General features: G+C 65.9%; 49 protein-coding genes and 3 pseudogenes (1 of these 52 running past the window's edge). 31 read left to right on the forward strand and 21 right to left on the reverse strand.

Features of this window, described 5'->3' with window-relative positions:
• Positions 1 to 429: 429 nt before the first annotated feature.
• Entirely contained in the window at positions 430 to 1,314 is an 885-nt protein-coding gene (locus WS69_RS12250) for a LysR family transcriptional regulator (RefSeq protein ID WP_059471037.1), read from the reverse strand.
• 136 nt (positions 1,315 to 1,450) lie between these two features.
• On the opposite strand from WS69_RS12250, the gene WS69_RS12255 reads away from it, so the two are divergent.
• Together WS69_RS12255 and WS69_RS12260 are read left to right on the forward strand one after the other, a co-directional pair.
• Positions 1,451 to 2,206, forward strand: coding sequence for a TerC family protein (locus WS69_RS12255; protein ID WP_059471038.1), 756 nt, complete (start codon positions 1,451 to 1,453; stop codon positions 2,204 to 2,206).
• A 144-nt stretch (positions 2,207 to 2,350) separates the two neighbouring features.
• Positions 2,351 to 2,527: pseudogene (locus WS69_RS12260) on the forward strand (zf-TFIIB domain-containing protein); the annotation flags it as partial.
• Positions 2,528 to 2,534: 7 nt separating this feature from the next.
• On the opposite strand, the gene WS69_RS12265 reads toward WS69_RS12260, so the two are convergent.
• Entirely contained in the window at positions 2,535 to 3,956 is a 1,422-nt protein-coding gene (locus WS69_RS12265; protein WP_059471147.1) for a pyridoxal phosphate-dependent decarboxylase family protein, read from the reverse strand.
• Positions 3,957 to 4,139: 183 nt separating this feature from the next.
• Here WS69_RS12265 and WS69_RS12270 point away from each other — a divergent pair, with 183 nt between their 5' ends.
• Complete coding sequence (locus WS69_RS12270; RefSeq protein WP_059471040.1) at positions 4,140 to 5,045, forward strand: hypothetical protein; 906 nt, start codon at positions 4,140 to 4,142, stop codon at positions 5,043 to 5,045.
• Positions 5,046 to 5,144: 99 nt separating this feature from the next.
• Here WS69_RS12270 and WS69_RS12275 read toward each other — a convergent pair whose 3' ends face one another.
• The 8 genes from WS69_RS12275 to WS69_RS12310 form a co-directional block, all read right to left on the reverse strand.
• On the reverse strand, positions 5,145 to 6,710 hold the full coding sequence (locus WS69_RS12275; RefSeq protein WP_059471148.1) for a xylulokinase: 1,566 nt from the start codon (positions 6,708 to 6,710) through the stop codon (positions 5,145 to 5,147).
• 325 nt (positions 6,711 to 7,035) lie between these two features.
• Complete coding sequence (locus WS69_RS12280; protein ID WP_059471041.1) at positions 7,036 to 7,866, reverse strand: hypothetical protein; 831 nt, start codon at positions 7,864 to 7,866, stop codon at positions 7,036 to 7,038.
• 3 nt (positions 7,867 to 7,869) lie between these two features.
• Positions 7,870 to 9,105, reverse strand: a complete 1,236-nt coding sequence (locus tag WS69_RS12285; RefSeq protein WP_059471042.1) for an acyl-CoA dehydrogenase family protein — start codon at positions 9,103 to 9,105, stop codon at positions 7,870 to 7,872.
• 5 nt (positions 9,106 to 9,110) lie between these two features.
• Positions 9,111 to 9,377, reverse strand: a complete 267-nt coding sequence (locus tag WS69_RS12290; RefSeq protein WP_226382890.1) for a MoaD/ThiS family protein — start codon at positions 9,375 to 9,377, stop codon at positions 9,111 to 9,113.
• Between the two features lie 70 nt (positions 9,378 to 9,447).
• Complete coding sequence (locus WS69_RS12295; protein WP_059471043.1) at positions 9,448 to 10,281, reverse strand: metal-dependent hydrolase; 834 nt, start codon at positions 10,279 to 10,281, stop codon at positions 9,448 to 9,450.
• A gap of 53 nt (positions 10,282 to 10,334) precedes the next feature.
• Positions 10,335 to 10,790: an SAM-dependent methyltransferase gene (locus tag WS69_RS12300; protein WP_059471044.1), complete on the reverse strand. Its 456-nt coding sequence runs from the start codon at positions 10,788 to 10,790 to the stop codon at positions 10,335 to 10,337.
• A 10-nt stretch (positions 10,791 to 10,800) separates the two neighbouring features.
• Entirely contained in the window at positions 10,801 to 11,148 is a 348-nt protein-coding gene (locus tag WS69_RS12305; protein WP_059471045.1) for a hypothetical protein, read from the reverse strand.
• Positions 11,149 to 11,167: 19 nt separating this feature from the next.
• Positions 11,168 to 11,941, reverse strand: a complete 774-nt coding sequence (locus WS69_RS12310; RefSeq protein WP_082716149.1) for a class I SAM-dependent methyltransferase — start codon at positions 11,939 to 11,941, stop codon at positions 11,168 to 11,170.
• Positions 11,942 to 12,778: 837 nt separating this feature from the next.
• On the opposite strand from WS69_RS12310, the gene WS69_RS12315 reads away from it, so the two are divergent.
• From WS69_RS12315 to WS69_RS12345, 8 genes are all read left to right on the forward strand, one after another.
• Positions 12,779 to 13,387, forward strand: a complete 609-nt coding sequence (locus WS69_RS12315; protein ID WP_059471047.1) for a peroxiredoxin — start codon at positions 12,779 to 12,781, stop codon at positions 13,385 to 13,387.
• Between the two features lie 106 nt (positions 13,388 to 13,493).
• A complete protein-coding gene (locus WS69_RS12320; protein WP_059471048.1) occupies positions 13,494 to 14,966 on the forward strand; it encodes a coproporphyrinogen-III oxidase family protein in 1,473 nt (490 codons plus the stop codon).
• 150 nt (positions 14,967 to 15,116) lie between these two features.
• On the forward strand, positions 15,117 to 15,926 hold the full coding sequence (locus WS69_RS12325; protein WP_059471049.1) for a redoxin domain-containing protein: 810 nt from the start codon (positions 15,117 to 15,119) through the stop codon (positions 15,924 to 15,926).
• A gap of 104 nt (positions 15,927 to 16,030) precedes the next feature.
• Positions 16,031 to 16,951 carry an alpha/beta hydrolase family esterase gene (locus WS69_RS35285; RefSeq protein WP_059471150.1) on the forward strand — a complete coding sequence of 307 codons (921 nt, stop codon included), beginning with the start codon at positions 16,031 to 16,033 and terminating at the stop codon, positions 16,949 to 16,951.
• Between the two features lie 122 nt (positions 16,952 to 17,073).
• The gene (gene moeB, locus WS69_RS12335; protein ID WP_059471050.1) at positions 17,074 to 18,207 is read left to right on the forward strand and encodes a molybdopterin-synthase adenylyltransferase MoeB; all 1,134 of its coding nucleotides are present in this window, start codon (positions 17,074 to 17,076) and stop codon (positions 18,205 to 18,207) included.
• A gap of 291 nt (positions 18,208 to 18,498) precedes the next feature.
• The gene (locus WS69_RS12340; RefSeq protein WP_059471051.1) at positions 18,499 to 19,950 is read left to right on the forward strand and encodes an MDR family MFS transporter; all 1,452 of its coding nucleotides are present in this window, start codon (positions 18,499 to 18,501) and stop codon (positions 19,948 to 19,950) included.
• Positions 19,947 to 20,246 carry a hypothetical protein gene (locus tag WS69_RS33240; protein ID WP_156438089.1) on the forward strand — a complete coding sequence of 100 codons (300 nt, stop codon included), beginning with the start codon at positions 19,947 to 19,949 and terminating at the stop codon, positions 20,244 to 20,246. Before WS69_RS12340 ends, WS69_RS33240 begins: the two co-directional genes overlap by 4 nt.
• A 58-nt stretch (positions 20,247 to 20,304) precedes the next feature.
• The gene (locus tag WS69_RS12345) at positions 20,305 to 21,366 is read left to right on the forward strand and encodes a helix-turn-helix domain-containing protein (RefSeq protein WP_197419247.1); all 1,062 of its coding nucleotides are present in this window, start codon (positions 20,305 to 20,307) and stop codon (positions 21,364 to 21,366) included.
• Between the two features lie 836 nt (positions 21,367 to 22,202).
• Here WS69_RS12345 and WS69_RS12350 read toward each other — a convergent pair.
• Positions 22,203 to 22,883 carry a TetR/AcrR family transcriptional regulator gene (locus WS69_RS12350; protein ID WP_059471052.1) on the reverse strand — a complete coding sequence of 227 codons (681 nt, stop codon included), beginning with the start codon at positions 22,881 to 22,883 and terminating at the stop codon, positions 22,203 to 22,205.
• Positions 22,884 to 23,027: 144 nt separating this feature from the next.
• The gene (locus WS69_RS12355) at positions 23,028 to 24,200 is read right to left on the reverse strand and encodes an acyl-CoA dehydrogenase family protein (protein ID WP_059471053.1); all 1,173 of its coding nucleotides are present in this window, start codon (positions 24,198 to 24,200) and stop codon (positions 23,028 to 23,030) included.
• 142 nt (positions 24,201 to 24,342) lie between these two features.
• On the opposite strand from WS69_RS12355, the gene WS69_RS12360 reads away from it, so the two are divergent.
• The 8 genes from WS69_RS12360 to WS69_RS12395 all read left to right on the forward strand — a co-directional run bounded on the left by WS69_RS12360 (position 24,343) and on the right by WS69_RS12395 (position 34,629).
• On the forward strand, positions 24,343 to 25,176 hold the full coding sequence (locus tag WS69_RS12360; protein ID WP_059471054.1) for an SDR family oxidoreductase: 834 nt from the start codon (positions 24,343 to 24,345) through the stop codon (positions 25,174 to 25,176).
• A 13-nt stretch (positions 25,177 to 25,189) separates the two neighbouring features.
• Positions 25,190 to 26,050, forward strand: coding sequence for an SDR family oxidoreductase (locus WS69_RS12365; protein WP_059471055.1), 861 nt, complete (start codon positions 25,190 to 25,192; stop codon positions 26,048 to 26,050).
• Position 26,051: 1 nt separating this feature from the next.
• Positions 26,052 to 27,668 (forward strand): acyl-CoA carboxylase subunit beta, encoded by a 1,617-nt coding sequence (locus WS69_RS12370; protein ID WP_059471056.1) that lies wholly within the window; start codon positions 26,052 to 26,054, stop codon positions 27,666 to 27,668.
• A 12-nt stretch (positions 27,669 to 27,680) separates the two neighbouring features.
• A complete protein-coding gene (locus WS69_RS12375) occupies positions 27,681 to 28,832 on the forward strand; it encodes an acyl-CoA dehydrogenase family protein (RefSeq protein WP_059471057.1) in 1,152 nt (383 codons plus the stop codon).
• Positions 28,833 to 28,838: 6 nt separating this feature from the next.
• Positions 28,839 to 29,681, forward strand: a complete 843-nt coding sequence (locus tag WS69_RS12380; protein WP_059471058.1) for an enoyl-CoA hydratase/isomerase family protein — start codon at positions 28,839 to 28,841, stop codon at positions 29,679 to 29,681.
• Entirely contained in the window at positions 29,678 to 31,684 is a 2,007-nt protein-coding gene (locus WS69_RS12385) for an acetyl/propionyl/methylcrotonyl-CoA carboxylase subunit alpha (RefSeq protein ID WP_059471059.1), read from the forward strand. The genes WS69_RS12380 and WS69_RS12385 overlap by 4 nt, the downstream gene beginning before the upstream one ends.
• Before the next feature lie 34 nt (positions 31,685 to 31,718).
• Positions 31,719 to 32,603 carry a 3-keto-5-aminohexanoate cleavage protein gene (locus tag WS69_RS12390; RefSeq protein ID WP_059471060.1) on the forward strand — a complete coding sequence of 295 codons (885 nt, stop codon included), beginning with the start codon at positions 31,719 to 31,721 and terminating at the stop codon, positions 32,601 to 32,603.
• 364 nt (positions 32,604 to 32,967) lie between these two features.
• Positions 32,968 to 34,629, forward strand: coding sequence for an AMP-binding protein (locus tag WS69_RS12395; RefSeq protein ID WP_059471152.1), 1,662 nt, complete (start codon positions 32,968 to 32,970; stop codon positions 34,627 to 34,629).
• A 378-nt stretch (positions 34,630 to 35,007) separates the two neighbouring features.
• On the opposite strand, the gene WS69_RS12400 is transcribed toward WS69_RS12395, so the two are convergent.
• Complete coding sequence (locus WS69_RS12400) at positions 35,008 to 35,619, reverse strand: cysteine hydrolase family protein (protein WP_059471061.1); 612 nt, start codon at positions 35,617 to 35,619, stop codon at positions 35,008 to 35,010.
• 176 nt (positions 35,620 to 35,795) lie between these two features.
• On the opposite strand from WS69_RS12400, the gene WS69_RS12405 reads away from it, so the two are divergent.
• From WS69_RS12405 to WS69_RS12450, 10 genes are all read left to right on the forward strand, one after another.
• Positions 35,796 to 36,761 (forward strand): GlxA family transcriptional regulator, encoded by a 966-nt coding sequence (locus tag WS69_RS12405; protein WP_059471062.1) that lies wholly within the window; start codon positions 35,796 to 35,798, stop codon positions 36,759 to 36,761.
• Between the two features lie 586 nt (positions 36,762 to 37,347).
• Complete coding sequence (locus WS69_RS12410) at positions 37,348 to 38,379, forward strand: acyl-CoA desaturase (RefSeq protein ID WP_059471063.1); 1,032 nt, start codon at positions 37,348 to 37,350, stop codon at positions 38,377 to 38,379.
• Between the two features lie 25 nt (positions 38,380 to 38,404).
• Positions 38,405 to 38,689, forward strand: a complete 285-nt coding sequence (locus WS69_RS12415; RefSeq protein WP_059471064.1) for an acyl carrier protein — start codon at positions 38,405 to 38,407, stop codon at positions 38,687 to 38,689.
• Between the two features lie 12 nt (positions 38,690 to 38,701).
• Positions 38,702 to 39,622: a class I SAM-dependent methyltransferase gene (locus WS69_RS12420; protein WP_059471065.1), complete on the forward strand. Its 921-nt coding sequence runs from the start codon at positions 38,702 to 38,704 to the stop codon at positions 39,620 to 39,622.
• Positions 39,619 to 40,644, forward strand: a complete 1,026-nt coding sequence (locus WS69_RS12425; protein ID WP_059471066.1) for an acyl-CoA desaturase — start codon at positions 39,619 to 39,621, stop codon at positions 40,642 to 40,644. The genes WS69_RS12420 and WS69_RS12425 overlap by 4 nt, the downstream gene beginning before the upstream one ends.
• Positions 40,645 to 40,683: 39 nt before the next feature.
• On the forward strand, positions 40,684 to 41,703 hold the full coding sequence (locus tag WS69_RS12430; protein ID WP_059471067.1) for an amidohydrolase family protein: 1,020 nt from the start codon (positions 40,684 to 40,686) through the stop codon (positions 41,701 to 41,703).
• Complete coding sequence (locus tag WS69_RS12435; RefSeq protein ID WP_059471068.1) at positions 41,700 to 43,517, forward strand: fatty acyl-AMP ligase; 1,818 nt, start codon at positions 41,700 to 41,702, stop codon at positions 43,515 to 43,517. Before WS69_RS12430 ends, WS69_RS12435 begins: the two co-directional genes overlap by 4 nt.
• Positions 43,518 to 43,530: 13 nt before the next feature.
• Positions 43,531 to 43,950 (forward strand): PaaI family thioesterase, encoded by a 420-nt coding sequence (locus WS69_RS12440; protein ID WP_059471069.1) that lies wholly within the window; start codon positions 43,531 to 43,533, stop codon positions 43,948 to 43,950.
• A 6-nt stretch (positions 43,951 to 43,956) separates the two neighbouring features.
• The gene (locus tag WS69_RS12445) at positions 43,957 to 44,928 is read left to right on the forward strand and encodes an alpha/beta fold hydrolase (protein WP_059471070.1); all 972 of its coding nucleotides are present in this window, start codon (positions 43,957 to 43,959) and stop codon (positions 44,926 to 44,928) included.
• Between the two features lie 273 nt (positions 44,929 to 45,201).
• Positions 45,202 to 46,860 carry a GMC family oxidoreductase gene (locus tag WS69_RS12450; protein ID WP_059471071.1) on the forward strand — a complete coding sequence of 553 codons (1,659 nt, stop codon included), beginning with the start codon at positions 45,202 to 45,204 and terminating at the stop codon, positions 46,858 to 46,860.
• 253 nt (positions 46,861 to 47,113) lie between these two features.
• On the opposite strand, the gene WS69_RS12460 is transcribed toward WS69_RS12450, so the two are convergent.
• On the reverse strand, positions 47,114 to 48,964 hold the full coding sequence (locus WS69_RS12460) for a DUF3857 domain-containing transglutaminase family protein (RefSeq protein ID WP_442854899.1): 1,851 nt from the start codon (positions 48,962 to 48,964) through the stop codon (positions 47,114 to 47,116).
• A 292-nt stretch (positions 48,965 to 49,256) separates the two neighbouring features.
• Here WS69_RS12460 and WS69_RS12465 point away from each other — a divergent pair.
• Positions 49,257 to 49,807, forward strand: a pseudogene (locus tag WS69_RS12465) (LysR substrate-binding domain-containing protein); the annotation flags it as partial.
• Between the two features lie 254 nt (positions 49,808 to 50,061).
• A complete protein-coding gene (locus tag WS69_RS12470; RefSeq protein WP_059471154.1) occupies positions 50,062 to 51,207 on the forward strand; it encodes an alpha-hydroxy acid oxidase in 1,146 nt (381 codons plus the stop codon).
• A 119-nt stretch (positions 51,208 to 51,326) separates the two neighbouring features.
• Here the strand turns inward: WS69_RS12470 and WS69_RS33245 are convergent.
• The 7 genes and pseudogenes from WS69_RS33245 to hutG form a co-directional block, all read right to left on the reverse strand.
• Positions 51,327 to 51,440: pseudogene (locus WS69_RS33245) on the reverse strand (NAD(P)H-dependent oxidoreductase); the annotation flags it as partial.
• Between the two features lie 98 nt (positions 51,441 to 51,538).
• Positions 51,539 to 52,657, reverse strand: a complete 1,119-nt coding sequence (locus WS69_RS12475) for a dihydrolipoamide acetyltransferase family protein (protein WP_059471073.1) — start codon at positions 52,655 to 52,657, stop codon at positions 51,539 to 51,541.
• A 4-nt stretch (positions 52,658 to 52,661) separates the two neighbouring features.
• Positions 52,662 to 53,642 carry an alpha-ketoacid dehydrogenase subunit beta gene (locus tag WS69_RS12480; RefSeq protein ID WP_059471074.1) on the reverse strand — a complete coding sequence of 327 codons (981 nt, stop codon included), beginning with the start codon at positions 53,640 to 53,642 and terminating at the stop codon, positions 52,662 to 52,664.
• Positions 53,635 to 54,723, reverse strand: a complete 1,089-nt coding sequence (gene pdhA / locus WS69_RS12485; RefSeq protein ID WP_059471075.1) for a pyruvate dehydrogenase (acetyl-transferring) E1 component subunit alpha — start codon at positions 54,721 to 54,723, stop codon at positions 53,635 to 53,637. The genes WS69_RS12480 and pdhA overlap by 8 nt, the downstream gene beginning before the upstream one ends.
• An 18-nt stretch (positions 54,724 to 54,741) precedes the next feature.
• Positions 54,742 to 56,247, reverse strand: a complete 1,506-nt coding sequence (glnA, locus tag WS69_RS12490) for a type I glutamate--ammonia ligase (protein ID WP_059471076.1) — start codon at positions 56,245 to 56,247, stop codon at positions 54,742 to 54,744.
• A 99-nt stretch (positions 56,248 to 56,346) separates the two neighbouring features.
• Positions 56,347 to 56,640, reverse strand: a complete 294-nt coding sequence (locus WS69_RS12495; RefSeq protein WP_059471077.1) for a GYD domain-containing protein — start codon at positions 56,638 to 56,640, stop codon at positions 56,347 to 56,349.
• A 681-nt stretch (positions 56,641 to 57,321) separates the two neighbouring features.
• Positions 57,322 to 57,671 carry the 3' end of a formimidoylglutamase gene (hutG, locus tag WS69_RS12500; protein ID WP_059471078.1) on the reverse strand. 589 nt of this gene lie beyond the right edge of the window, so only the last 350 of its 939 coding nucleotides appear in the window; the start codon falls outside the window, past its right edge; it ends in the stop codon at positions 57,322 to 57,324.

Consider the following 57,671-nt stretch of genomic DNA (forward strand, 5'->3'; position numbering starts at 1 on the left):
CGCCGGCTTGCCGCCCCCGCCAACATGCGGACATTTCATTTGCTACAAAACCGGACATTTCTATTTGTCCGCGACAGCCCTTTTGTGAAAAATTCCACCGATACGAACGTGCTTGCCGACAATGCCCGCGCGACTAGGTGAAATCTCTAGCGCACGTGGCGGCAACGCCAGCGCACGTGTCAATCGCGCGAATTTTCTTCCGATGCCGCGTGCCTACGCTTCGTTCATCCGGCCGGCGAACGATCGCAACGATATCCGCGCTTCGACGTTTTCCGCTTCGCCCATCCATCGCAGGAGACATCATGTCAGGCCTTTCGAACGCATCGGCAACAAGTGCCGCCATCGGCGCCGACAGCGCGCGCCGGCAGTTCCGTCAGGGCGTCGCGCGGCCGGCGGGCTGACGCCGCGCCGCCGGCGAGGGCGTGCGGCTCAGCGCCGCTCCGCCGCGGCCAGTATCTGCGCGACCAGCGGATGATGCTGCCCGCGATGCGACCGGATCGCATGGATCTCCTCGGTCACGCCTTGCGCGCGCCCGAGCCGCCGCAACCCGCGCAGCAGCGCGACGTCGCCCGCGCCCGGCTCGCTCAGCGGAAACACGCCGAGGCCGCGCGCGGCGAACACGGCCATCAGCGCGCTGTCCTCGAACTCGCCGATGATCCGCGGCCGAATGCCGTGCGCGTCGAACCAGCGGTCGAGCCGCGAGCGCAGCGCCGCGTGCGCGGTCGGCAGCAGCACCGGCAAGTCGGCCAGGCACTGCGGAAAGCGACCGCGCGCCGCCGACGACACGATCGCCGCCGGCCCGTACCAGTCGACGGGCGACGCAACGATCTGCTCGCTCGTCAGCCGCAGGTTCGCGCGGCGCGGCGCCGGCTCGCCCGCGAGCACCAGATCGAGGCGATGCAGCGCGAGCTCGGCGAGCAGTTCCTCGTATTCGCCGTCGTGACACAGCAGCCGCAGCGACGGCGCCGTAAGCGCGGGCTCGAGCACGGCGTGCGCGGTGAGCTTCGAGATGCCGTCGGTGAGCCCGACCGCGAGCCGCGCGCCCTCGCCGCGCGCCGCTTCGCGCACCTCGTCCTCAATGCGCTGTCCGATCCGGAAGATCTCCTCGGCGCGCGCGAACGCGGCCTGCCCCGCGTCCGTCATCGTCACGCCGCGCCCCGCCGGCTTCAGCAACGGGTGCCCGATCGATTTTTCCAGCTCGCGCACCTGCGCGCTGATCGTCTGCACCGCCATGTCGAGCCGAGCGGCCGCGCGGGCGAAGCCGCCTTCCTTCACGACGACCCAGAAGTAATACAGATGGCGAAAGTTCAGCATCGCGCCCTCTTGCGTTGTCATCGAAGCTTCGTAAAAACCGAACTATAAATCAGTTTTCTACTGGTTTTTACGAAGCGAGAAAGCGCCGATCATCACGGCTTCGACATTCGATTGACGACCCGATTCGACAACCCTCATGGACTACCTGCTGACCCTCGCCGCCGATCCCGCTGTCTGGGCCGCGCTCGTGACGCTCGTCGCGATGGAAATCGTGCTCGGCATCGACAACCTGATCTTCATCTCGATCCTGAGCAACAAGCTGCCGGAAGCGCTGCGCGCGCGCACGCAGCGTCTCGGCATCGGCCTCGCGCTGATTCTCCGTCTCGCACTGCTCGGCACGGTCGCGTGGATCGCGCGGCTCACCGAACCGGTGTTCACGCTGTTCGACCATGCGTTCTCGTGGCGCGATCTGATCCTGATTTCGGGCGGCCTGTTCCTCGTGTGGAAGGCGACGAAGGAGATGCACCACCACGTGTCGAATGACGGCTCGGACGAAGCCTGCTCGACGAACGCCGTCGGCCTGACGATGTGGGCCGCCGTCAGTCAGATCCTCGTGCTCGACATCGTGTTCTCGATCGACAGCATCGTCACCGCGGTCGGCATGACGACGCACATCCCGATCATGTTCGTCGCGGTGATCGCGGCCGTCACGGCGATGCTGTTCGCGGCCGGCCCGCTGTCGCGCTTCATCGACCGCAATCCGGCGATCGTGGTGCTCGCGCTGAGCTTCCTGATGATGATCGGCACGACGCTGATCGCGGAAGGCTTCGGCGCGCACGTGCCGAAGGGCTACATCTACGCGGCGATGGCACTCTCCGCGTTCGTCGAAGGGATGAACATGCTGGCGCGGCGCGCGAAGGCGAAGCATGCGAAACGAATCGCCGCGGAGTGACGCGCCGCGGCGGGTTGTGAACCGTTGCGCGGTTCGGCTCGTTCGCGCCGCGCGATGCGAAACGTTGCGCGGTCCGGTTCGGCCGGACCGCGCGGCGGGAATCGAAGCGCGGCTCGTCCGCGCGCCCTCGAAAGGTGTGGGACGATGCAATGCCCTGTTTGCGTGACGCTCGATCTGTCGGTGACCGAACGGCAATCGATCGAAATCGACTACTGCCCGACGTGCCGCGGCGTATGGCTCGATCGAGGCGAACTCGACAAGCTGATCGTCCGGTCCGACGACGATGCGCTCGAGCGTCGGCGCGATGCGGCGCGCGGCGCGACCTGATCTAGAACGGGCAATCGGTAAACAGATTGAGCACCTGCGTGAAGAACGCCCTTGCCTGAGCGTCGTCACGTAAATCGAGTCCGGCCGAATCGCCGCCGTACACGCCGCTCGACTTCGGACGCGCATTTGCGTGGCGTCTCGCGTATTCGACCGCTTCGCCGAGATCTGCCCGAAACCGCTCGACGACGCCCGGCTGCGTCTGCGGCCCGGTCACGCACATATGCAGCGCGTCCGGATGCTGGAGTCCGTTGAAGCGCCAGCCGTGCTGCCGCATGCAGTCGTTCACGTGATAGATATCGAACGCATCCGACACGAATGCGAAGCAGAACGTCGGCCTGCCGAGCACGCGCAACTCCGGGATCGCATGAACGGCGGCCTGCATGTCGAATGCCGTGTCGAAAATCGGCAGCGCGCGGGCCAGATACCCTTCGCGCCCGAGGCTGCGCAACGCCGCCCACGTCGCGGCGATCAGGCCGCCCGAGCGGCTGCCGGCCAAACCGGGCGAGCCGTACACGCCGCCCGCCCAGTCGGTCATCAGGTAGTACTGGTAGCGGCGAAAGCTCGCGTCGCGCCACGCAAGCACCGAGCCGCCCTTCGGTCCATAGCCGTATTTGTGCGTATCGGCCGATATCGACGTGACGCCCGGCAAGCGGAAATCGAAAGCCGGAATGTCAGGATAACCAAGCGCCTCGCCCCAAGGCAGGATCCAGCCGCCGAGGCAGCCGTCGACGTGCAACCACACGCGCTTGTCGATCGCGATGTCCGATAGCGCGGCAATCGGATCGATCGTCCCGTACGGGTAATTGCACGCCGAGCCGATGATCATCACGGTGTCGGCGTCGATCGCATCGCGTACGAAATCGACGTCGACCCGCATCGTCTCCGGATCGATCGGCGCAACGACCACGTCGAAGCCGAACAGATGCGCGGCCTTGCGAAACGCCGGATGCGCGGACGCCGGCCAGATCATCCGCGGCCGCACGATTCCGCGCTCGGCGCGCGCTTTCTCGCGATAAGCGAGCGTCGCATTCAAAATGCTCTCCGTGCCGCCGAGGCTCAGCGCGCCGCATGCGCGATGCGCGCCGTCGTGCGCGGTCACCGCCTCGCCGTGCAACAATGCGACCGTCATCGCAACGATCTCGCTTTCCATCCGGTTCATGCTCGGACACAGGTCGCGCTGCAGCGCGTTGACGTGACTGAATAGTCCATACGCTTCGTTCAGGAACGCATAATGCTCGTGATCGCCGCAATACATCGTGCCCGAGCAGCGGCCGTGCTCCCATTTGCGGTCTTCGCGCGCGGCCATCGATTCCAGTTGCTCGAGCAGCCGCTCACGCGGCATCCCGTGTTCCGGAAAGCCATGCATCGCGCCGAATTCGGCGGCGTACGGGTAAAGCTGCTTGATGCCTTCTTCGAGATCCATGACGTTCTCCTGTGCGAGGCCGGCATCGACGCGCGAAGACTCGCCGACGTCGAGTGCAATTTCCATACTCGCGCATTGCCGTTCGAATTAAGGCTGCCTAATTAGCCGCTTCAAAATTTTCTGGACGCGCCATTCAATCACGCTATGCTTCGATTTACATCCTAATAACAATCGGAAAATGTCATGAAAAAATACGCATTGGCTTTCTTGTTGATGCTGTTTTCATCGATATCGGCAATGGCGGGGGCAATCATTCCGTCGGGCGGCACATTGGTCGCCGGACAATACGTGATGTCGAACAACGGCAATTTCGCATTCGGCATCGACGCGGTCACCGGCAAACTCTATTTCCATTACAAGTTCCCGACGCGGGCGTGGGGCGCGAGCTCGGCGTCGCAACTCTTCGGCACGCAACCGGAAGGCGCGCTCTACGTGGGCAAAGGCGATCGGCTCGTCATGCAGACCGACGGCAGGCTCGTGTTCTATTCCGGGAACGACGTCGTCTGGAGCAACTGGTATTTCGGACCCGCGCCGACCCCGGGCTCCTATGCGGTCGTCGAGGATTTCGGCGTCGTCGCGATCTATCCGCCGCAAGGCGGCTACCCGTCGTTCGTCTGGCCGTTCGCACACATCACGCCGAACGACGGCGCGGTCAACATGGTCGTCGGCTATCCGTTCGGGATGAATTTCCCGGTGCTCAACGGGCGTCAGTCGCTGCAGATCTTCAACAACGTCACCTATTACCTGTGGAACAAGAGCTTCACGTCGGACAGCGTCGCGATGCAGCCCGACGGCAATCTCGTCGTCTACGACAAGGGGCAGGCCGTCTGGTCGACGGGAACGTCGGGCAATCCGGGCGCCTACATGCTGTTGACGCCGGTCGGATTCGTGCTCGGCAAGCAATACAGCGGCATTCTCGCGAACGTGCCGTATCCGGTGTCCGTCGATCAATCGAGCCGCGCCAGCGGCCCGAACGATCCGAAGCCGAAGCCGGGCACGCCGCCGCCTCCGTCGCTCAATCTGCCGATCAACGCGAGCTGGAAGTGCTATTACGTCAAGGACTGGCTCGTGTGCTACGCACCCGGCTGAAGAACGTCCGATTGCGCATCGGCGGCTGCGCGCCGCCGGCGAAGCGGCCACGCGCGCCGCAAGCGACGGGCGACGCCGACGGCCGATCCGTTCGCTCGCCTAAGCGCGCTGCAAGGCGCGGAAAATCGGCCGATTGCGCTTGAACGCCTCGACGAATTGCGCCGACATCTCCGCGTAGATCGCCGCGTTCGCGCGATTCGGCTCATGGATGCTGCGAATCCGCACGCGTGCGCCGAACGCGTCGAAATCGAGCAAGCCGAGCCGCTGGAACGCGAGCAGCGCGGTTCCGACGCATGTCGTGTATTGCGGCTGCTCGACCCGATGAACCGGCGCGTTCAACACGTCCGCGACGATCTGCGACCACGCGTCCGATTCCGCGCCGCCGCCGTAGAACACGAAGTGCGAGAAGCGCCGTTTCGCGAACGCTTCGACGGGGCTGCGCAGCCAGCGCAGATTCATCGCGACGCCTTCGAGCACCGCGCGCGCGAGATGACTGCGTGTCGCATCAAGCCCGAGGTTGACGAAGCCGCCTCGCATCGACGCATCCGCGCACGGCGCGAGCGATCCCGCGAGCCACGGCATGAACATCACGCCGCCGCTGCCGGGCGGCGTCGCGTCGATCGCCATTTGCAGGCGTGCGAAGCAATCGTCGCGCGGCAGCGCGCCGAACGGATCGTCCGCATAGACCTGCTGCTCGATGAAGTGCTTCAACGCCGCGCCGCCGATGCCGTTTTCCGCCATCACGAAATACGTGTCCGGCACCGGGCTCGGCATGCTGAGAATCGCGTGACGGATATCGGTTCGCTTGAAGCGTACGTGCGCGATCATCACGCTCGAACTGCCGATCGACAGCGCCGCGTGCTCGCCCGCGAACGCGCGCGTGCCCATCCCGCCCGCTTGCGTGTCGTTCAGGCCCGCGACCACCAGCGTATCGCGCGACAAGCCGAGTTCGTTCGCGACGTCGGGCAGCACGCGGCCGACGATCGCGTCGACCGGCAGCAGTTCGGGGAGCTTGCCGGCGTCGATGCGCGAGTAATGGACGAGCCGCGGATCGTAGCGCGTCGCGTTCAGGCTGCGGTTGTCGATCGCGAGCGACATGAACGCCGTGCACTGGTTCGCGCACGCGCGTCCCGTGAAGCGCAGATTCAGATAGTCCATCGGCTCGAGAAACGTCGCGGTGTGCGCATAGACGTCGGGCTTCGCGTACTTCAGATAACGCATGTGCGTGAGCGAAATCCCGCCTTCGACGGGCGGCAGCCCATGCACGCGCAGCCAGCGCCACTGCCGAAGCAGCGAATCGGCCCGCTTCGGATAATTCGCCAGGTCGCGCATCGCGCGCGGCGCGCCGCGCCGGTCGAGCCAGAGCATCATGTTCGCGACGGGCGCGCCGTCGGCGCCGATCGGCACGATCGACGAATACTGGCTGCTGCATGCGATCGCGAGCACGTCGCGCGGCGCCACGCCCGACGCATGCAACGCGAGGCTGCACGCATGCTTGACCGCGCGCCAGACTTCGAGCGGGTCTTGCTCGGCTCCGCCGCCCGGCATGCGCAGCGTCGCGACCGAATCGTGCGCCGCCGCGACGACGCGCCCGGCGAGCGAAACAACTGCGGCCTTCGGGCCGCTCGTGCCAAGATCGATCGCCAGCACGCAGGGTTCCGCCATCGCGTCTCCTTTCGCCGGGACGTTGGGGTACATGTTTGAAGCATAGTCGATGGAGCGCCGCGAAAGGGTTTGGCGGCGGCGCTTGGGATGCTCGCGATGGGATGGACGCGCGCCCGAAAACGAGGCAACGGTGTGGACCGGTCAGCAGGACATTGGCAAGTACCGGGCAACAGCGGCATTGGGCGGTACGCGGACGATGACTCAACGGAGACGAATGTCCCGTTCGCGATCGTTGCGCATCTGGATTTTCTTTATACCTCGAAACGCCTTTTGCCGGGAATTTTCCTTTGCCGCGTTCGCCATCTCCACACCGGCGGCCCGGCGATCAGATCGCAAATCGCTCGACGACCGTCGCGTGTTCGTGACTGCCCCCTACGCTCGATCGATAGATATGCACGAACGTGAGGCAATCTCCGATTCGATAGGCAGTCGAATGGATTTCGGCGGAATCAAACAGAAACAGCGGCCGGTCGATCTCGATCTCGATGCCGCCGAGGGGAGCGGCCAGCCCGGCCTGCAACTCACGGCGCTCCGCCGGCTTTGCCTCGAGGATCATCGCCTCGCGGGCGCTCGCGGCATTCGCGACGACTTCTATGTATGACCACTGGTCCGCCGCTTCGGAATCGTGCCGGCAGATCCGGATGGCACGCGTCGCCGTGGCGATCGCCGATGCCGCCGACAATGCACCCAGCGTCTTGCGCAGCGGCCGCTCCACTGCGTCATTCGAGATCTCGTCGGGGAGGAACATGTCCAGCACCGCCCCCTCGACGCGAACCGGCATCGCGCCCAAGTCGCTGCCGTGCTCGATCGCGAGCGGCCGCATCGCGCACTGCAGATGCGCGAAGCGCTCGTCGCCGTTCATGAACTGGACGTCGCCGAGCAACAAATGACGCTTCTGGCGTACCGATATCGTGCAATGCACCAGGAACTCGTCGGCCGAGAAGAAACCGAAGGGCCGTTCATAACGGATGCTCTGCCGCACGACGACGACGCCGAATCCGAATTCCCGAATGAGTTGCGGAAAGGGGCGCAGGTGATCCTTCAGCCATTGCGCCCAAACTCTCATCGTGCACGCCAGCACGCTTCGCGGCAGCAACTGGCGAGAATCGAAGAGACTCGTATCGTTGAGAACCTGCAGGGTGGAATAGCGCGCCATTTTTCATCCCGTCGTCCGGCCCGCCGCGCGGGCAACCGCAAGCAAGCCCATATTGACCTCCAGCACGTCCTGCGAACCGGCGCCGGAGATCAATCCGCAGAAATCGCGAAGATACCGCTCGAACTGATTCGCATGCGCATAGCCGCGCGCGCCGGTGAGCCGAATAGAGTCGAGCGCGACGGCAATCGCATGCTCGGTGATCTCGTGCTTGGCCGCCGACACGATCTCCTCGAGATGATTGTTCGCCGCGTTCTGATCCAGCCAGTCCAGCGCGGGATCGACGAGCGCTTTCGAAATGTGAACCTTCATCTGCATCCGGCCGAGCCGGGCCTGAATCAGTTGCATGCTCGTCAGCGGCGCGCCGTGCCGGACAGTCTCCGACAACATCTTTACGCACTCGTCCACGATACGCTGCATGCGCCCGATTGGCGCGCAACACAGAATGCCGCGGCGCGGATTCAGAAAATTCTGCACGTGATCCAGGCCGTTCTCAGCGAGCAGCAACTGTTCCTTGGGCACGCGCACGGAATCGAAGCGAACCGCGGCAAGGCCGCTCGCGCGCAGGCCCATCGTCTCGATCGGCTGCACGTGAACGCCCGGCGCATCCCGGTCGATCATGACGACCGCCATGTCGTCGGTGGCTTCGTTCATCACATACGTCATGTAGCTGTCGGCCATCGCACCGGCTGTCACCATGACCTTGGCGCCGTTCACCAGGTAGTCGCCGTGATGTGCGCGCAGCGTGCTCTTCATGCTGAACGCGTCCGCCTCTTCCGTATAGGCGAACGCGGCGAGCCGCTCTCCGGTGCAGACAGGCGCGACATAGCGCTCGATCAGCCCGGCATTGCCGCTCGTAACGAGCATGTTGGCCACGGACTGAAACAGGCTGATGTTCAACGCGAACGACGCGTCGTCGCACAGATAGCCCACACGTTCGAGTGCGTGCCCCCAACCCAGCAGCGACATGCCGAGGCCGCCGACGTGACGCGGCAACGACGCTCCGAGCAATCCGCGGCGGGCCGCCTCGGTCATCACCTCGCGCCGGAGCGTCGCGCCGTCCCTGTCCAGTTGTCCGGCCTCGTTCGACACCTTGTCGAGCAGATCGCCGGAGAACCGGTCGACCCAGCGGCTCGCCGCATCGCGCGTCGCGTCCTCGGGCGGCGGCAGTTCGAAGAGCCCGTCCGCGTGCCGCAACAAAGGCCTGCCCGGAGCGATCACGTCCAATTGAGGGGCGAGCATGCGCGTCAACCTCCCGCGATCGCGGTCAGGATCTCCAGCCTGTCCTCCTGCTTCAGGCATTGGCCGACTTGTTCAGGCGAAATCTGATGGCCGTTCAGAAACATGCGGTGCACCTTGCGAGGATGACCGGCCGAATCCAGCAGCACGTTGCCCATCGCGGGGAAGCGTCCCACCAGCAGTTGGATGGCCTCCTGAACCGTTTCCGCGGCCAGCGAGTGCTCACGCTGATATTGCGCGTATTTCTGCAGCACACCTGACAGTACGATATTCATGGCGAGTCCTCCGGATGGGGTCATGCTCGAACTATGACAAAGCGATGCGAAACGGCGCCGATGTGCTTGCTCATCCGCCTGCGACCGTTCTTGCCGGGGTCAGGCGCCGGAACACCGCCTCGGCGAAATGGTCGGAATCGCGCTTCAGCGGGTGGAAATGCGGCGACAGGTATGCACGAGCGTACGTAAGCATGAACTGTGCGAAACGCTCGTCGACAAACATGAAGCGAAACCACTGGGCATACGTGGATGGCCGCAACAGATCCGAAGACTGTGCGGCGAACCAGAAAGTGGTCGCGAACAGCACCCCGGTATAGAGCGCGAACGCGAGAACGCCGACGGCGATCCGGGTGACGTAGCCCACGCCGGCCGCGTCCGCGACGTCGTGGATCACGGCGCGATGTTCGATTTCCTCGGCGAAATGCCAGCTCAGCAGCAGGCCAAGTTCGCGGTTCGCCCGCGCGAAGTAATCCGGCCGACGCAGGCACATCTCGCCCATCAGCGTATTGAGATGCTCGAGCGCCGCGATCAACGCGATGCGCAGTTTCCGGCCGAGAAGCGGAAACAGGAACCGAAACACGAGAAAGCTCTCGACCTTGTGAAAGCCGCGGTACCGGAGGCCGACACGATCCAGATAATCGCAGGCCTTCCGGTGCTGGACTCCGTGCGAGGCTTCCTGCCCCAGCCATGATTTGAGTTGGCGCAGCAGATGCTCGTCGCGTATCACGGGCAGATAATCGCGCGCAATGGCGACGAACTCGAATTCGTCGCACAGCAGCATCGTGTACGCGTTGAACAGCGCCGTGCGGAATCGATCGCCGCCGAACCACAGGCGGCCTTCGACGACATCGAAACGCGGTCGAACCCGGCGAACCGGAATGACTCTGTCAGGTTGTGGGCACATGGCGATTATCGGGCGGCCGCTGCGGCGACCGGCTCCCTCACTCGGAAGGTTGGTTACAGGATGTAGTAGTCCTTCATGACCTCGTGGCTCCAGGCTGGCTGGCTGACCCTTCCGATCGGTCCGAACTCCTCCAGGTACGGCTTGATGTCCAGCACGGGCGTGCCGTCGACGGCATCGAGGCCCCTCACGCGTAAGGTTCGGCCTTCGACCGACAGCAACTGGCAGCGGGATACGCCGATCAGGTTCGGACGCCCTTTCGCGCGTTGCGCGAGAATCCCGATCTTCGGCCAATCGGCGCGCCCGCGCGGATGCCGCGCGCCCCGCTCGATCTCCTGCGAAGGCACCTTATTCAAGTGATAGACCACCTCGATGTGACTAAACGTATCGAGCCCCATCAGCGCATCGTCCGACAGCGCCGGCGAACCGATCGTGATCGTTGACTCGATCGCCCCCCAGTGATCGTCGATCAACTCGACACGCGGCGACGCCACCCTGCCGATCGGAACCATGGTGATTTGACTAGCCGACACTGAATACCTCCTCGTCTTCAACGCGGATGACTTGAACAAACACGGTGGAGAAACCGCACCCGAGCGCGGCGGCCAAGGTCGACCGCACCGCGGCCGCGATGCCCTGCACTCGCGCGGCGGAATGACTGCGGCGGCAGAAGATCCTGACAATCGGCCCCCCCCCCGGCTCTCGGTTCCAGTCCGCACGCCAGGCCAGTGCGGGATCGATGGGATGCCAGAACGCCCAGACTTTGTCGCGCGGGATGTCGGATACGGCGCACACAGCTTCGCAGACCTGCTGCAGAAGCGATGACACGCCGTCTCCAGTGTGTCGATGCAGGATGTGAATGACAGGCATGGTCGGCTCGGAAATCGTCTTATCGAGCGTGTGCTTCGATGAAGCAGGTCCGGACGGGCACCGTGTAGCCCCGGTCGTCACGGCGCACGCCGATCGCATCGAGCGTCGCCTGAGGCGTCCCGTCGAGCAGCGCGACCATCGCCGCGTGCGCGGCGTCGCCGGAGTTGGCGATGTCGCACCAGCGCGCGAGACCGACCCCGCCCGGGCGTTCGGTGAGGTCGCGCTCCAGCGTCTCGATGCGCAGCCCCGCGTTCTCGAGCAGTTCGCGCCAGCGCGCAATGGTATAGCTGCGGATGTGGGTCGGATCGTGGAGCACCTCCAACTGATGGTTCACGCCGTCGCATTCGGGATCGTCGTCGCCTTGCAGATCGATGATGACGACGCTGCCGTTGGGCCGGAGAATGCGCCGGAATTCGGCGAGGGCCCGAGCAATGTCGTGGAAGTGATGCGCGGCCAACCGGCAAACCACAAAGTCGAAGCCACGATCGGGCAGCGGCATCGATTCGGCGTACGCCTCGACCGCGCGGACTGGCGCCCCTCTGGCCTGACCCAGCGCGACGAAGTTGCGCAGCATGTTGGGCGACGGATCGACGCCGCACATCAATTTCGCGCGCCCCAGAAACGCGAACGCCGAATGGCCGGCGGCGCACGCGACGTCACAGACGTCCAGGTCCGTCCGCCCGTTGCTGAGCGAACGCAGCATCGTGAGAGAAGGACTGGTCTCGTGAACCTCGCTGCTTGCGTAGTTGTCAGCAATCGCATCGAATCTTGCGCTCGCGTGCGTAGACGACATGGGTGTGGCTCCCGTTTATCCGATCAAGACAACTTGACAAGGCCTTCGTCGCGCGCCGCCGACCGATGATGTTTCGCTCCGGCGGAAACGCTGCCCGGCATTGCAAATCCGGCGTATCACTTCGCACACAGACTAAATTAAATCGCCGCCGCGCAGACAGTTCGTTTTGTCTCAGAAAGATGCCAATTTGTCTCACGCATGCATTGCGTGAATCTCGTACAAAACCGGTCGCAGCAATCCGCTCGAAAAGATAGCATCCGCGATCAATGCCTTTGATCATTTACGCACGATCAATTTTTCCATTTGACTTTCGACCTCGCTTCATCCAATGCGCCCGATCCCAATACCGCACCGTCATAAGAGGTTCGCCATATTATTTTTCTCGCCCGAGCGGCGCACGCCCCCCGCCGACAGCCGACATCTCGTCAAGCCGCGCATGCAGGCGCGGCGGGGCCGGATCATGTCGAGCCACCCGTAATCGGAAATGCGGCATCGCTGCGATGCGCCGGCGCCGTCGTACGCGCCGCGCCTCGAATTCAATCAATATGATTTCGCTCCGATTTCGCTGACGATCGACGGATTGCCGAGTGAGACAAATCCACATCTTTCTGAGACAAAACGAGCTAACACGTAACGACGACTTTACTTAGTCTATCCATCAGGAATAAATCGATTAACGAAACCCCCAATAAATAGGGTTGACTCAACTCGTAAAATATATTAGGTGATTCAAAAAATGCTCGCGCCGCGACTCGCGTACCGCACGGGGAATACATGCTCCCGCTCGGCACTCGGCGGACCAAGTTCGACGAAATCAAATATTTCGGATTATTAAATATGCAGAGCCATCAATCCGCTTTGGTGAGATCTCGCGATATCGCCCCTCATGCACCGGATCTCCCGCAGGCGCAGGCCGTCCTGCAAGCGGGAGACGCCGCTCCCGACTTCTCCCTGCCTGCCTCCCGGGCGGGCCGCCCTCTGCACTACGCTCTGAAGGACGCGCTGCGCAAAGGCGCCGTGGTGGTCTATTTCTACCCGTCCGCCTTCACGAGCGGATGTAACGCTCAGGCGCACGCGTTCGCCCGCGACGTCGACCAGTTCGCCTGCGCGGGCGCCTCAATCGTCGGTGTGTCCCTAGACAGCATCGAACGACTGCATGCGTTCTCGGCCGATCCCCGGTACTGCGGAGGCAGGTTTCCTGTCGCCTCAGATGCACAAGGCCGGGTGGCCCGCGCTTTCGGCCTGGCCGTCGAACCCGCCCCACCCGGCAAAACCGACACGCGCGGCGAGCCCAACGACCATGACCGCGTGCCGCGCACGACTTTCGTCATCGCCCCGCACGGCAAGGTGGCCGCCACGATCGCGGGCGCAAGCGCGGTCGAGCATGTGGAACAGGCGCTCGCGTGGGTTCGACGCTTGTCGGCGGACAACACGAATGCGCGCTGAAGAAGCCGCCGGGCGACGCTCCCCGCCGTCGATCCGGACAGTGCGGGGCGACGGCCCCGTTCCATCACACAGTCGTCGTGCGACAACAATCAACTGAGAGGCCTCAATGAACGTCAGAGCGTGTGACTTTCCGGAGACGATCGAATACGAACCCAATCTGGGCGCGCTTCTCGACCGTCACCCGGAACTGCAGATCGAACGGGACGACTACAACATCAACGTCACCGCGAACTACGGCGAGCGCCTCGAGCCCGATGCGCTGTTCGAGCGCTACAAGCAACATCCCGGGCAGGGCAGACCCGCACATCTGTACTATCACTTTCCGCTGTGCGAATACATCTGTCACTTCTGCAACTACGTCAAGCAGCTTGCCTCGCCGACATCGCGCGGCGCCCAGCTCGATCGTTGGACGGATGCGTTGATTAAGGAGTCCACGCTGTACGCCCAGCAGGTTCCGTGGGTCACCGGCGCGCTGATCGAATCCTTCTATATCGGTGGCGGCACAGCCGCTGTCCTCACTCCGGCGCATCTGAAACGCATTCTCGATCACGTCCGGTCGACGTTCCACGTGACGCCGGAATGCGAGCTGAACATCGAAGGCAATCCGGATAATTTCTGCGACATCGACAAGGTCCGAGCGCTCGGCGACATCGGGTTCAATCGCTTCAGCGTCGGCGTGCAATCCTTCACGCCGGAGGTGAACCAGTTCACCAATCGCGGCCATACGCCGGACATGTCGCGCCAGGCGATCCTCAACCTGCGCAGTACCGGATTCCCATTCAACGTCGACATGATGTTTGGCCTTCCGCATCAGACGCCTGAGACGGTCTCGGAGGACCTGCGCACGCTCGTCGAACTCAGGGTCCCGACCATCACGATCTATCGGCTGCGCAACGCGGATCGCCAGTCAATGGGGATCGGCAACCGGGCAGTGTGGAACGTGCCGAAGGTTCGCAACAGGCTCGTCGAGCAAGGCCTGTTTCCGACGCTGGGGGCGACTTACGAGATGCGCGAGCGGGCGGTCGAGCATCTCGTGCGAAACGGCTATCAACCGAGCCCATGCGGATGGTGGAGCCTGCCCGGCACGTATCGCGAAGGCAACATCCCTCGCGTGTCCCGCAACAAGTGGCAGCGCTTCGATACCATGCTGGCGTTCGGCCCCGGCGCATACGGCTGGCTCGCGGGCGCCGACCGGAGCGTGATCCAGACGCATAACAGCTCCGACATCAGCGGCTATCTCCATCACATGGAATCGAGCGACACGCCGCCGCTCGCCTTCGGGCGTCTGCTTACCGGCAATCAGGCCGTCGGCACCGCGCTCGGTTTCGCGTACAAATCCCGTCAGCCGATCGAGATCGACCGCTTCAAGCGCGAGTATGGCGTGGATCTCGTCGAGGACGAGCCTTTCAAGACCGTCTTTTCGGAACTCCTGTCCAAGGGACTGATCCGGTCGACCGACAACGGCAATGCATTCCTGCCCACATTGAACGGAGAAGCACTGCACGAGGAAATCATCTCGGTCTACCTGCACGAGCGCATCGGTTCATTCACCACGGCGGTCTGCAACAAGGTGGCCTGAACGCCGACCTCCGCACGCCGGTAATCCGTCCGGCCGGACGGCCGATCGCGAGCGAGTCGCATCGGCCGCCCAGCCGATTCGCGCGTAACGCGGCCGCGCGGTCGGGAAACGCCGCCTGACGATCGGACTCAGCGCCGACATTCCGTGCCCATGATCGTGACAACATCCAACGAACCGCGCATTCGCCGTCACTCCCCGTTCGTCGCCGCGCTGCGGACTCCACTTGCCGGCGTGTGGGTCGGCATCCGTTTTCTGCTCATTCCGTTGCTCTGGCTGCGCTACCGCACGGGCAGCCGGATGGATTGGGCGTTCTCGGTGGACGCCTTCATGAAGCGATCGCTGTATCCGCTCACCGAGACACCGGACGATGCGCTGAAGCGCGACCTGGAACTTCCCGCGTCAGTCCAAAGCCGGTACGACATCGCCGACCCGGCCGACGGCGAAACCGATGCGGCGCCTCCTCCGCGCTCCGAAAACGGATGGGCGAGCCTCGGCCATCATCCGATCGATCTCGCGCGATTCGCGAACGGCCGGCCGCTGCTGCTCATTCTGTATCGAGGCAATTGGTGCCCCTACTCCAGGCTTCATCTCGCCGATCTTTCAACGGTGGCCCATCGCCTGGAAACCCTCGGCGTTGCCGTTCTGGCCGTCAGCGCCCGCCGTCACGACGACTGGTGGCGCGCAAAGGGCATCTCGCTCGCATTCGCCGCGGATCCGGACGGCGACTTGTTTCACGCGATGGGCGTTCGCATCGCCCCGCCGCTGTCGCATCGCGTGTGGGGCATGCTGCTGCCGCACGAGAGCGGCTTCCTGTTCGACCGGCACGGGAATCTCGTGGCCGCGGACGTGCGGCGACTCAATCCGACGAAAACCAAGCAGACGTTCCTCTCGGCGACACGATGGCTCGCACTCGCGCACGAGCTCGCCGACGCGGAGCGGATTGCGCGGCACAACTTCTGAACCGACCACGATCGTCCATCGAAATGCATCCGACCGCCGTCGTCTTGGGTACGCTTGCGAGCTTGCTCGCAGGCTTCTGCGCATTCGCCCTCCGCAGAAGCCGGATGCGTTCGCCGGACCGACAGCCGGCACTGCCGGCGCGCCTCGAATCGCTGTGCGTCGGCGACACCGTCCGCACATTCCTGCGTGTCACGCCGCCGTCCCTGCCTCCGAATGCGCCGCTCGTCATCGTCTTCCATGGCGGCTCCGGTACGCCGGAACAGATCCGGAAATACACGGCGTTCGAATTCGATGCGCTAGCCGACGCAAACGGCTTTGCGCTCGCCTATCCGCGCGGCGTCGGCGGCAACTGGAATACCTGCCAGAAAGGGCGCAAGAACGCGGCGACGCGACGCAACGTCGACGACGTCAGCTTCACGCGAGAAATAATCGCGTGGTTTGAATCTGTTTGCGGGATCGATCGATCTAGCGTCTTCGTTGTCGGATTTTCGAACGGCGGGCACATGTGCTTCCGCCTCGCACTCGAAATGACGGACGACCTCGCAGGCTTTGCCGCGATTGCGGCCAATCGGCCCGCGCCGGCCGATTGCAGACACGCGGGCAGGCGCGTGGCGGTGCCGATGATGACGATCAGCGGCACGGCGGATCCAATCAATCCGTACCAAGGCGGAGAACTCTCACCGTACGGCCTGCGTGCGCTCGGTCCTGTACTGTCCGCCGAGGAAACCGCGCGCTCATTCGCCCGCCCGGACGCCGCGCACCATCGCGACGAAGCGGACGGCCTATTTCCCCGGGATCGCAAGACCCGCGCGGTGCGAGATGCGTGGGGCGACGAGAACGTACTGATCACGATTCACGGCGGCGGACACACGATTCCCCAGCCGCGCTATGTGTTCCCGCGCCTGTTCGGCAGAACCAGCACTGCGGTCGACACGCCGCTTGAAATCTGGCACTTCTTCCGCATGATCGCAGCGAACCGCGCGCGCGCGGCCGCGCCGAAGCAAAGGTCGATGCAGTCCGGCTGACCCGCGCGATTCCGTCGCCGCGGCCTCGCGGGGGCAGCGAACCGGTGCCGGCCGTTGCATCGAACGTCCCGGTGCGTGGAGCTGGCTCAACGCTAAACATTGCTGACGAGACGGAGTATCTTATGCTGTCCAATAATGAGATCAAGCGCTACAGCAGGCACCTCATCATGCCCGAGATAGGAATGGATGGGCAGCGCCGCTTGAAGGCGGCCAGCGTACTCTGCGTCGGCACGGGCGGTCTGGGATCGCCGCTCGCCACTTATCTGGCGGCGGCGGGCGTCGGACGTCTCGGCCTTGTCGACAGCGACGTCGTGGACGTCAGCAATCTGCAGCGACAGATCCTCCATCACACGTGCGACGTCGGCCGCAGAAAAGTGATATCGGCGAAGGAAAAGCTGAACGCGCAGAACCCTGAAATCGAGATCGTCGTTCACGACGCAATGCTGACTCCAGACAACGCGCTGGACATCTGCACGGACTACGACATCATCGCCGACGGTAGCGACAACTTCCCCACGCGCTACCTGATCAACGACGCCTGCGTACTGCTCGACAAGCCGAACGTCCATGCGAGCATCTTCCGGTTCGACGGGCAGGCGACGGTATTCCACGCGAAGCACGGCCCTTGCTATCGATGCCTGTTCGCCGAGGCGCCCCTCCCCGGCGAAGTCCCCAACTGCGCCGAGGGCGGGGTGCTCGGCGTACTGCCCGGCCTGCTCGGCGTCGTTCAGGCAACGGAGGTCATCAAATTGATCCTGGGCATCGGAACGCCGCTCATCGGAAGACTGCTGACGTTCGACGCGCTGAGCATGCGCACGCACGAACTGCGGCTAGACAAGGATCCGGATTGCCCGATCTGCGGCGCCCGCCCCATCATTCGCGACCTGGTGCGCGAGCAGGCCGCTCAGCCCGCTTGCGGAACGCCGCCTCCCGAGACCGCGGAAATCGGGGTGGCGGAATTGCAATCGATGCTGAGCGATCCATCGATCAAATTGACACTGCTCGACGTGCGCGATCCGAACGAGTGGGAAATCTGCCGGATCGAAGGCGCAAAGCACATCCCAATGAGTGTTCTGAGCGAGCGCCTGCACGAGGTCGATCCCGCCGCGGACATCATCGTCTATTGCCTCGCGGGCAAGCGCAGCGGCACGGCCGTCGCGCTCCTGCGCCAGGCCGGCTTCGGGAACGTGCGAAGCCTGTCAGGCGGCATCCGCGCCTGGGCGGCTTCCGTCGATCCCGCGATGCCGATTTATTGATCGCGGCGCTCTAACGTGCCGTTTCGATGAACCATGGGAGAGCAAATGGAAAAGCAATCCAGGAAGTCGGCACGATCCGGCACGCTCGCCAACGTCCCCGCCGCCCACATCGACGACGTCCCGCTTTCGAGAGAATCCGCTCGTCCGCCGGCACGGCATGCGTTACGCCGGATATCTGATGCTCCGGCCGATCCGGCATCCGCTTGCGCGTCGAAACCGGCCACCGGCGATCGGCAACCGGCTCACGCGCCGCCGAGCGCGCGCGAAATCCGCACGATCTATTGGGCCCTGATGGTGGTCATCGGCCTCGGCACGCTCGATCAGAGCATCGTGGCAACCGCGCTGCCGCGCATCATGTCCGATCTCGGCGACATTGCCAAGAGCTCGTGGATCGTGACCGCCTACGTGTTGTCCTCCACCACGTCGATGCCGCTTTACGGGAAGCTCAGCGACCAGTTCGGCCGCAAGCGGATGATCTTCATCGCGGTGGCGGTGTTCCTCGTCGGCTCCCTGCTGTGCGGCCTATCGCAAAGCCTGACGGAGTTGATCGCGGCGCGCGTGGTGCAGGGCCTAGGCGCGGGGGCATTCCTGCCATTGAGCCAGACGATCATCGCCGATCTGATTCCGCCCGCGCAGCGCGGACACAAGCAAGGCGGCATCGCTGCAGTTTTCGCCGCGACGAGCGTGATGGGCCCGCTGCTGGGCGGCGTAATCACCGATGCATTGTCGTGGCACTGGATTTTTCTGATCAATCTCCCGGTAGGCGGCGCGGCGCTGTACAACATCGTCCGCAAGCTGCGCCCCGGGCAGCCCGGCGGCGCGCAGCGAATCGATTACCTGGGATCACTGCTGATGACGGCGGCCGTCACGGCGTTTCTGCTGGTGCTCTCGCTGGGCGGCTCCGCATGGCCGTGGCACTCGCCGCAGGTCTATGGCAGCGCGGGGGCCGGCCTAGTCTTGACTGCGGCACTGCTTATCCACCTGCGGCGCGCGGCGGCGCCAATCCTGCCCCCGAACCTGTTCGACAACACGGTATTCAACATCGCGTGCATCGTGATGTCGCTGACATTCATGGGCTTGTTCGGAGCGACACTGTTCCTGCCGCTGTTTTCACAGCTTGTCAGCGGGACGGGAGCGACCGAGTCGGGCCTGCTGATGGTGCCGCTGATGCTGGGCGCGGTCATCTCGTCGGTGATGGGCGGCCGCATCCTGGCGCGCATAGGCCGCTACAAGCCCACGCAAATGGCGGGACTGTCGACCGCCATCGTGGCGTTCGCGCTGCTCGCCTGGTCCATCTCGACCCGCCTCAGCTACTGGTTCATCGAGCCCTGCGTCTTCATGCTCGGAATCGGACTGGGTCTCGTCATGCCGAACATGACGGTCGCGGTCCAGAACGCGCTGCCGGTCGCGCAACGCGGCGTCGGCACCGCGATGCTGACATTCTTTCGCTCGCTGGGCGGGCTGGTCGGGATTGCCGGATCGAGCGCGATCATCGCGAGTCAGTTGCCAGCCACGGAAGCCGCGGCGCGCACGGCGCTCGCCGGGCATCATCTAAGCGGCCCGATCCACCAGGCGGCCGGCGGCCTGGCGGACATCTACCGCAGTTCGATCGCCGAAACGTTCGCGGTCGGCTCGGCGATCGTCGCGCTCGCCCTTGTCGTGCTGTTACGGCTGCCCGAGCTTCCGCTCGTGGATCGGGACGACGCGCCGCCCGACGCCCAGGAAGTGCCCGCACATGATTGAGCACGCTCGGCCACAACGCCTTTTCCGTTTCGCACGCGACGGCCCTTTCGACGATCGACGCGGAAATCGGCGCGACGGCGACGGCCATCGGCGGCCGGCTGCGCCGATGCGTCCCGCATTGCGCATCCGCGCGCCGGGCTTTTGCGCGCGTCGTCCGCCGCCTCATCATCAGTGGTGCGTCCCATAAGAGCCGCGCTCAAGCGGTGGAAGTGCGATCTTGCGCACAGACCGGCGAACCGTATCGGTTCCATACGACAGTCGACAAATGCGCCCTCGAATATCGATTTCGCATATAAATATAGAAATCCAATAGAACTATTAATTCAATCAGATCATTCAGTCTTGGAGAGGGACATGGAGAATGTCGAAATATATCGATTTCCAAACATAAAATTCGATGCGAGCAAGGAATTCGAACCCTCGCAAAATCAGGACGCGATGGCCCATCTCCGGCGGGGTCAGACAGACGCCGCCGCGCCTGAGGGGCCGGACAGTTTTTTCAGCGGCGCGCACGTCGGCGACCTGATGCTCGGCACGCTTCGCTACCCCACGACGATCTCGAACGGCCTCGTCACATATGAAGCCATCCGGACCATTCAGCGCACCCATTGCGACGATTTCGATCACTACTTCTTCTGTGCCTCCCGCGAGCATGCGTGGCAGTCGACATCCGAAACCGGCATCGTTCGCATTGGCGCGCGGCAGCTCTTCTTCGCCGATCTGGCTCGGCCGCTGTGCATCGACGTTCAGTCCGGCGACGTCGTCATCCTGATCGTTCCGCGCAACTTCATCCCCATCGATCTCTCCTCGCGGCATAGCACCGTATTTTCCGGGCTGATGGCGTCGCTCGCCTCTCAGTACATCGTCGGTCTCGCGGAGCACGTCGGCGCCATCTCCCATTCCGAATCGAAAGCCATCGGCGACGTCACGCTGCATATGCTGCTGGCCGCGACGTCTGTGGCCCACGACCCTATCGGGCCTGTTCGATCGAACCTGGAAATAGAATTGACCAGGAAAGTCAAAACCTATATCAACAACCACCTGGAATCACCGAAATTGTGCGTCGATTCCATTTGTCATGACATCGGCCTCTCGCGCGCCGCGCTATATCGATTATTTTCGAGGGAAAATCTGGGCGTCGCCGAATACATCAAACTTCTTCGACTGAGAAAGATTTATTACATCCTGAGACACTCGACCGAATCCCGCATCCGGATTTCCGAACTCGCCGACCGCTATGGGTTTTGCTACAACTCCTCGTTCGCGAAACTGTTCAAACGTCAGTTCGGCTGCGCGCCGTCGGAGATCAGGCGGAATACCGCGGTCGAGCTACGCTCGGACAACGACAAGGCAACGCAACACGACATGCTGCTCGATTTCAACGAGCGGCGCCACTTTCCCACTGGAGCTTCCTGAGAAGGCGAACTCGCCGTATCGCACCGCAGTCGCTCGCGATCGATCCGCAACGCTGGTGTCGGCGAAACAGACGGACGCCGCCTCGATTCGGGCGAATGAACCTGAATAGGGCCGAGGGTAGCCGCGTGAGCGTTGTCATGCGCTGCTGAAGCGATCGACCGCGACGTGATCGCATCATGCGTGCGCATTGCATGCGGCGTTCGGGCGAAATGAATAACACGCATCCGACGCCGCCGCGCATCGCTTTTTCCTGCCCCAATCGTCCGAACGCCTTCCATGCCTGTCATTCCGACCTCGATATGGCGTCACGGGCCTCGCCCAATCATCGGCCAGCGCTGTCCCACGCATTGGCGCTCGCGATAATCGAGCGCGGCCGCCTATTGCCCGCCGCCCAAATGGTCGCCCGGGCGCAGGCGGCTCACCTCACCCCCGTTACCATCTTCCAGCCCCGATAATCGGGGGCTTTGGCCAGCCAGGCCCGGTATGATTCCCGCCCCCAGTCGCCGATGATCCGGGGGGTGTTGTCGCCGGGCCTGGTGGGTGGCTGGTGATCGTTGACAGGGGTTTGGCCGGGATTTCCCGACGCCGTCCGTAACGTGGATGCCGAGACTTGCCACCGTTGTTGCAGGCCAATCCGTTCACTCTGCACAAACTGCGATTCTTGTCATGATGCGCGGCATCGTTCATTTCGTCGGCATTCCGTTCATCCGCCGGTGTCGCTCGCCTCCGATCTAGCGCGATATGCGCGCCCGCCAGCTGCCGGTGGCTTGCCAAACGCGTTTTCACGGCCAGCGCCGCAAAGTTCCGGACATCGAACGAAAAGCGGTTCGTCCGCGTCAGCGCGCTTTCGCGGCGCGCTTTCTCTTCGCCGCACTCGCGGCCGCTGGCGCGGGCGCCGGCATCCCTCCTGTCCGCAACAGGAACTGCACCGCATGATCGGCGAGCGCGTCGAAGCCGAGCGGCCCGTCAGGCTTGTACCATTGCGCGACCCAGTTCAGCGCGCCGAACATCAGCAACCGATCGATCGGCGTCGGCGCGGGCCACTCGCCGGCGGCCTGCAAGCGCTCGATCACGCCATCCCACACCGCCTCGTAGCGGTCCTTCAGCTTCAGCACCTTCGCCTGCATCGATTCGTCGAGCGACTTCCACTCGTACAGCAGCACCGGAATGAAATCGTGATCCGGCGACACCAGCGTCTTCAGGTGCGTGTGCACGAGCGCGCGGAACGCCTCGCGCGCGGGTTGGTTCTCGACGTCGAGCGCCTCGATCCGTGCAAGCGCGTTCGACATCCCCTGCTCCATCACCGCGACGAGAATGTCCTGCTTCGTCTTGAAATAGTAGAACCAGCTTCCCGCCTGCACGCCCGCCGCCGCGGCGATGTCGCGGACCGTCGTTCGTTCGTATCCCTGTGTGCGGAACAGCTTCGCGGACTTGAGGATCAATTCGTCGCGCAGCGTCGCGCTCTCGCCCTTCACGGGACGCCCGCGTTTGCGCGTGGCCTGAGGTATGGCGCTCATAGAATCACAATGCGATGTTTCGAACCGGCATTTGCCGCCGCGAAGCCGCGACGAAGCCGGAAATTCGGACGATTATCGGCGAGTTTCAAACGCTTGGAAAGCCGATCCGCCCGCATGCGCCGCCCGTTCGCCGAGCGCCCCGCCCTAATATTCGAGCTGCCGCGCCGCGAGATCCTTCATGATTTCCTCCGCGCCGCCGCCGATCATGTTGACCTTCACTTCGCGATAGATTCGCTCGGGCCGCGTGCCGCGCATGTAGCCCATGCCGCCCAGGATCTGCACGGCGGCGTCCGCGCAGAACTGCATCGTCTGCGTCGCGAAGTTCTTCAGCATGCAGATCGTCGCGACGAGCGTCGGCGCGCGCCTGTCGAGATGATCGATCTGCCACGCGCATTGTTCGAGCCACGCGCGCGTCGCGTCGATGTGCATCGCCATGTCGACGAGCTTGTGCCGGATCACCTGATGGTCGACGATGCGCTGCCCGAAGGTCCGGCGCTGCCGCGCCCAGTCGAGCGCGTCTTCGTAGCAGACTTCCGCGAAGCCGAGCGCCGACGCGGCAAGGCTGAAGCGCTCCAGATTGAAGTTCTGCATGACGAGCGGAAAGCCGCCGCCTTCCGGGCCGATCAGGTTCGCGGCCGGCACGCGGCAATCGTCGAAACGCAGATGCGCGGTATCGGACGCCCACCAGCCCATCTTGTCGAGCGGCGTCTTCGACAAGCCCGGCACATCGCCTTCGACGAGCAGCAGCGACAGACCCTTCGCGCCCTGCGCGTCCGGATCGGTGCGCACCGCGACCGTGTAATAGTCGGCGCGGATGCCCGACGTGATGAACACCTTCTCGCCGTTCACGACGTAATGGCCGCCGTCGCGCACCGCGCTCGTGCGCAGCGCGGCGACGTCCGAGCCGCCGCCCGGCTCGGTGATCGCGAGCGCCGAAATCTTGCGGCCCGCGAGAATGCCCGGCAGCACGCGCGCCTTCAGTTCGTCGCTGCCCGCGTGCACGATCGGCGGCGCGCCGATCGTGTGCGACATCAGCGAGCTGACGACGCCGCCCGCGCCGCAGTGCGCAAGCTCGATCGAGCAGATCAGCCGATGAAACATGTCGACGTCCTCGACGCCGCCGTAAGCATCCGGAAAGCCGATGCCGATGAGGCCGATGCGCGCCGCCTTCTCGTACAGTTCGCGCGGAAACTCGCCCGCCTCGTCCCATTCGTTCACATACGGCGCGATCTCTTTCGCGACGAACCGGCGCAGCGTATCCTGCAATTCGATATGTTCCGGCCGGTAGTACGCCGGATTCGGGATGGCACGTTGCATCGAGGTCTCCTGTCGGTATGCCGGGGTCGGTTGCATTCGTGCCGATTCTAGGAATGCGGCAAAAATAAATCAACCGATTGATTTATTAGATTCGCAGCGCTACGATGTGCGCACGTTGCAACGACGACATTCGAGACACCCGATGAACACACTGCAAGGAAAGACCGTTTTCATCACCGGCGCCTCGCGCGGCATCGGGCTTGCGATCGGCAAGAAAGCGGCGAGTCTCGGCGCGAACGTCGTCATCGCCGCGAAAACCGTGGAAGCGAATCCGAAGCTGCCCGGCACGATCTACAGCGCGGCGGCCGAGATCGAAGCGGCGGGCGGCGCATGCCTGCCGCTTCAGGTCGACATCCGCGACGAGGCGCAGATCGCCGACGCGCTCGCGCGCGCGGCCGAGCGTTTCGGCGGCATCGACGCACTCGTCAACAACGCGAGCGCGATCAGCCTGACCGACACGCCGAACACGCCGATGAAGCGCTTCGACCTGATGTTCGACGTCAACGTCCGCGGCACGTTCGCATGCACGCAAGCGGCGCTGCCTTATCTGAAGCAGTCCGCGCAACGCGGCGGCAACCCGCACGTGCTGACGCTGTCGCCGCCGCCGAATCTCGATCCGAAATGGTTCGCGCCGCACGTCGCCTACACGATCGCGAAATACGGAATGAGCCTGTGCGTGCTCGGCCACGCGGAGGAATTCCGCACGCACGGCATCGCGGTCAACGCGCTGTGGCCGCGCACGGTAATCCATACGGCGGCGCTCCGGATGATTCCCGGCATTCCGCCCGCGATCTGCCGCACGCCCGAGATCGTCGCCGATGCGGCCGCGCAGGTACTGTCGCTCGACGCGCGCACGCATACCGGGCGCTTCTTCATCGACGAACAGGTGCTCGCCGACGCAGGCGTCACCGACCTGTCGCGCTACGCGGTCGTGCCGGGCACCACGACGTTTCCGAACGATCTGTTTCTCGACTGACGGATAACACCAGATGGGATATCGCTCACAACTTCGCGCGGGCAGCTTCGACGGCAAGATCGCGCTCGTCACCGGCGGCGGCAGCGGCATCGGCCGCTGCTGCGCGCATGAGCTCGCGTCGCTCGGCGCGCACGTCGTGCTGCTCGGACGCAACGCCAACAAGCTCGCGAACGTGTCGGCCGAAATTCACGAAGATGGCGGGCGCACGGACGAGATCGCATGCGACATCCGCGACGAAGACGGCGTGCGGCAAGCAATCGCGCAGATCGTCGAGCGGCACGGCCGCGTCGATCTGCTCGTCAACAACGCGGGCGGCCAGTTCCCCGCGCCGCTCGAGCAGATCAGCGCGAAAGGCTGGCAGGCGGTGCTCAACACGAACCTGCTCGGCGGCTTTCTCGTCGCGCGCGAGTGCTACGTGCAATCGATGAAGCCGCGCAAGACAGGCGCGATCGTCAACATCATCGCCGACATGTGGCACGGGATGACCGGCATGGGCCACAGCGGCGCCGCACGCGCAGGCATGCTCAACTTCACCGAGACGGCCGCAGCCGAATGGGCGCCCGTTCGCGTGAACGCGGTCGCGCCCGGCTGGATCGCGTCGAGCGGCATGGACACCTACCCGGACGCAGTCAAGCCGATGTTGCGCGCGCTGCCGAAGATGGTGCCGCTCGGCCGCATCGGCAACGAAGCCGAAGTGTCGGCGGCGATCGCGTTCCTGTTGTCCGACGCCGCGTCGTTCGTCAGCGGCGCGTGCCTGCGCGTCGACGGCGGCGCACCGAACGCGCGCCGCCATTTCCCGATGCAGCCCGTCGATGCGAACGCGCCGTTCGACGGCTTCCATCGCGCGATCGCGCCCGAACTCTTCAAGCGCTGACATGCCGATCTTCGATTCCCGCCTCGACACCACGAGCGCCGCGTTCCGCGACAACGCCGACCACATGCGCGCGCAGATCGCGCAGTTGCAGGCGCTGCACGCGCGCGCCGCGAACGAATCGGCGAAGGCCGGTCCGCGCTTCGAGAAGCGCGGGCAGTTGCTGCCGCGCGAGCGGCTCGCGCTGCTCGTCGACGCCGGCGCGCCGTTCCTCGAGCTCGCGTCGCTCGCCGGCTACCTCGCCGGCGAAAGCGATCCGGACAAGTCAGTGCCGGGCGCGGGTCTCATCGGCGGCATCGGCTACGTGAGCGGCACGCGCTGCATGATCGTCGTCGCCGATTCGGGCATCGACGCGGGCGCGCTGCAACCGATGGGCCTCGAGAAATTCCAGCGGCTGCAACGGATCGCGCTCGACAACCGGCTGCCGTTCGTGCATCTCGTCGAATCGGCGGGCGCGAACCTGATGCAATACCGCGTCGAGGAATTCATCCACGGCGGCCGCCATTTCTTCCAGCTCGCGAAGCTGTCCGCCGCTGGCATCCCGGTGCTCACGCTCGTGCACGGCTCGTCGACCGCGGGCGGCGCCTACATGCCGGGGCTGTCCGATTACGTCGTGATGGTTCGCGACCGCGCGAAGGCGTTCCTCGCCGGCCCGCCGCTCCTGAAAGCCGCAACGGGCGAGATCGCGACCGACGAGGAGCTCGGCGGCGCGACGATGCACGCGACCGTGTCGGGGCTCGCCGAATACGTCGCGGACGGCGACGCCGACGGCATCCGGATCCTGCGCGAGCTCGTCGACAAGCTCGGCTGGCGCGAACGCGAAACGGCGCTGCCCGTCGGCGCGGACCCCGCGCTCGATCCGGAAGGACTGCTCGGCATTCTGCCGCGCGACGGCAAGAAGCCCGTCGACATGCACGAGGTGATCGCGCGGCTCGTCGACGGATCGGACTTTCTGGCGTTCCAACCATCGTACGGGCCGGCCACCGTCTGCGTGCACGCGCGCATCCACGGCATGCCCGTCGGCATCGTGACGAACAACGGCCCGCTCGATCCGGCCGGCGCGACGAAGGCGACGCACTTCATCCAGGCGTGCTGCCAGAGCGACGTGGCGCTCGTCTATTTGCAGAACACGACGGGCTTCATCGTCGGCAAGGCGTCCGAGCGCGCGGGGATGATCAAGCACGGCGCGAAGATGATCCAGGCGGTATCGAACGCGACCGTCCCGCAGATCACGATCCTGTGCGGCGCATCGTTCGGCGCCGGCAATTACGGGATGTGCGGACGCGGCTTCGATCCGGCGTTCGTGTTCTCGTGGCCGAACGCGCGCACCGCCGTGATGGGCGCGGAGCAGGCCGCGCTCACGATGGCGATCGTGATGGAAGGCGCGGCGCGCGCGAAAGGCGTCGTGCCGGACTGTGCGCGCATCGACGCGCTGCGCGAGAAGATCGTCGCGAACTTCGAGCGCCAGACCCACGCGTTCTATACGTCGGGCCGCATGCTCGACGACGGCGTCATCGATCCGCGCGACACGCGCCGCGTGATCGCGATGACGCTCGCCGTCTGCCGCGACGGCCACGGCAAGACCGTCCAGCCGCTCACGTTCGGCGTCGCCCGCCCCTGATCCGGAGACATCATGCACTTCACCGAAGAACACGCCGCCATCGCGCGCACCGTCAAGCGCTTCATCGAGCAGGAGGTCAATCCGTACGTCGACGAATGGGAAGAAGCCGGCATCTTTCCCGCGCACGACGTGTTCAGGAAGCTCGGCGCGCTCGGCATGCTCGGCCTGAGCAAGCCCGCCGCGTTCGGCGGCGGCGAGCTCGACTACAGCTACGAACTCGTGATGGCCGAGGCGCTCGGCGTATGCGCGGCGGGCGGCGTGCCGCTCGCGATCGGCGTGCAGACCAACATGGCGACGCCCGCGCTCGCGCGCTTCGGCTCCGACGCATTGCGCGCCGAATTCCTCGCGCCCGCGATCGCGGGCGAGCAGGTGTCGTGCATCGGCGTATCCGAGCCGGACGCGGGCTCCGACGTCGCATCGATCCGCACGGCCGCACGCAAGGACGGCGACGACTACGTGATCAGCGGGACGAAGCTCTGGATCACGAATGGCACGCAGGCGGACTGGATGTGCTGCCTCGCGAACACGTCGGACGGCCCGCCGCATCGGAACAAGTCGCTGATCGTCGTGCCGCTGAAATCGAAAGGCGTGCACATCGAGAAGAAGATCCGCAAGATCGGCATGCATTCGTCGGACACCGCGCAGATCTTCTTCGACGACGTCCGCGTGCCGCGCCGCAATCTGATCGGCGAAGAAGGCCAGGGCTTCACGTACCAGATGCTGCAATTCCAGGAAGAGCGGCTCTACGGCGCCGCGGCCGCGCTCGTCGTGCTCGATCGTTCGATCGATGAAACGATCGACTACACGCGGCAGCGCAAGATCTTCGGGCGGCCGGTGCTCGATCACCAGGTCGTTCACTATCGGCTCGCCGAGCTGAAGACCGAAGTCGAGACGCTGCGCGCGCTCACCTATCGCGCGACCGAGCTGTACGTGCAAGGCGGCGACGTGACGACGCTCGCGTCGATGGCGAAGCTGAAGGCGGGACGCCTCGCGCGCGAAGTGACCGACAGTTGTTTGCAGTTCTGGGGCGGCATGGGCTTCGCGTGGGAATCGAGCATCTCGCGGACTTATCGCGACACGCGGTTGTTCTCGATCGGCGGCGGCGCGGACGAAGTGATGCTCGGCATCATCTGCAAGAAGCTCGGCACGCTGCCGCGGGAGTGACGCGCGATGATCGAAACGACTTCCCCGACGCTCGCGCCGCTGCACGTCACGCGAGCGGACGGCATCGTGTTCGCGACGCTGAATCGGCCGGCCAAGCGCAACGCGCTGACCGACGATCTCGTCGCTGCGCTCGACGCCGAATGCGAACGCGTCGCCGCCGATGACGGCGTGCGCGCGTTCGTGCTGCGCGGCGCGGGCGGCGTGTTCTGCGCGGGCGGCGACTTCGGCGGCTTCAAGACGATGATGCGCGAGCCGGCGCCCGCCGGTGAGATCGATCCGATCGCGGCGTCGAACCGCCGGTTCGGCGCGCTGCTCGACAAGCTCGCGGCACTGCCGATGCCGACGCTCGCCGTGATCGAAGGCGCGGCGATGGGCGGCGGCTGCGGGCTCGCCGCCGCGTGCGACCGCGTGCTGATGGCGAACGATGCATATCTGTCGATGCCGGAGACGTCGCTCGGGCTGCCGCCCGCGCAGATCGCGCCGTTCATCGTCGCGCGCGCGGGCGCGGTGCGCGGCCGCTGGCTGATGCTGACGGGCCGCAGGCTGTCGGCCGCCGACGCGCTGCATGCGGGCCTCGTCGACGAAACCGCGAGCGCCGACGGCATCGACTTGCTGCTGCGCGGCGAGCTCGCGCGCGTGCTCGCATGCGAACCGGCCGCGCAGCGCGCGACGAAGCGGATCGTCGCCGATGCGCTGCGCCGCGAGCGCGGCGCCGTTCTAGACGCGGCCGCGGACGAATTCGCCGCCGCGCTGCGCTCGGGCGTCGTCGTCGAAGGGCTCGCCGCGTTGACCGGCAAGCGCGCGCCCGGCTGGGCGAGCGACGCGCCGGCGCTGCCGGAGATGCCATGAGCGAACGCCGCTTCACCCGACTCCTGATTGCGAATCGCGGCGAGATCGCGGTGCGCATCGCGCGCACCGCGCGGCGGCTCGGCATCGCGACCGTCGCGGTCTACTCCGGCGCGGACGCGCGCAGCCCGCACGTCGGCGCATGCGACGCGGCGGTGTCGATCGGCAGCGCGACGCCCGCCGAATCGTACCTGTCGATCGACAAGCTGATCGACGCCGCATTGAAGAGCGGCGCGCAGGCGATCCATCCGGGCTACGGCTTCCTGTCCGAGAACGCGGCGTTCGCGCGGCGCATCGCCGATGCGGGCCTCGTGTTCGTCGGCCCGCGCGCCGACGCGATCGACGCGATGGGCGACAAGGCGCGCGCGCGCCGCCGGATGGCCGCGGCCGGCATCCCCGTCGTGCAAGGCTACGACGGCGACGACCCGAGCGAAGCGCGCATTCTTGCGGAGGCCGAACGAATCGGCTTTCCGGTGATGCTGAAGGCGGCGGCGGGCGGCGGCGGACGCGGCATGCGCCGCGTCGATACGCGCGACGCGCTGCCCGCCGCGCTGAAGCTCGCGGTGTCCGAAGCGCAGAAAGCGTTCGGCGACGGCCGGATGATCGTCGAGCGCGCGGTGATCGAGCCGCGTCACGTCGAAGTGCAGGTGTTTGCCGACGCGCACGGCCACGTCGTTCATCTCGGCGAGCGCGACTGCTCGGTGCAGCGCCGTCATCAGAAGATCGTCGAGGAAGCGCCGTCGCCCGCGGTCGGCGCCGCATTGCGCGCGCGGCTCGGCGCGACGGCCGTGGCCGTCGCGCGCGAGATCGGCTACGTCGGCGCAGGCACCGTCGAGTTTCTGCTCGATCGCGACGGTCAGTTCTACTTCATGGAGATGAACACGCGGCTGCAGGTCGAGCATCCAGTGACCGAGCTGATCACCGGACAGGATCTCGTCGAATGGCAGCTGCGCGTCGCGCGCGGCGAAGCGTTGCCGCTCGCGCAGCAGGACGTTCGGTTCGACGGCCACGCGATCGAAGTGCGTCTCTGCGCGGAAGATCCCGCCGACGACTTCCTGCCACGCACGGGCGACGTGCTGCTGTGGCGGCCGGGCCGTCATGCGCGCTGCGACCACGCGCTCGCCGACGGCGTCGCGATCAGTTCGTTCTACGACTCGATGCTCGGCAAGCTGATCGCGCATGGCGGCACGCGCGCGGAGGCGATCGACCGGCTCGCGAACGCGCTCGACGACACGGTGCTGCTCGGCGTGCCGAGCAACCGCGCGTTTCTCGCGCGCGTGCTCAGGCATCCGTCGTTCGTCGACGGTCGCACCGTGTCGACCGCGTTCGTCGCACAGCATTTTCCCAGCAACGACAGCCGCCGCTTCGCGCCGCCGGACACTGCGTGGGCCGTCGCCGCATGGCTGTCGGTCGCCGCCGCCGACCGCGCCGACGCGACGCCGCTCCCGTGGCGCGGCTGGCGCAACGGCGCGCCGCTGCCGGTGCCGTACCGGCTGTCGTGGGTGGGCGCGGGCGGCGATCATCCCGATGCGCGGCGCGGCAGCGTGACGATCGATCGGCGAAGCATCGTCGTGCATGCGCACGGCCGCTCGCCGCTCGCGCTCGAAGGCGCGCCGCCTGCGCATCCGGGCGCATCGTCGTCGATCGCGCTCGACGGCCGCACGCTCGATTACTGCTTCGCGATCGCGCACGGCCGCCTGTGGCTGCAACTCGACGGCATCGATTACGCGTTCGCGATCCACAACCGCGAAGGCGACGCGGGCGCCGACGCCGCCGGCAGCGACGGCGTGCTGCGCGCGCCGATGAACGGCCGCGTGATCGCGGTCGACATCGGCGAAGGCGCGACGGTCGCGGCCGGGCAAACTGTCATGGTGCTCGAAGCGATGAAGATGGAACACGCGATCGTCGCGCCGTTCGCGGGGCGGGTCGCGTCGCTCGGCACGCGCGCGGGCGAGCAGGTCGCGCCCGGCCAGGTGCTCGCGCAACTCGAGCCGCAAGCCGGCTGAACGCGGCCGGCATCCGAAACAAGGAGATTATTCGATGAGCAATCCGGTCGTCATCACGTGCGCGCTGAACGGCATCTTCACGGACCCGAAGCAGTTCAACGTGCCCGTCACGCCCGAGCAGATGGCGCGCGAAGCGAAAGGCGCATACGACGCCGGCGCGTCGTGCATGCACGTGCACTTCCGTCGGCAGGAGGCGGACAAGGGGCACCTGCCGTCGTGGGACCCGCAGCTCGCGGCCGAGATCGCGCAGGCGATCCGCGAGGCGTGCCCGGGCGTGATCTTCAATCAGTCGACGGGCATCGTCGGGCCGAACGTCGACGGCCCGCTCGCGTGCATCCGGTCGATCCGCCCGGAGATCGCCGCATGCAACGCGGGTTCGCTCAACTATCTGAAGGTGAAGGCCGATGGCGCATGGGCGTGGCCGCCGATGTTGTTCGACAATCCGGTCGACAAAATCGCGTCGTTCCTGAAGACGATGGCCGAGACGGGCGCGGTGCCCGAATTCGAGTGCTTCGACACCGGCATCGTTCGCTGCATCGACATGTACGCGCGCGCCGGATTGTTCGCGGGACGATCGAACTACAACTTCGTGATGGGCGTCGAGTCGGGAATGCCCGCCGATCCCGAGCTGCTGCCGATCCTGATCCGGCTGCTGCGGCCGGACTCGACGTGGCAAGTCACCGCGATCGGCCGCGCGAACATCTGGGCGCTGCATCGGCGCACGGCCGAGCTCGGCGGGCAATTGCGGACCGGTCTCGAAGACACGTTCTATCTGCCGGACGGCGCGCGCGCGACGTCGAACGCGCAGCTCGTCGATGCGATCGCGACGGTCGCGCGCGAAGCCGGGCGGCAGATCGCGTCGCCGCAAGAAGCGCGGCGGATGCTCGGCGCGCGCGCCGAGGCGGCATCGCATGCGTGATCGGATGAAAGCGCGATCGGATGGATGCTCGATTGCAGTGGCCGCGCCGGCCGCTTGTGCGGTCGGCGTACCGCGGACACTGCGGAGGTTGTAGCGAAGCGCCGGCGAGCGCGAGACTTGCATCCGCCGTAACGCAAGCCGATGCATTCGCGCTTGGTCTGCGCCTGGAAACGCGACGCGCGTGCGTGCATCACACACTGCGCGTCGAACGTGAAAGGTGAGGATTTTCGGGAGGCCAACGACGCCGTCCCGAACCGACGAAAACCGGCGCACGTCGGCGCTGTTCGAATGCACCGGGCCGCCACATCACAACGAACCGAGGCCGCGGCCGCCGCACGCGCCCGGCGCTCGCCAGGAGACGACATTGACCTCGATCGCCCCGGACAACCTGCCGCTCGAACGCCTTCAGCATTGGGAACGCGCGCGCGCCGACGACATCTGGCTCGTCCAGCCGACGGGCGGCGGCGAAGCCCGCCGCTTCACGTGGCGCGAGGCGGTCGACGAAGCCCGCCGCATCGCCGCGTATCTGCGCGCGCTCGACCTGCCGCGCGGCTCGAACATCGCGATCCTGTCGAAGAACTGCGCGCATTGGATCCTCGCCGATTTCGCGATCTGGCTGAGCGGCCACGTGTCGGTGCCGCTCTATCCGACGCTCGGCGCCGAATCGATCCGGCAAGTGCTCACGCACAGCGAAGCGGCGGTGCTGTTCGCCGGCAAGCTCGATGCGTGGGAGCACATGCGCGCGGGCGTGCCGTCGCACGTGCGATGCATCGGCCTGCCGTATCTGTCCGATGCGCAGTTCGACGGCGCGAGATGGGACGACATCGTCCGCGACACCGCGCCGCTCGCGGACCATGTGACGCGCGCCGCCGACGAGCTCGCGACGATCGTCTACACGTCGGGCACGACGGGCGATCCGAAGGGCGTGATGCTGACGTTCGGCGCGCTCGGGTGGTGCGTCGAGCCGGTCTTCGATCTGATCGCGCTCGGGCCCGACGACCGGATGATCTCGTACCTGCCGCTGTCGCACGTCGCCGAGCGCGGCTATGTCGAGATGCTGTCGGTGCGCACCGGATTCACCGTCCATTTCAGCGAATCGCTCGACACGTTCCTCGCCGACCTGCAGCGCGCGCGGCCGACGTTCTTCATCTCGGTGCCTCGACTCTGGGCGAAGTTCCAGCACGCGGTCGCGAGCCGCCTGCCGCCCGGCCCGATTCCCGATGCGATGAAGCCGATGATTCTGCAGCAGCTCGGCCTCGATCAGGTTCGCCTCGCCGCGAGCGCGGCCGCGGCGATCGAGCCCGCGCTGCTGACCTGGTATCGCGATCTCGGGCTCGAACTGCTCGAAGGCTACGGGATGAGCGAAGTGTGCGGCGTGTCGCATTCGTGCCGGCAGCACGACATGCGGCCCGGCTACGTCGGCACGCCGGTGCGCGGCGTCGAGAGCCGCCTCGCCGGCACCGGCGAGATCGAGATCCGCTCGCCGGGCAACACGATCGGCTATTACAAGCGCCCGGACCTGACTGCGGCGCTCTTCACGCCGGACGGCTTCGTGCGCAGCGGCGACAAGGGCGAGCTCGACGACGCGGGCCGCCTCAAGATCACCGGGCGCGTGAAGGATATCTTCAAGACGAGCAAGGGCAAGTATGTCGCGCCGTCGCCGATCGAGAGCCGGCTGACGATGCATCCGTTCGTCGACGCGTGCTGTGTCGTCGGCGCGGGACTGTCGCAGCCGTGCGCGCTCGTGTCGCTGTCCGACGAGGGCCGCCGGCTCGACGGCAACGGCCGGCGCGCGGCGCTCGTGACGTCGCTCGGCGAGCATCTCGAACGCGTCAACGCGAGCCTCGACGATCACGAGAAGCTGCGCTTCATCGTGGTCGTCGATTCGATCTGGAACGAGACGAGCGGCTTCGTGACGCCGACGTTCAAGGTGCGCAGGAATCGCGTCGAAGAGCGATATGCGCCGTTTCTCGACACATGGGACGCGCGAGGGACGACGGTCGTCTGGGAGTCCGAAGCGGCCTGATCGACGCCGCATCGTCACGGCATCGCTCGATGACAAAAGGCGCGCGGCGCGGCGCGCCTTCTTTCCGATCTGACCGTGCGTCGCGGCGTCAGCCGCGTTCAATGCGATCGTCTTCGTTTCCGCTTCCGTCACCCCGCATCGGCCGCCAACCGCATCGACGCAGCGCGCCGTCGCGCGACCATCAGTGCTTCGAATAAGGACAGCGAATCAGCTTGCCGATCGCATTCGACAGCAGATCCCCGGTTCCTTTCAGCGAATTCCGGGTATACGCCGTCGTCACGCCGGCCTGCCCGTCGGATACGTGCATCCGGCCGTGCGGCGACGATTGTCGTTATCGATGATGGTTCCTCGCGTCGGCCGACGCCGGCCGCGCCCCGTTCAGACGAGCGGCAACTGCAGCACTCGCTCGGTCGTCATCACGTCGCCGAACGTGTCGTCGACGGTCGCGAGCGCCGCGCGGTGCAGGTCGGCATGCGACAGCACGCTGCCGTCCGCGCGATCGAGATCGCGCGTCGCGCACGCGTCGTCGGCGACGATCACGTCGTAGCCGAGCGGCACCGCGTCGCGCGCGGCCCCCGCGACGCACGCATGCGTCATCAGGCCCGTGATGATCAGCGTCTCGACGCCGGCCGCCTTCAGACGCTTGTCGAGGTCGGTCGTCGGAAACGCGCTGACGGACGACTTCCGCAGCACATGATGATTCGTCGCGGGTTGCAGCTCCGCGTGGAATTGCACGCCGTCGCCGTCCTCGGCGAACACCGGGCTGCCCGCAGGCATGACATGCTGGATGTGGAACACGCGGATGCCCGCGCGATCGGCATGCGCGACGAGACGCTGCGTGTTGCGCAGCGCGCGGTCGCCGTCGGGGATCGGCATCTTGCCGCTGAAGTACTCGTTCTGGAAATCGATCACCAGCAGCGCGGTGCTCGCGGCTTCGATCGCCTGCGGAGCGCTCGCGCCGGCCAGGGTGCGAATGGTGGGATGGCTCATCGTGAAGGTCCTGGTGAATGAAGCGCGACGCACGCCCATCGTCCGTCGCTGTGCGTTTCGCCTCCGCGGCGGCGAAACAGACGCAAGTATCCGAGTGCGGGCCTGGTCGCGAAAGTGGCCTTGAAGACAGCATGTGATAGGATCGGGCCACTTTTAGGACTGCCGTCTCATCCGCCATGCATACCGTCGCGGTCATCGCCTTCGAAGGCATCAGCCCGTTCCATTTGTCGGTGCCGTGCATCGTGTTCGGCGACGACCTCGCGCGGCTCGGCGTGCCGCGCTACCGCCTGCTGATCTGCGGCGAGAAGACGGGGCTCGTGCCGACGATGTCGGGTTTCAGCATCGACGTGCCGCACGATCTGTCGGTGCTCGCCGAAGCCGATACGGTGATCGTACCGGCGTGGCGCGATCCCGACGAACGACCGCCCGAAGCGCTGCTGGACGCGCTGCGCATCGCGCACCGGCGCGGCGCGCGGATCGCGGGCCTCTGCCTCGGCACGTTCATCCTCGCGGAAGCCGGCCTGCTGGACGGCCGCACCGCCGCGACGCACTGGGCGTGGGGCGACGACTTCGCGCAGAAGTACCCGAAGATCAAGCTCGACCGAAAAGTGCTGTACATCGACGACGGCAACATCCTCACGTCGGCGGGCACGGCGGCGGCAATCGACTGCTGCCTGCATCTGCTGCGCCGCGATCACGGCGCGGACGTCGCGAACCGCGTCGCGCGCCGGATGGTCGTCGCGCCGCACCGCCACGGCGGCCAGGCGCAGTACATCGAGCAGCCGCTGCCGAAAGCCGCGGCGGACGACCCGCTCAGCACGGCGCTCGACTGGGCGATCGAGCATCTCGAACAGCCACTGTGCCTCGACGCGCTCGCGGCCCGCGCGGGGATGAGCCGGCGCAATTTCACGCGGCGCTTCAAGACGAAGACCGGGACGACGGTGTCGCAATGGCTGCTGAATCATCGGCTGACAGCCGCGCAGCGTCTGCTCGAAACCAGCGACAAGACGGTCGAGCGCATCGCGGAGATCGTCGGCTTCGGATCGACCGTTTCGCTGCGGCAGCACTTCACTGCCGCGTATTCGATTTCGCCGGGGGCGTATCGGAAGCAGTTCGGGCGAGGTTCGGCCGCCGCGAGATGACGCGCCCGGCTCGACCGCATCGCACGGCCATCCGTCGCCGCCGCGCGCCATTTCTTCAAATCGAAAATAGCACGCGCGATGATCCGGCAACCGGCGGCTTGCGCTCCGCCATATCGCGCGTCACACGAATAGATTAAGCACGTCATTGAATCGAAACAGCGTTTGCTTAATAGCGCGCGCACCAATTCGATCTTTCTTATCGTTATTTATTTCAGTTGCGCCCGGTTCCGCCATGCCGGCCGAATCCGATTCCGATCAGCAAGTCGATTCGACTATCGAGTGTTTCTTCGGTTTCCGGAACCGGGCCCAGAATCGGGCCGGCCCGCGATTGATCGATGTCGGCATCAAACTCATCCGCACCGATCGTTCACCGGAACGAAACGAGAGATCGCCGACTAGGAAACGCGAGATGCCCTGGAAACGGTTTCCAGCGATCTTTATCCGGTTCCGCATTCAAATCAAAATTCCACATCGACAAGTTGTTTCGGTATACCAAATACATCAGCGTTGACGATAGGAAAATTCATATTGAGTTTCGAATGCCGTCAATGAAATATGTACCAAACAATTTACTGAGAGATATCCGATGAGTCTCGGCCAGCCTCCGTCTTCAAGCGAGGCGAGCCAGCCCGAGGGTGCGATCGGAAGCGCGATTCCCGCGTCTTTTTCTTCCGCTTCGCATGGCGTGGCTCGCCCGACAAGAATCTTGCCCCGTTCAGCCGTTCGTCTCGATCGCCGTATCGCCGCCGTCGTCACACTGCTTCCCGCGTTGGGCACGGGCGCGGCGATCGCTTTATGGCTCGGCGGCCATGGGCCGGGCGCCGTCGAGCTGATCGTGTTCGCGGTCTTCTATTTCGCGACCGCATTAGGGCTCGAAGTCGGCTTTCATCGCCACGTGACGCACAAGGCGTTCAAGGCGAAGCCGTGGGTGCGGACCGCGCTGATCGCGCTCGGCTCGATGGGCGCGCACGGCCCCGTCAACTGGTGGGCGTCGACGCACCGGCGTCATCATTCGACGAGCGACGGCGACGGCGATCCCCATTCGCCGCACCTGTCGGGCGAAGGCGTCGGCGGCCGGCTCAAGGGTCTGTATCACAGCCACATGGGGTGGCTCTTCGTCGGCGAATCGACGCGGCCGGCGGGTTGGGAGAAATACGTGCCCGACCTTTACCAGGACCCGCTCGTCTTCAGGCAGCACATGGCGTATTACCGCTGGGTCTGGATCGGCCTCGCGCTGCCGCCGCTGATTTGCGGGCTCGCGTCGAGATCGTGGATGGGCGTGCTGCTCGGCTTCCTGTGGGGCGACATGGTGCGGATCTTCGCGGTCAGCCATTGCATCTGGGCGCTGAACTCGCTGTGCCACGTGATCGGCCGGCGCGATTTCCACACCACCGCGCACGACCGCAGCCGCAACAGCCTGCTGCTCGCGATCCCGACGTTCGGCCAGGGTTGGCACAACAACCATCACGCGTTTCCCGCATCCGCTTTCACCGGGCTGCATTGGTGGCAGATCGATCCGGGCGGGCTGTTCGTCTGCGTGCTGGAACGCCTGCACCTCCTCTACGACGTGCATCGTCCGGACGCAGCACTCATCGAAAAGAAGCGCATCGCACCATGAACGACTCTCCACGGGAGCCAGGAAAATGAAGAGCGCCACCTTGAAGGCAGTGGAAATCGACGCAAGAAGCCACGAAGGCATCGTCGACTGGATGACCGGCTATCTGGCAGCCAGACTGCGCACCGACAGCGGCTCGATCGACGTGAACAAGCAGTTCATCGAATACGGCCTCGATTCGGCCGACGCGATGAGGATGGTCGGCGATCTCGAGGATTATCTCGGCTTCGAGCTGTCCCCGAGCCTGCCCTATCAATATCCGACGATCGACGCGCTCGCGCAGGCGCTCGCCAATCTGTCGGCCGGGCGATAGGGAGACCGAACGATGACCGTCCAGCTCGACAACCGGGAAACCGGCGCGCCGTACGGCGCGTCCGCCGACGCGATCCAGTATCACTACGACATCGGCAATGCGTTCCTCGCGCTCGCGCAGGAAAGCGGCCGCAATTACTCGTGCGCGATGTACGAGGAAGGCGATACGCACGAACAGGCGCAGATCCGCAAGCTCGATTACCACATCGCGCAAATCCGGGCGCGCGGCGCGGAACGCGTGCTCGACATCGGCTGCGGCTGGGGCGCGCTGCTCGACAGGCTCGTCACGGTCGCCGGCGTGAAGGAGGTCGTGGGGCTCACGCTGTCGAACGAGCAGCTCAAATATATCGGCGAGCGATACCGGCACCCGGGCATCGACGTGATGCTGCGAAACTGGCAGGACTACGAACCCGATCAGCCGTTCGACGGCATCATCTCGCTCGGCGCATTCGAGCATTTCGCGAAGATCGACGAAGACAAGGTCGAAGCGTATCGGCATTTCTTCAGGAAGTGCCACGATTTCCTGAAGCCCGGCGGACGGCTGTCGCTGCAGACGATGGGCTACGGCGACGTGCCGCGCGACCGGCAGCACTCGGATCTCTTCATCGCGCGCGAAGTCTTTCCGGAATCGGATCTGCCGTATCTCGCGGATATCGTTCTGGCATCCGAAATGCTGTTCGAAGTGGAACTCGTCCGCAACGATCGCCACGACTATGTGAAGACGATGCGCGCGTGGTTCGAGAACCTGCGCGCGCATCGCCGCGAGGCGCTCGCGCTCGCGCCGCTCGACGTCGTCGAGCGCTACGAGCGCTTGTACCGGACGATGAGCTATTCGTTCGATCTCGGCGCGTTCGTGCTGTACCGGATCACGTTCCGGCGCATCGAGCCGAACCGGATTCACGCCGGACCGCAACATCGGGCGGCCGTCGCATGAAGGACACGCCCGCCGACAGCGCCGGCTGCGCCCAGACGCCCGACGGCGCGGCATCGCCGACCGGCCCGGCGATCTCGTCCACGCCCGGCGATCGCGCGTCCGGACATCTATCGCGCGCGTCGTCGGCGCGGCATCTGGGCGTCGCGTCGATACCGGCGGTCGGCACCGTCGCCGCGATCGCGCTTTGGGCCGGATTCGGCCTGGCGCCGCGCGCGCAGGACATCGCGATGCTCGCGATCTTCTATGTGCTCAACATCCTCGGCATGGAGCTCGCGCTGCATCGCTACTTCGCGCATCGCACGTTCAAGGCCGCGCCGTCGGTGAAGATCGCGCTCGCGATCCTCGGCTCGCTCGCGTACATGGGGCCGCTGATGTGGTGGGTCGCGATTCATCGGCTGCATCACGCGAACGCGGACCGGCCGGGCGACCCGCATACGCCGCAGTTGGGCGGGCGCGGCTTCGCCGGCCGCGCGAAGGGCATCCTGCACGGCCACGTTGGCTGGCTGTTCGATCCGTCGTCCGCGCGCCCGAAGGGCTGGAATCAATACGCGAACGACATGTACCGCGATCCGACGCTGTTGCGCATCCATCTCGCATACGACTTCTGGCTGCTGCTCGGCCTGCTGCTGCCGGCCGCGATCGGCGGGCTGCTCGATCTGTCGTGGAAGGGCGCGCTGCTCGGCCTGCTGTGGGGCGGCACCGTGCGGATCTTTCTCGCGACGAACGCGATCTGGGCGGTCAACTCCGTCGGCCATTCGCTCGGCGGCCGCCGGCCGTTTCCCGGCCGCGACCAGAGCCGAAACGCGTGGTGGCTCGCGATCCTGACGCTCGGGGCCGGCTGGCACAACAACCATCATGCATTTCCGCAGTACGCGAGCACGCGCTTCGATCGTTGGCAGATCGACTTGACCGGATCGCTGATCGCGCTGCTCGAACGGCTAGGACTCGTCTGGGACGTGCAGCATCCCGATCGCGACGCGATCCGCGAACGGCTCGCGAACGCGCATCGCAGCGATGCGTAACCCGCATTCTCCTTCCATCGAAATCGACCGAACCTCACGATGACGACACTCAAGATCTTCGATGCGCGCGTGCATATGCTGCCCGACGTCGTCGCGAAGCTCGTCTGGAAGAACTACGCGCGCGACGCATGGAAGATCCGCCACGAACTGCTCGCCGAGCAATCGATCGCCTTCCTGAAGGCGCGCGGGGTCGCGCGCGCGGCCGGCATTTGCTATGCGGCGCAGCCTGGCATCGCGCCGTTCCTCAACGACTTCGTCGCGCAACTGGCGTCACGGCATCCGGCGTTCGTCGTGCCGTTCGGCACCGTGCATCCGCACGACCGCGATTGCGCGCGCGAGACCGTCCGCGTGCTCGACGAACTCGGTTTCGCCGGCCTCAAGATCCACTGCCATCTGTTGAGGATCGCGCCGGACGACGACGCGCTCGCGCCGGTTTTCGAAGCGCTCGCCGAACGCGGCAAGGTGCTGAACCTGCATTCCGGCGCATTCGCAAAAAACAACGCGCAAATGGATGAAATCCGCCGCTTCTGCAATGTCGAACGCTTCCGGCGCGCGATGCGGCGCACACCGCATCTGAAGGTCGTCGTCCCGCACATCGGCTATGACGAAGTTCAGGAGTACGTCGATCTGCTCGACGAATTTCCCAACCTGTACTTCGATACCGCGATGGCGTTCGGCGGCCATCGCGTCGCGACGGGCGAGATCGTGGCCGACGTCAGGCCGCTTCGGGCGACGCGCTATCCGCGCGGCGCGCATCCGCGTCTGCCGACGCAGTGGAAGCCCGCGCTCGAACAGCTCGTGCCGCAGATCTGCGATCGTCCGGACCGGTTTCTGTACGGCAGCGACTTCCCGCTGATCCCGTACGAATGGGATTTCGAAATCGAGCAACTGAAGCGCTACCTGCCGGCGGACGTGCTGCATAAAATCTTGTGGGACAACGCCCACGCGCTGTTCGGCGGCAATGCGGGCAGTACGAACGATGCGGGCGACGCAAGCGCACGCGCGAACGCGCCGGCCAACCTGCTCGCAGCCGCGCCGACCGTGGAGCCGACGCGATGAAGCATCCGGAACCTTCGACAAGCACCGGCGCGCCCGCCGCCGACGCGTTCGCCGATTTCGTCGAACTGACGCGATATCGCGCCGCGCATCAGCCCGATCTTCAGGTCTACACGTTCGTCACGGGCGGCGATCGCGACGAGCGGCATCTTACGTGCGCGGAACTGGACAGGCGCGCAAGCATCGTCGCGGCGGCGCTGTCAGGGATCGCCCGCCCCGGGGATCGCGTGCTGCTGCTGTTTCCGCCGGGAATCGACTACATCGCCGCGCTGTTCGGCTGCATGTATGCGGGCGTCGTCGCGGCGCCCGCGTATCCGGTCGAGCCCGCGCAGGCGGAACGCACGTTGCGGCGGCTAATCGGCATCGTCGGGAATTGTGCGCCGGCCGCGATCCTGTCGACGACGGCCGTGCGCGGCGACGCGACTCGCATCGAAGCCGGTTCGCATGCGCTCGGCGGCCTGCGCTGGATCACGGTCGATACGCTCGCCGACAGCGTCGAGCGCTACGTCCCGCCGCCCGTCAATCATCGAACGCCCGTCTATCTGCAATACACGTCCGGCTCGACCGGCGCGCCGAAGGGCGTGATGATCAGCCACCGGAACCTGCTGCACAACTCCGCGCTGATCGCGAGCCGCTTCGAGCACGACGCGAACAGCCGCGGCGTGATCTGGCTGCCGCCGTATCACGACATGGGCCTGATCGGCGGCATCCTGCAGCCGCTCTACGTCGGCTTTCCGGTAACGCTGATGTCGCACGTCGATTTCCTCAAGCATCCGCTGCGCTGGCTGCGCACGATCGGTGAGCGTCGCGCGACGACGAGCGGCGGGCCGAACTTCGCGTATCAGATGCTCGCGACGATGCGCATCGCCGACGCCGATTTCGACAAGCTCGATCTCAGTTCATGGGACCTCGCGTTCGTCGGGGCCGAACCGATCCGGCACGGCACGCTGGAAGCGTTCTCGCAGCGCTTCGCGCGCTGCGGCTTCGATGCGCGTGCGTTCTATCCGTGCTACGGGCTCGCCGAGCACACGCTGTTCATGACGGGCGGGCTGAAATCGCAGCCGCCCGTCGTCGCAGTCGCGCCGCGCGATGCGGAACCGGCGCGCGAACCGGAAACGCAACGCACGAGCACGGCGATCGGATGCGGCGACGCGGCCGGCGACAGTCTGGTGCTGATCGTCGATCCCGATGCCCGCGTTCCGTGCGATGATGGCCAAGTCGGCGAAATCTGGGCGCAAGGGCCGAGCGTCGCGCTCGGTTACTGGAACAATCGTGAGCTGAGCGCACAGACTTTCGAAGCCGAGCTGCACGGCCATGATGCGCGATTCCTGCGCACCGGCGATTATGGATATCGGTCGGGGTCCGACGTTTTCGTCACGGGCCGCCTGAAGGACATGATGCTGATTCGCGGCGCCAATCATTACCCGCACGACGTCGAGGAAACGATCGAGGCGCTCGACGCCGAACTGTTTCGCCCCGGCGGATGCGCGGTGTTCACGCTCGACACCGATGCGTCACCGCAAGTGATCGTCGTGCGCGAGCTGCGGGCGCGCTATCTGAAGGCGTTCAGCGATGGCGATCATGCAAGCGGCCATGCGCCCGACGCGCTGTTCGGCAAGCTGCGTCATGCAATCAATCTGCACCACGGCATCGCGGTGCACACCATCGTCTTCACGTCGCCGTCGGCGATACCGAAGACGACGAGCGGAAAGGTCCAGCGGCACGCTTGTCGCGAACTGTTTCTCAACGACACGCTGCCGGTGATCACGCAGTGGCGCGCGCAACTCGGCGCGCCGAACGAAACCCGGAAGAACTGACGAGGAACGCAGCATGCAAGAGAAACTGGACGCGGACTACTTCAACCGATTCGGCGCCGATTATCTGCCGGGCCTGCTCGGCATCGTCGTCAACCAAGTCGAGAAAAACCACGTGCTCGCCGAGCTGACCATTCGCAAGGCCGTGCTCGCGCACGGCATCCTCCATGCGGGCACGATCGTCAGCATCGCCGATACCGCGTGCGGCTACGGGTGCCTCGCGAGCTTGCCGGAGGGCGCGTCCAGCTTCAGCACGCTCGAGCTGAAGAGCAACTTCATGGGCTCGGCCCGCGACGGCGCGATCGTCTGCGAAGCGCGCGCGATTCATAGCGGCCGGATGACGCAGGTGTGGGACGCAACCGTCCGGCATCGCGAAACGGACAAGCTGCTCGCGACGTTCCGCTGCACGCAGATGATCCTCTGGCCAACGAAGTAAATCGCGATGAGCACCCCGCGCCTGAAGGACACGCCGCATGCGGCCGCTCGCGAACGGCGTGACGGCATCGACATGACGTGGCTCGATCCGCTGCGGCTCCGTTTCCGCGCGTCGCGGATCAGCGGAGGCTGGGCCGCGCGGTCGCGGCCGGACGTGCGCTTCATCGACGTGCCCACCGCGACGATCCGTGTGCGCGCCGCCGGCCCGCGCGAGAGCGGACAGCCGACGATCGTGCTCGTCTGCGATCCGCCGAGCGTCATCGAGCACTTCGACCGGTTGTTTTCGCTCGTCGCGCCGCACGCGCGCATCGTCTGCTTCGAGCCGCCCGGCTTCGGCTTCTCCGTGCCGAACCGGCAATTCGCGTTTTCGTTCGACGACTACCGCGCCGCGATCGAAGCAATGCTCGCGAGCCTGAACGAAGGACCTTACCTGCTCGCGTTCTCGTGCGTCTGGGCGCATATCGCGTTGCAGATCGCGGCCGCGCAGCCGGCGCTCGTCGACAGGCTGCTGCTCTGGCAAAGCCCCGCGTGGGACGAACAGGTCGCGTGGGCGCGGCACGTCGATGCGCGCAACCTGCTCGCGACGCCTGTCGTCGGGCAGTGCGCGTGCGCGTTCGGCGCGCGGAAGATCGGCGCCGGCTGGTTCCGGCAAGCAATGGCGAAAGACCGTTACCGCGAATTCGCACCGATGCTCGATACGTCGTTCGATCACGGCGCGTTCTGCTGCCTCGGCTCGCTGTGGCAGCGGTTTTATAACGCAGCGCCGCGCGCCGTGCAGGTCGAGCAGCCGACGCTGCTCACGTGGGGTGCGGCGGACCGCACGCATCGGCATAGCGACAAGTGGTCGATCGCGCGGCACGTGCCGCAAGCCGTCCTGCATCCGGGCTTCGAGCAGGCGGGGCATTCTCCGGAGCTCGAGGATAGCGATGCGTTCGCGGCGCTCTTGCTCGACTGGCTGACGGCGAAGCGGGAAAGCTGAGTGCGCCCGGCCGAACGCGTGGCGCGACGCCGAAGATCGGCGCGCGCCCTTCGTCTGGGCACCATGCTTCGCGAGCGCGTTCGATTTCGCAATCGGCGCGCAATGCGCGCCGCCGCTTCGAGCAGCGCGCGCCCATCATGCCGCCACCGCGCGCCGCCCTCCACCGCCCCTCCGCCGATACGGAGCTTCACCGCGACGAACCGATCGCGCCCACTCTCTGCGCGACCCGTTCGCAATCCGACAACAACCGATCGACTTTTTCGAGGACAGCCTATGCCCGCACCGACCCGCCGTCGCGCCGGCCTGACGCGAGATGGACAACAACGCCGCGATTTCATCGACAAGACGCTGAAGACGATCGCCGCCGCACCATTGCTCGGCACGGCATCCGCCGCAGCGGCGGCATCGCCTGCGGGCGTCTACGACTACGTCGTGATCGGCGCGGGCTCGTCGGGCTCGGTGCTCGTCCGACGCCTGATCGACGCGGGCCACAAGGTGCTCGTGCTCGAAGCCGGGCCGACCGACAGCCTGCCCGCGATTCACGAGCCGCCGAGCGTGATGCAGCTCTATCACAGCGAAGTCGATTGGGCGTTCACGACGCTGCCGCAGCATCACGCGGCCGATCAACGCATGGACTGGCCGCGCGGCAAGACGCTCGGCGGCAGCAGCGCGATCAACGGGATGGTGTACGTGCGCGGGCTGCCGCAGGATTTCGACAGTTGGGCGGAACGCGGCGCGGCGGGCTGGGCGTGGCGCGACGTCGAGCCGTATTTCCGCAGGCTCGAACGTTTCCGGCTCGACGATCCGCTGCGCGTGCACGGCCACGACGGCCTGCTCGACATCGGCCGCCCGACGATGACGCCGCTCGCGCACGACTTCGTCGCGGCCGCGACCGAACTCGGCCTGCCCGATCGCGGCGACTACAACGACGGCCGCGACAGCACCGGGGCGGCGCTGTCGCAATTCACGATCCTGCCGGACGGCCGGCGCGCGAGCGCATGGACGTGCTACGTCGAGCCGATCAAAACGCATCCGCGCCTGACGATCGTCACGCAGGCGCGCGTGCTGAATCTGCTTTTGCACCGCCAACACGCGTTCGGCGTGCGCTTCCTGCTGCGCGGCGAAACGATCGCGGTGCGCGCAGAGCGCGAAGTGCTGCTGTGCGCGGGCTCGATCATGTCGCCGGCAATCCTGATGCACTCGGGCATCGGCCCTGCGGCGGACCTCGAACGCGCCGGCATTCGGCCCGTCGTCGATCTGCCGGGCGTCGGCGCGAATCTTCACGATCATGCGGCGTGCTCGATGGTGTGGGAAACGACGCGGGAAAACGCCAAGTCGTTCACGACCGGCATGGAAGCGACCGTGTTCATGAGGACGAATGCGTCGCTCGCGACGCCCGACGCGCAGATCCTGCTGTCGACAAACCCGTTCCTGCCGACCGTCAAGCGCGGCTTCACGCTGGTGCCGATGGCGATCGCGCCGCGAAGCCGAGGGCGCGTGCGGCTCATGAGCGCTGATCCGCTCGTCTACCCGAGCATGGACCCGCGCGTGTTCGCCGATCCGCACGATCTCGAAGTGATCGCGAAGCAGGCGCTCTTCATCCGCGACGTCGCGACGCGCCCATCGCTCTCCGCATGGGGCGCGCGCGAAGTCACGCCCGGGCCGTCGGTTTCGACGCTTGCCGCGATGATCGGCTATGCGAAGCAGTCGGCCGCGACCGGCTATCACCAGGTCGGCACCGCGCGAATGGGCGTCGATGCGATGGCCGTCGTCGATCCGCAATTGAAGGTTCGCGGCGTGTCGGGACTGCGCGTGATCGACGCGTCGGTGATGCCGACCGTGACGTCCGGCAACACGAACGGACCGGCGATGATGATCGCGGAGAAGGCGGCGGATTTGTTGCTTGGGATCGGGCGATCGCGCGGGAAGTGACGATTTCGCTGCGGCGCGACGGCTACGGCCACGCATAGCGCAATCACGTCGCGGCGGATTCCATCGATGTGATTCCCTCGTCCGCCGAGGACATTCCGTTCATTTCACGCTGTTCGCGATCGAGGACGACTTCGCGTCCGTGTTCGGCAAGGCGTTTCTCGCCGCGTACGATGCGGAAGTCGAGCGTTATCGCGGGCGCTGCCGGAACTGATCCGAATTCGCGGAGGCCGATCGCGGCCGCGCATGAACGCTGTCAATCATGCGCCTTCGCCCGCACGACGATCTGCGCGAGCACGTCGCGCTCGATTCGCCCGAGCGACGCACGCGCCGCATCGAAATCTTCCGGCGAACACACCTGATGCGCGAAGCGCGCGCGCAAGCGCCGCGTGATCTGCACGACGCGCGCCGCCGCATCGAGCACGTAGTGCGATTCATAATCGAAGAAGCGATCCTGCACGTGCGCATCGTTCGGCACGTCGGTCACGCGCACGTCGTCGGGCAGCGCGATCTGCGCGGTCTCGTCGAAATCGCCGCCGATGCACAGCCACGGCTGCGTGCGCACCGGCTCCGCAAGCCAGTCCTGCACCTGAGTCGCGATGCCGCCCGACAGGCTCGACAACGCCGGCAGCGCGGTCGTGCCGTCGGTCCACACGAAATGGTCGAGCGATCCCGTCATCGACGTCGAGAACGGCCCGCTCGTCGCATTGCGCTCGCCCGCGCTCAACCGGGCCGTGCCGCGCAAGCCGCTCTGTCGCAGGCGATCGGTCGCGAGCTGCTGCACGCGCTCGCGCGCTGCCTGGCGGAACACGCTGCGTTCGAGCTCCGCTGTCCATCCTGCATCCTCGACGTAATACTGATAGCGCGCCGCTCCGCTTGCATCGACGTCGATCCGCAGGCGCGCGCCGCGCGTGCGCGGCTGCGTCGCCGGCGTGCGCGTCAGCACGCCTTCGTCGACGAGCAGCGCCGGCCGATCCATCACGACGGGCGGCAGATAGCCGAACGCGACGCTGCCGACCGTCGTATCGGCGAAGAGCCCGAGATCCGGCAGCCATGTGATCGCGTGATTGATCGCGCTGCCTCCGTAGCCGGGCACGGCGGGCAACGTATAGACCGGACCGAGATCGAGCAGCACGGGCTCGCTGCGTATCCCGGCCGCCGCGAGCAGCGCGCCGAAGAGCGCGACGTGATCCTTGCAATCGCCGTAGCGGTTGCGCAGGATGTCCGCCACCTTGTGCGGCGCGGCCGCGGTCTCGCCGAGAAAGAGCGCGACGTAGCGGACGTTCATCCGAACCCAGTCGTAGATCGCCTGCGCCTTCGCGCGCGGATCGGACGCGTTCGCGTTCGCCGTGACCGACTGCGCGAGCCGCGCGACGGCGGGATCGCGCGCGCTCGCATCGACGGCCGCCGCGCGATATCGCTCGGCGAACGACGCGAAATCGCGCAGCGTCGACACCATCAGGCGATCGCCGTACGTCGCATAGCCGACCGAGCCGTTCTCGACGCGCGGATACGGACCGTGCCGATAGTCGAATGCGTAGCGCGTGCGGCCGTTCTCCGTCACCGGCGCGAGCGCGACGTAGCCGCGCGCGTCGGCGTAGAGCGGCATGTCGGCGGGCAAATCGAAGATCAGCCGCTGCGCGTCGACGGGCATCCGCGACGGCGCGACGAAATAGCCGAAGAACCCCGGATCGCGCGGCTTCGTACGCGACTTGCGAAACACGAGGCGCGTGCGCGCGCCCGCATCGACGCCCGGAAAGATCACCGAGCGCAACACGCCATCCTCGAAAAACGGCGCGCCGGCGGAGCGCGGTTCCTGCACGTCGCGAATCGCCTCCGGGCCGACCGGATGCGCGACGCCGGCGCGATCGATCGTCTCGGCGGTCAGCAGTTCGACCCGCTCGATGTCCTTGTTGAACCACACGTAGCGCTGCGCGACGTCGTCGATGCCGCTCGCGGTGTTCGCGCGCAGCGTCGAATCGTCGTGCTCGTCGACGGAGCCGTCATGCTGGACGACGAACACGTGAACGTCGCTGACGAGGGTCGCGGGCGCGGCGTCATCGGCGTCGGATTCTGCCGGCGACGCGTTCGCGCAATGGGCGGCCATGCAGACGCATGCCGCGCAGAATAGTCGGACGAAAGCGGGCATCGCAATCAACCTGCGGCGCGACGCGCGGTCGGATCGCAACCGGGTAGCGGGTTCGTGAACGGATCTTGCCGATCGGCCGGGGCGCATCGCGCGACTTCCGGCGCGACGAATACGTTCGATGCTTCGCGCGTCGCCGCGCGCCATCTCCGCTTGTTCGACGCGCGCGGAATCCCGGTTTCAGCCCGGCCAGTTTGGGTCATCGCGGCCGATCGCGTCAAGCGCGTGCCGGACGCCATCGCGCCCCTCGGATACCGGCGAGCATCCGGACATCGACATCCGGGTGATCGCCGATTCGCAGTTCGCGACCTTCCGAAGCGACGGCGTCGATCTAGCGATCCGCTACGGCAAGCCGCCGTTCGGCAAGGGGCTCGTCACGCGCTTCCTGTTTCCGGTCGACATCTATGCGGCACGCAGCCCATCGCTGCTGACATCACCCGGCTCGCTCGCGATCCCGCCGCCTCCGCGCTGCTGCACGACGCGCACGATCTGTCGCCCGAGTTTCTCGCCACGATGCCGGAGCGCGTCGCGGTCGATCCGCACCGGGGCCCGCGCTTCAATCAATCGTCGCTCGCGATCGACGCCGCGACCGCGGGACACGGCGCCGCGCTCGTCAGCGATCAACTCGTCGGGCGCGACATCGAGGCCGGACGACTGTGCCGGCTGTTCGATTTCGCGCTGCCGCTGTCGGTCGGCTACTACATCGCCCATCCGAACGAGCCGCGGCGTCCGAACGACATCGCGACGATGGAGGCGTGGCTGATTCGTCACGCGCGGCGCGATATGCAGCGCGATCTCGCATAACGCACGCAAGCGCCGCCGGAAAACCGGTCGATTAGAATCGCCGCATGCACGCTCCCGACCCTCGCGATCTTCGCCTCCCGTCCCTCGACGGCCTGCTGGCCTTCGAGGCCGCCGCGCGCCACGGCACGTTCGAGCGGGCGGCCGAAGAACTGTGCGTGACGTGTCGGAATTTCTTTCGCATCGCGCCTGAAGATATTTCCGCGCGCGCCGCCGAGTGCGGCGGTAGCATCATCGTTCCCCTTTCGGAGCCGCCCATGACCCTCCCGATCACCTGCATCGAAGATCTTCGCGTTCTCGCCAGGAAACGCATTCCGCGAATGTTCTACGACTACGTCGATACGGGCTCCTACACGGAGTCGACGTATCGCGCGAACGAAGCCGACTTCCAGCGCATCAAGCTGCGTCAGCGGGTCGGCGTCGACATCGCGCATCGCAGCCTGCGCACGACGATGGCGGGACAGGACGTCGCGATACCGGTTGCGCTCGCGCCGACCGGCCTCGTCGGCATGATGCGCGCCGACGGCGAGATTCTCGCGGCGCGCGCCGCGCAGCGGTTCGGCGTGCCGTTCACGCTGTCGACGATGAGCATCTGCTCGCTCGAGGACATCGCGACGCACGCGCCCGGGCCGTTCTGGTTCCAGCTCTACATGATGCGCGATCGCGTGTTCATCGAGCGGCTGATCGCGCGCGCGAAGGCGGCGGGCTGTCCCGCGCTCGTGCTGACGATGGACCTGCAGATCGGCGGCCAACGCCACAAGGACGTGAAGAACGGCTTGTCGAGCCCGCCGCGCATCACGCTGCCGAATCTGCTGAACATGGCGAGCAAGCCGCGCTGGTGCATCGGCATGGCCCGCACCCGACGCCGTCATTTCGGCAACATCGTCGGGCACGTGAAGGGCGTGACCGACATGTCGTCGCTCGATTCATGGACGCGCGAGCAGTTCGATCCGACGATCGACTGGCGCGACGTCGAATGGGTTCGGCAACGCTGGGACGGCAAGCTGATCGTCAAGGGCATTCTCGATCCGCGCGACGCTCACCTGGCGGCCGACGCGGGCGCGGATGCGATCGTCGTATCGAATCACGGCGGCCGCCAGCTCGACGGTGCGATGTCGTCGGTCGACGCGCTGCCTGCCATCGTGGACGCGATCGGCCAGCGCATCGAAGTGTGGCTCGACGGCGGCGTGCGCACCGGCCAGGACGTGCTGAAGGCGGTCGCGCTCGGCGCGCGCGGCACGATGATCGGGCGTGCGTTTCTCTATGGCGTCGCCGCGCTGGGCGAAGCAGGCGTGTTCCGCAGCCTCGACATCATCGCGCGCGAGCTCGATACGACGATGGCGCTGTGCGGCTATACCGACATTCTGTCGGTGGACGCCGACGTTCTCGCACGGCGATTCTGATTGCGTTCGATGCGCGCGAATCCCGCTGCGTATGCCTACGCGGATGCGCGAGCCGCGAACGGCGTCGCACAGCCGATCTCACGCGATGCGCGACGACACGACGCCGCGCCGACGCAAACATCGAGCGACGGATCGAAGCGCGCATCGGGCCGCCGAGCGGTGTTGTCGTCGGCGTCGAGCGCGGCCTTCCACTGCATCGCGTACAGATCGGATACCTGGACCGCATGCCCGGCGCGTCGATCAGGACTTCGGAATGTCGCCTCCGTGCCGCGTCGCGATCGTGCGTGTTGTGCGTGTTGTGCGTGCGTGTCGGGCGCGTCCGGGCTTCTGGCTACTGCGGCCGTTGCAGATCCGCAATCACCGCCGCGAGAAAGCGCGCCGCCTCGCCGCCCGTGACGACTCGATGATCGAACGTCAGGCTGAGCGGCAGGATGCGATGCACGGCGGGCGCGCCGCCCGCCGCGACGACCGCGTCGTGCACGCGCCCCGCGCCGAGGATCGCAACGGTCGGCGGCACGACGACGGGCGCCGCATACTTGCCGGCGATCATCCCGAAGTTCGACAGCGTGATCGTGTTGCCGCGCAACTCATCCGGCGGAATCTTGCGCGCACGGATGTCGGCGCGCATCCGGTCGAGCCCGTTGCGCAAGTCGGCGGCGTCGCGATGCGCGACGTCGCGCAGCACCGGCACGAAGAGACCGTCCGGCAGATCGACCGCGATGCCGAGATCGATCTTCGCGACCACGTGCCGACGCCCCGCCTGTCCGTCGAACCACGCGTTGAGCCCCGGCTCCGCGCGGCAGCCGGCGACGAGCGCGCGAATCAGGCGCATCGTCACGTCCGCGCCCGCGGGCCATGCGTGGATGTCGGCATCGTCGATCACGGTCGCCGCCGCGACTTCGCTCTGCGCGCGCGCCATGTTCTGCGCCATCGCGCGCCGCACGCCGCGCAGCACTTCGGGCGGCCCGAGCTCGGCGAGCACCTTCGCGACGCGCTGCACGTCCGCCGCGGTGATCACGCCGTCGGCGCCCGACGGCGTCACCATCGCCAGATCGACGTCGAGCTTGCGCGCGAGCGCGCGCACGGCCGGAATCGCCTTGACCGCGCCGGCGCCGCGGCCGCCCGCGCCCGTGCCGAGCGCTGCGGGCGCTTCTTGCACGACGTGCTCGCCGACCGTCATGTGGCCGACGACGGTCCCCGCATCGGCTTCGTCGGCTTCGCCTTCGAATGCGACGAGCGGCGCGCCGAGATGAACGATGTCGCCCGGCTGCCCGAACAGCTTCGCGATGCGGCCGGATTGCGGCGACGGGATCTCGACGATCGCCTTCGCGGTCTCGACCGACAACAGCGGCTGATCGGTCTGAACCGCGTCGCCAGCCTTGGCGTGCCATTCGACGATCTCGGCTTCCTGCAAGCCTTCGCCGAGGTCGGGCAATTTGAAGATCTTCATGTCGTTACGACGCCTCCAGCGTCTTCCTGACTGCGCTGACGATGCGCGCCGCGCTCGGCATGTACTGGCTTTCGAGCCGGAACAGCGGCACGACGACGTCGTAGCCGGTCACGCGCTGCACGGGCGCGAGCAGCGAATACAGACAGTGCTCGGCGACGAGCGCGGCGATCTCCGCGCCGACGCCCGCCGTGCGCGGCGCCTCGTGGACGATCACGCAGCGGCCCGTCCTCGCGACCGACGCGACGATCGTATCGGCATCGAGCGGCTTCAGCGTCGCGACGTCGATCACTTCGGCCATCACGCCTTCCTGCGCGAGCTGATCGGCGGCCGTCTGCACTTCCTGCAGCGTCGCGCCCCAGCTCACCAGCGTGACGTCGGAGCCGTCGCGCAGCGTGAAGCACGTATCGAGCGGCAGCGCCTCCCCGTTGTCTTCGACCGGCTGTCGGAACAGCCGATACAGGCGCGAAGGCTCGAAGAACATCACCGGATCCGGATCGCGAATCGCGGCGAGCAGCAGCCCATAGGCGCGCGCGGGCGTCGACGGAATCACGACGCGCAGGCCGGGGATATGCGCGAACAACGCTTCGGGGCTTTCCGAATGATGTTCCGGCGCGTGAATGCCGCCGCCGCACGGCGCGCGGATCACGAGCGGACACGACAGCCGTCCACGCGTGCGATGACGCAGCCGCGACGCGTGATTGAGGACCTGATCGATCGTCGGATAGACGAAGCCGGTGAACTGGATCTCCGCGACGGGCTTGAGACCCATCGCCGCCATGCCGATCGCGGCGCCCGCGATCGCCGTTTCCGCGAGCGGCGTGTCGATCACGCGCCGCGCGCCGAAGCGCGCCTGCAAGTCGACGGTTGCACGAAACACGCCGCCGTTCGCGCCGATGTCCTCGCCGAGCAGCACGACGGACGGATCGTGCGCGAGCGCGTACGCGAGCGCCAGATTGACCGCCTCGACGAGGTTCAGATCAGCCATGATGATTCCCCGCAGCCGGCGCAAATGCGAGCGCCGTCGCCAACTGTTCCTGCATTGCCTGCGGCAGGCTCGCATACAAATGGTCGAACATCGCCGACGTGTCCGGCTGCGGCGTCGCGAGATAAGCCTCCACTGCTTCTTCGACCTGCGCGTAGCACGCCTTGCCGAGCTGCTCGTCCAGCGCCTTGTCCCACACGTTGCGATGCATCAGGTATTTGCGCAGACGCAGCAGCGGCTCGAATTCCCATTGCTTGCCGACGGCGTCGGAATCGCGATAGCGCGTCGCATCGTCGGCCGTCGTGTGATCGCCCAGCCGGTAGCTGAGCGCTTCGACGAGCGTCGGACCGCCGCCGCCCCGCGCGCGCTCGAGCGCGTCGCCGACCACCTGACGCACGGCGACGATGTCGTTGCCGTCGACCTGCCGCCCCTCGATTCCCGCGGCGATCGCCTTTTGCGCGAGCGTTTGCGCCGCGGTCTGGCGGGCGCGCGGCATCGAGATCGCCCACTGGTTGTTGTTGACGACGATGACGAGCGGCGCGCGCCACGCGCCCGCCATGTTCATCGCCTCATAGAAGTCGCCTTTCGACGTGCCGCCGTCGCCGAGGATCGCCACCGCGACGCGCGCTTCGCCGCGCAGCATGAACGCATACGCGGCGCCCGCCGCATGGCACACCTGCGTGCCGATCGGCACGCAGTTCGGAAAATCCTGGCGCGCCGCCGCGAAATCGCTGCCGCGCTCGTCGCCGCCCCAGTACAGCAGGCTTTCCGTCATCGTGACGCCGCGCAGGAATTGCGCGGCGTGATCGCGGTACGACGGAAACAGCACGTCGTCGGCGCGCATCGCGCTCGCGACGCCCACGCCGATCGCTTCCTGCCCGACCGACGACGCGAACGTGCCGATCTTGCCGGTGCGCTGCAGCGCAACCGCTTTCGTGTCGAACGCCCGCGTCAGCACCATCGCGCGATAGAGCGGCAGCAGCGCGGCCGCGTCCTGCGCGAACGCGGGCAACGGCTGGACCGGCTCGCCGTCGGGGCCGAGGTATTGCGTATAGTCGATGTCGAAGCGGCCGACCGTGGTCATCGCGGGCCCCTCGTTTTTCTAGACGTCGAAATACAGATAGAACTCCCAAGGATGCGGACGCAGCTTGATCGTATCGAGCTCGCGCTTGCGCTTGTAGTCGATCCACGTGCGAATCACGTCGCCGGTGAACACGTCGCCCTTGCGCAGGAACGCGCTGTCGGCTTCGAGCGCGGCAAGCGACGCGTCGAGCGAGCCCGGCACCTGCCGGATCTTCGATGCTTCCTCCAGCGGCAGCTCGTAGATGTTCTTGTCGAGCGGCGCACCCGGATCGATCTTGTTCTCGATGCCGTCGAGCCCGGCCATCAGCATCGCCGCGAACGCGAGATACGCGTTCGCCGACGGATCGGGACAGCGAAACTCCACGCGGCGCGCGGCGGGCGCGTCCGACACCATCGGAATCCTCGCCGCGGCCGAGCGGTTGCGCTGCGACATCGCCAGATTGACGGGCGCTTCATAGCCCGGCACGAGACGCTTGTACGAATTCGTCGTCGGCGCGCAGAACGCCATCAGCGCCGGGGCGTGCTCGAGCAGCCCGCCGATGTACCAGCGGCACAGGTCGGACGTCAGCGCCCAGCCGTTCGCGTCGTAGAACAGATTGCGTTCGTCGTCCCACAGGCTCTGATGGCAATGCATGCCGCTCGCGTTGTCCGCGAACAGCGGCTTCGGCATGAACGTCGCGACCTTGCCGTGCCGGCGCGCGACGTTCTTGCACACGTACTTGTAGATCATCACGTTGTCGGCCATTCGCGTGAGCGTCGCGAAACGCATGTCGATTTCGTTCTGGCCGGCGGTCGCGACCTCGTGATGGTGCACTTCGACCTGCACGCCTGCGCGCTGCAGCGTCAGCGCGATTTCCGAGCGGATGTCCTGCAGCGTGTCGTTCGGCGGCGTCGGGAAATAACCTTCCTTGTAGCGCTGCTTGTAGCCGAGATTGCCGCCGCCGTATGCGCCCTCGTCTCGGCCCGCGGCCCAGTCGCCCTCGGCCGATTCGACGTAGTAATAGCCGCAGTGCTGATCCTGGCCGTAGCGGATCGAATCGAAAATGAAGAATTCGAGTTCCGGCCCGACGTAGCAGGTCGTCGCGATGCCCGTCCCGCGCAAATGCGCTTCCGCTTTTTTCGCGACGTAGCGCGGATCGCGCGAGTACGGCCCGTGCGTCGCCGGATCGATCACGTCGCAGAGAATCGACAGCGTCGGCGTCTCGCAGACCGGATCGACGAACGCGGTCGCCGGATCGGGACACAGCAGCATGTCGGATTCGTGGATCTCCTGGAAGCCGCGGATCGACGAGCCGTCGAAACCGATTCCGGCGCCGAACAGATCCGCGTGGAGTTCAGGGAGCGTAATCGAGAAGTGCTGCCAGAGCCCCGGCAGATCGGTGAACTTCAGATCGACGATCTGGATGCCATGCGTGCGCACCAGTTCGATCACATCGCTCACGCTGGCCGGCCGCGCGATGCGGTAGCTGCCTGCTTCGACGGACGCCGCGAACGGCGATCCCGCGTCGCCTTGCGTATTCGACATGGGCTTTCTCCTTCTTCCAGCCCTTTGCCTGCGATCCGGCTTCGGCCTGCTCTGCGACTCGCGTTCGAGCGGCCGACGACGGTGCGTGCGGCTTGCGCGTTACGGCAATCTGCCGATGATCGCGCCGATTTCGTTCTTCGTGAACGCGCGCAGCGTCTGCGTGCGGACGTTGCCCGCCGAGCCGAGCGCGAAGCCGAATGCGGTGAGACTTTGCTCGTCGGTCGCTTCGACGACCGCGACGATGTCGAACGCGCCCAGCGTCCAGTAGACCTCCTTCATTTCACAGCCGAAGCTCTTGGCCATTTCCGCCACCTGACCGGCCCGCTGCGAGCTGTTCTTCACGGTGCGGATGCCCTGATCCGTAAAGTTTGCAAGCACCACGTAAGTCGCCATGACGATTCCCCTTACGATTGAAACGTATCGAAATTCGAACGCGCGAGCGGCGTCGCCGGACGCCTTCGCGCCAATACGATCGGAACCGTCTCGCGCGTAACTTGATTTTAGGCAATGGGATCGACGGCGAAGGAGGGGTTTGCACGCGGGTTGCGAAGTCGATCGGCTGGAGCGTGCTTGGGGCGACACGCATGGGCGACGCGTATCTCGATCGAGCCGCGATCTCAGGCTGCGGTCACGCTGAACCGACGGCGACACACCGCGAATGCTCGGCAACGAAGCGGAATCCGACAGCGACGCCTGCCGCCGAGTCCGTGCGTTGCTCGCCCCGAATGGAGCAGACATGACCTTCAATGCGGCCGATGAGAAAAGATGACCCGCCGTCCGGCAAGACAAAGGACACAGGACGCAAGACGGCAGGTCGATCAACAACACAACGTGGGCCGATTGCTATTGATTGAAGTGCTGATTTGAGTTCGGAAAGGCCGGACGTCGAACAGCCTCCCCGACGTAAAAGTTAGACGATTACTCGCAAGACGTCTGTCAATTTTGGTCAGATCGACCAGCCGACGGACTGGAAACCCGCCGCGTTTCGTTTTTCGGGAGCGGATTCGGCATGCGTGCGCGCACATGATGGCGGTTTGCCGCGCGCCCCGGTACGCGGCTCGATTGCTGCCCGCCTCACAACAACCGATACGCGAGCCGCGCGGCCGCACGAGCCGTACGCCGGTCCTGATCGAGGGCCGGGTTGTATTCGGCAATGTCCGCCGCCAGCAGCTTGCCCGACGCCCGAATGCGCAGCACCATCGCTTCGACCACGGACAACGGCACGCCGAGGGACGCCGGCGCGGACACGCCCGGCGCCGTGGCGGCCGGCAGCACGTCGAGGTCGATCGACAGGTACAGCGCGTCGGCTGCGTCGAGCAGCCGATCGAGCCGATCGAGCAGACCGGGAAGATGACGCTCCTGCATCTGCGCATCGGCGACGTACTGCACACCGAGCTGCCGTGCGCGCTCGAACAGCGCTGCCG

The organism is Burkholderia sp. BDU5 (genome assembly GCF_001522845.1).
GTDB classification, from domain to species: Bacteria; Pseudomonadota; Gammaproteobacteria; order Burkholderiales; family Burkholderiaceae; genus Burkholderia; species Burkholderia mayonis.

Bases quoted from the DNA above. Each gene is read 5' to 3' on its own strand.
- WS69_RS12470 (WP_059471154.1), top strand. From the start codon at position 50,062: ATGACCCTCCCGATCACCTGCATCGAAGATCTTCGCGTTCTCGCCAGG.
- WS69_RS12360 (WP_059471054.1), top strand. From the start codon at position 24,343: ATGAACACACTGCAAGGAAAGACCGTTTTCATCACCGGCGCCTCGCGC.
- WS69_RS12380 (WP_059471058.1), top strand. From the start codon at position 28,839: ATGATCGAAACGACTTCCCCGACGCTCGCGCCGCTGCACGTCACGCGA.
- WS69_RS12440 (WP_059471069.1), top strand. From the start codon at position 43,531: ATGCAAGAGAAACTGGACGCGGACTACTTCAACCGATTCGGCGCCGAT.
- WS69_RS12385 (WP_059471059.1), top strand. From the start codon at position 29,678: ATGAGCGAACGCCGCTTCACCCGACTCCTGATTGCGAATCGCGGCGAG.
- glnA (WP_059471076.1), bottom strand. From the start codon at position 56,247: ATGTCGAATACGCAAGGCGACGCGGGATCGCCGTTCGCGGCGTCCGTC.
- WS69_RS12450 (WP_059471071.1), top strand. From the start codon at position 45,202: ATGCCCGCACCGACCCGCCGTCGCGCCGGCCTGACGCGAGATGGACAA.
- WS69_RS12300 (WP_059471044.1), bottom strand. From the start codon at position 10,790: ATGGTTCCGATCGGCAGGGTGGCGTCGCCGCGTGTCGAGTTGATCGAC.
- WS69_RS35285 (WP_059471150.1), top strand. From the start codon at position 16,031: ATGCGTTCGCCGGACCGACAGCCGGCACTGCCGGCGCGCCTCGAATCG.
- WS69_RS12365 (WP_059471055.1), top strand. From the start codon at position 25,190: ATGGGATATCGCTCACAACTTCGCGCGGGCAGCTTCGACGGCAAGATC.
- WS69_RS12255 (WP_059471038.1), top strand. From the start codon at position 1,451: ATGGACTACCTGCTGACCCTCGCCGCCGATCCCGCTGTCTGGGCCGCG.
- WS69_RS12340 (WP_059471051.1), top strand. From the start codon at position 18,499: ATGGTGGTCATCGGCCTCGGCACGCTCGATCAGAGCATCGTGGCAACC.
- WS69_RS12290 (WP_226382890.1), bottom strand. From the start codon at position 9,377: ATGAATATCGTACTGTCAGGTGTGCTGCAGAAATACGCGCAATATCAG.
- WS69_RS12405 (WP_059471062.1), top strand. From the start codon at position 35,796: ATGCATACCGTCGCGGTCATCGCCTTCGAAGGCATCAGCCCGTTCCAT.
- WS69_RS12420 (WP_059471065.1), top strand. From the start codon at position 38,702: ATGACCGTCCAGCTCGACAACCGGGAAACCGGCGCGCCGTACGGCGCG.
- pdhA (WP_059471075.1), bottom strand. From the start codon at position 54,723: ATGACCACGGTCGGCCGCTTCGACATCGACTATACGCAATACCTCGGC.
- WS69_RS12345 (WP_197419247.1), top strand. From the start codon at position 20,305: ATGGAGAATGTCGAAATATATCGATTTCCAAACATAAAATTCGATGCG.
- WS69_RS12425 (WP_059471066.1), top strand. From the start codon at position 39,619: ATGAAGGACACGCCCGCCGACAGCGCCGGCTGCGCCCAGACGCCCGAC.
- WS69_RS12320 (WP_059471048.1), top strand. From the start codon at position 13,494: ATGAACGTCAGAGCGTGTGACTTTCCGGAGACGATCGAATACGAACCC.
- moeB (WP_059471050.1), top strand. From the start codon at position 17,074: ATGCTGTCCAATAATGAGATCAAGCGCTACAGCAGGCACCTCATCATG.
- WS69_RS12280 (WP_059471041.1), bottom strand. From the start codon at position 7,866: ATGGCGCGCTATTCCACCCTGCAGGTTCTCAACGATACGAGTCTCTTC.
- WS69_RS12445 (WP_059471070.1), top strand. From the start codon at position 43,957: ATGAGCACCCCGCGCCTGAAGGACACGCCGCATGCGGCCGCTCGCGAA.
- WS69_RS12415 (WP_059471064.1), top strand. From the start codon at position 38,405: ATGAAGAGCGCCACCTTGAAGGCAGTGGAAATCGACGCAAGAAGCCAC.
- WS69_RS12480 (WP_059471074.1), bottom strand. From the start codon at position 53,642: ATGGCTGATCTGAACCTCGTCGAGGCGGTCAATCTGGCGCTCGCGTAC.
- WS69_RS12430 (WP_059471067.1), top strand. From the start codon at position 40,684: ATGACGACACTCAAGATCTTCGATGCGCGCGTGCATATGCTGCCCGAC.
- WS69_RS12285 (WP_059471042.1), bottom strand. From the start codon at position 9,105: ATGCTCGCCCCTCAATTGGACGTGATCGCTCCGGGCAGGCCTTTGTTG.
- WS69_RS12275 (WP_059471148.1), bottom strand. From the start codon at position 6,710: ATGGCGGAACCCTGCGTGCTGGCGATCGATCTTGGCACGAGCGGCCCG.
- WS69_RS12315 (WP_059471047.1), top strand. From the start codon at position 12,779: ATGCAGAGCCATCAATCCGCTTTGGTGAGATCTCGCGATATCGCCCCT.
- WS69_RS12350 (WP_059471052.1), bottom strand. From the start codon at position 22,883: ATGAGCGCCATACCTCAGGCCACGCGCAAACGCGGGCGTCCCGTGAAG.
- WS69_RS12355 (WP_059471053.1), bottom strand. From the start codon at position 24,200: ATGCAACGTGCCATCCCGAATCCGGCGTACTACCGGCCGGAACATATC.
- WS69_RS12370 (WP_059471056.1), top strand. From the start codon at position 26,052: ATGCCGATCTTCGATTCCCGCCTCGACACCACGAGCGCCGCGTTCCGC.
- WS69_RS12305 (WP_059471045.1), bottom strand. From the start codon at position 11,148: ATGCCTGTCATTCACATCCTGCATCGACACACTGGAGACGGCGTGTCA.
- WS69_RS12495 (WP_059471077.1), bottom strand. From the start codon at position 56,640: ATGGCGACTTACGTGGTGCTTGCAAACTTTACGGATCAGGGCATCCGC.
- WS69_RS12270 (WP_059471040.1), top strand. From the start codon at position 4,140: ATGAAAAAATACGCATTGGCTTTCTTGTTGATGCTGTTTTCATCGATA.
- WS69_RS12265 (WP_059471147.1), bottom strand. From the start codon at position 3,956: ATGGATCTCGAAGAAGGCATCAAGCAGCTTTACCCGTACGCCGCCGAA.
- WS69_RS12435 (WP_059471068.1), top strand. From the start codon at position 41,700: ATGAAGCATCCGGAACCTTCGACAAGCACCGGCGCGCCCGCCGCCGAC.
- WS69_RS12375 (WP_059471057.1), top strand. From the start codon at position 27,681: ATGCACTTCACCGAAGAACACGCCGCCATCGCGCGCACCGTCAAGCGC.
- WS69_RS12390 (WP_059471060.1), top strand. From the start codon at position 31,719: ATGAGCAATCCGGTCGTCATCACGTGCGCGCTGAACGGCATCTTCACG.
- WS69_RS12400 (WP_059471061.1), bottom strand. From the start codon at position 35,619: ATGAGCCATCCCACCATTCGCACCCTGGCCGGCGCGAGCGCTCCGCAG.
- WS69_RS12460 (WP_442854899.1), bottom strand. From the start codon at position 48,964: ATGGCCGCCCATTGCGCGAACGCGTCGCCGGCAGAATCCGACGCCGAT.
- WS69_RS12250 (WP_059471037.1), bottom strand. From the start codon at position 1,314: ATGCTGAACTTTCGCCATCTGTATTACTTCTGGGTCGTCGTGAAGGAA.
- WS69_RS12475 (WP_059471073.1), bottom strand. From the start codon at position 52,657: ATGAAGATCTTCAAATTGCCCGACCTCGGCGAAGGCTTGCAGGAAGCC.
- WS69_RS12295 (WP_059471043.1), bottom strand. From the start codon at position 10,281: ATGTGCCCACAACCTGACAGAGTCATTCCGGTTCGCCGGGTTCGACCG.
- WS69_RS12325 (WP_059471049.1), top strand. From the start codon at position 15,117: ATGATCGTGACAACATCCAACGAACCGCGCATTCGCCGTCACTCCCCG.
- WS69_RS12310 (WP_082716149.1), bottom strand. From the start codon at position 11,941: ATGTCGTCTACGCACGCGAGCGCAAGATTCGATGCGATTGCTGACAAC.
- WS69_RS12410 (WP_059471063.1), top strand. From the start codon at position 37,348: ATGAGTCTCGGCCAGCCTCCGTCTTCAAGCGAGGCGAGCCAGCCCGAG.